General features: G+C 63.5%; 58 protein-coding genes, 1 rRNA gene and 3 pseudogenes (1 of these 62 only partly in view). 33 read left to right on the top strand and 29 right to left on the bottom strand.

The annotated features are described in order from the left end of the window. Positions 1 to 835, bottom strand: the start of a protein-coding gene (locus tag ACIGGF_RS14185; protein WP_397521924.1) for an AAA family ATPase. 1616 nt of this gene lie to the left of the window's left edge; 835 of the gene's 2451 nt are visible here — the first part of the coding sequence; its start codon is at positions 833 to 835; the stop codon falls past the left edge of the window. Positions 836 to 956: 121 nt separating this feature from the next. Here ACIGGF_RS14185 and ACIGGF_RS14180 point away from each other — a divergent pair. Further along, a pseudogene (locus ACIGGF_RS14180) lies at positions 957 to 1729 on the top strand (hypothetical protein). A gap of 66 nt (positions 1730 to 1795) precedes the next feature. On the opposite strand, the gene ACIGGF_RS14175 reads toward ACIGGF_RS14180, so the two are convergent. Both ACIGGF_RS14175 and ACIGGF_RS14170 read right to left on the bottom strand, forming a co-directional pair. Then, positions 1796 to 2311, bottom strand: a complete 516-nt coding sequence (locus tag ACIGGF_RS14175; protein ID WP_397521923.1) for a hypothetical protein — start codon at positions 2309 to 2311, stop codon at positions 1796 to 1798. 23 nt (positions 2312 to 2334) lie between these two features. Next, positions 2335 to 2859, bottom strand: a complete 525-nt coding sequence (locus ACIGGF_RS14170; RefSeq protein ID WP_397521922.1) for a hypothetical protein — start codon at positions 2857 to 2859, stop codon at positions 2335 to 2337. A 262-nt stretch (positions 2860 to 3121) separates the two neighbouring features. On the opposite strand from ACIGGF_RS14170, the gene ACIGGF_RS14165 reads away from it, so the two are divergent. Then, positions 3122 to 3793 (top strand): hypothetical protein, encoded by a 672-nt coding sequence (locus ACIGGF_RS14165; RefSeq protein WP_222073795.1) that lies wholly within the window; start codon positions 3122 to 3124, stop codon positions 3791 to 3793. Between the two features lie 18 nt (positions 3794 to 3811). On the opposite strand, the gene ACIGGF_RS14160 is transcribed toward ACIGGF_RS14165, so the two are convergent. After that, on the bottom strand, positions 3812 to 5728 hold the full coding sequence (locus tag ACIGGF_RS14160; protein WP_397521921.1) for a flavin-containing monooxygenase: 1917 nt from the start codon (positions 5726 to 5728) through the stop codon (positions 3812 to 3814). 184 nt (positions 5729 to 5912) lie between these two features. On the opposite strand from ACIGGF_RS14160, the gene ACIGGF_RS14155 reads away from it, so the two are divergent. From ACIGGF_RS14155 to ACIGGF_RS14140, 4 genes are read left to right on the top strand one after another with little or no spacing between them, the layout of a single operon-like run. Further along, the gene (locus ACIGGF_RS14155; RefSeq protein WP_032383742.1) at positions 5913 to 6575 is read left to right on the top strand and encodes a nitroreductase family protein; all 663 of its coding nucleotides are present in this window, start codon (positions 5913 to 5915) and stop codon (positions 6573 to 6575) included. A 24-nt stretch (positions 6576 to 6599) separates the two neighbouring features. Next, positions 6600 to 8162 carry a class I adenylate-forming enzyme family protein gene (locus tag ACIGGF_RS14150; protein ID WP_397521920.1) on the top strand — a complete coding sequence of 521 codons (1563 nt, stop codon included), beginning with the start codon at positions 6600 to 6602 and terminating at the stop codon, positions 8160 to 8162. Continuing rightward, positions 8159 to 8785: a TetR/AcrR family transcriptional regulator gene (locus tag ACIGGF_RS14145; RefSeq protein ID WP_397521919.1), complete on the top strand. Its 627-nt coding sequence runs from the start codon at positions 8159 to 8161 to the stop codon at positions 8783 to 8785. Before ACIGGF_RS14150 ends, ACIGGF_RS14145 begins: the two co-directional genes overlap by 4 nt. Continuing rightward, positions 8775 to 9908 (top strand): serine hydrolase domain-containing protein, encoded by a 1134-nt coding sequence (locus ACIGGF_RS14140; RefSeq protein ID WP_397521918.1) that lies wholly within the window; start codon positions 8775 to 8777, stop codon positions 9906 to 9908. Before ACIGGF_RS14145 ends, ACIGGF_RS14140 begins: the two co-directional genes overlap by 11 nt. Positions 9909 to 10011: 103 nt before the next feature. Here the strand turns inward: ACIGGF_RS14140 and ACIGGF_RS14135 are convergent, their stop codons facing one another. The 4 genes from ACIGGF_RS14135 to ACIGGF_RS14120 are packed head-to-tail and all read right to left on the bottom strand — an operon-like array spanning position 10012 to position 13801. After that, positions 10012 to 11115 (bottom strand): LLM class flavin-dependent oxidoreductase, encoded by a 1104-nt coding sequence (locus tag ACIGGF_RS14135; RefSeq protein WP_397521917.1) that lies wholly within the window; start codon positions 11113 to 11115, stop codon positions 10012 to 10014. Positions 11116 to 11143: 28 nt separating this feature from the next. Continuing rightward, complete coding sequence (locus tag ACIGGF_RS14130) at positions 11144 to 12190, bottom strand: ABC transporter substrate-binding protein (RefSeq protein ID WP_397521916.1); 1047 nt, start codon at positions 12188 to 12190, stop codon at positions 11144 to 11146. Positions 12191 to 12226: 36 nt separating this feature from the next. Further along, the gene (locus ACIGGF_RS14125) at positions 12227 to 12946 is read right to left on the bottom strand and encodes an ABC transporter ATP-binding protein (RefSeq protein WP_397521915.1); all 720 of its coding nucleotides are present in this window, start codon (positions 12944 to 12946) and stop codon (positions 12227 to 12229) included. Between the two features lie 3 nt (positions 12947 to 12949). Beyond that, on the bottom strand, positions 12950 to 13801 hold the full coding sequence (locus ACIGGF_RS14120) for an ABC transporter permease (protein ID WP_397521993.1): 852 nt from the start codon (positions 13799 to 13801) through the stop codon (positions 12950 to 12952). A gap of 115 nt (positions 13802 to 13916) precedes the next feature. On the opposite strand from ACIGGF_RS14120, the gene ACIGGF_RS14115 reads away from it, so the two are divergent. Then, positions 13917 to 14447 carry a GNAT family N-acetyltransferase gene (locus ACIGGF_RS14115; RefSeq protein ID WP_397521914.1) on the top strand — a complete coding sequence of 177 codons (531 nt, stop codon included), beginning with the start codon at positions 13917 to 13919 and terminating at the stop codon, positions 14445 to 14447. 3 nt (positions 14448 to 14450) lie between these two features. Here ACIGGF_RS14115 and ACIGGF_RS14110 read toward each other — a convergent pair whose 3' ends face one another. Further along, positions 14451 to 15080, bottom strand: a complete 630-nt coding sequence (locus ACIGGF_RS14110) for an RES family NAD+ phosphorylase (RefSeq protein WP_397521913.1) — start codon at positions 15078 to 15080, stop codon at positions 14451 to 14453. After that, entirely contained in the window at positions 15077 to 15580 is a 504-nt protein-coding gene (locus tag ACIGGF_RS14105; RefSeq protein ID WP_397521912.1) for a hypothetical protein, read from the bottom strand. Before ACIGGF_RS14105 ends, ACIGGF_RS14110 begins: the two co-directional genes overlap by 4 nt. Before the next feature lie 179 nt (positions 15581 to 15759). On the opposite strand from ACIGGF_RS14105, the gene ACIGGF_RS14100 reads away from it, so the two are divergent. Further along, entirely contained in the window at positions 15760 to 16827 is a 1068-nt protein-coding gene (locus ACIGGF_RS14100) for a ParB/Srx family N-terminal domain-containing protein (RefSeq protein WP_397521911.1), read from the top strand. A 148-nt stretch (positions 16828 to 16975) separates the two neighbouring features. Here the strand turns inward: ACIGGF_RS14100 and ACIGGF_RS14095 are convergent, their stop codons facing one another. Beyond that, complete coding sequence (locus tag ACIGGF_RS14095) at positions 16976 to 17824, bottom strand: PhzF family phenazine biosynthesis protein (RefSeq protein ID WP_397521910.1); 849 nt, start codon at positions 17822 to 17824, stop codon at positions 16976 to 16978. Between the two features lie 168 nt (positions 17825 to 17992). On the opposite strand from ACIGGF_RS14095, the gene ACIGGF_RS14090 reads away from it, so the two are divergent. The 5 genes from ACIGGF_RS14090 (at position 17993) to ACIGGF_RS14070 (ending at position 20813) form a co-directional block, all read left to right on the top strand. Continuing rightward, positions 17993 to 18313, top strand: a complete 321-nt coding sequence (locus tag ACIGGF_RS14090) for an SAV_915 family protein (protein ID WP_397521909.1) — start codon at positions 17993 to 17995, stop codon at positions 18311 to 18313. After that, entirely contained in the window at positions 18310 to 18606 is a 297-nt protein-coding gene (locus tag ACIGGF_RS14085) for a hypothetical protein (RefSeq protein WP_128644843.1), read from the top strand. Before ACIGGF_RS14090 ends, ACIGGF_RS14085 begins: the two co-directional genes overlap by 4 nt. Positions 18607 to 18785: 179 nt before the next feature. Then, complete coding sequence (locus ACIGGF_RS14080) at positions 18786 to 19703, top strand: hypothetical protein (RefSeq protein ID WP_397521908.1); 918 nt, start codon at positions 18786 to 18788, stop codon at positions 19701 to 19703. 38 nt (positions 19704 to 19741) lie between these two features. After that, positions 19742 to 20308 (top strand): hypothetical protein, encoded by a 567-nt coding sequence (locus ACIGGF_RS14075; protein WP_397521907.1) that lies wholly within the window; start codon positions 19742 to 19744, stop codon positions 20306 to 20308. A 94-nt stretch (positions 20309 to 20402) separates the two neighbouring features. Continuing rightward, positions 20403 to 20813 carry a DoxX family protein gene (locus tag ACIGGF_RS14070; protein ID WP_397521906.1) on the top strand — a complete coding sequence of 137 codons (411 nt, stop codon included), beginning with the start codon at positions 20403 to 20405 and terminating at the stop codon, positions 20811 to 20813. Positions 20814 to 20834: 21 nt separating this feature from the next. Here the strand turns inward: ACIGGF_RS14070 and ACIGGF_RS14065 are convergent, their stop codons facing one another. From ACIGGF_RS14065 to ACIGGF_RS14055, 3 genes are read right to left on the bottom strand one after another with little or no spacing between them, the layout of a single operon-like run. Beyond that, on the bottom strand, positions 20835 to 21491 hold the full coding sequence (locus tag ACIGGF_RS14065) for a nitroreductase family protein (RefSeq protein WP_397521905.1): 657 nt from the start codon (positions 21489 to 21491) through the stop codon (positions 20835 to 20837). A gap of 24 nt (positions 21492 to 21515) precedes the next feature. Further along, positions 21516 to 21932 carry a hypothetical protein gene (locus ACIGGF_RS14060; protein ID WP_397521904.1) on the bottom strand — a complete coding sequence of 139 codons (417 nt, stop codon included), beginning with the start codon at positions 21930 to 21932 and terminating at the stop codon, positions 21516 to 21518. A gap of 18 nt (positions 21933 to 21950) precedes the next feature. After that, positions 21951 to 22583, bottom strand: a complete 633-nt coding sequence (locus ACIGGF_RS14055) for an isochorismatase family protein (RefSeq protein WP_397521903.1) — start codon at positions 22581 to 22583, stop codon at positions 21951 to 21953. A gap of 123 nt (positions 22584 to 22706) precedes the next feature. Between ACIGGF_RS14055 and ACIGGF_RS14050 the strand changes: the two genes are divergently transcribed. Then, a complete protein-coding gene (locus tag ACIGGF_RS14050) occupies positions 22707 to 23696 on the top strand; it encodes a GlxA family transcriptional regulator (RefSeq protein ID WP_397521902.1) in 990 nt (329 codons plus the stop codon). Continuing rightward, on the top strand, positions 23684 to 24523 hold the full coding sequence (locus ACIGGF_RS14045; protein WP_397521901.1) for an adenylate/guanylate cyclase domain-containing protein: 840 nt from the start codon (positions 23684 to 23686) through the stop codon (positions 24521 to 24523). The genes ACIGGF_RS14050 and ACIGGF_RS14045 overlap by 13 nt, the downstream gene beginning before the upstream one ends. A 161-nt stretch (positions 24524 to 24684) precedes the next feature. On the opposite strand, the gene ACIGGF_RS14040 is transcribed toward ACIGGF_RS14045, so the two are convergent. Further along, positions 24685 to 26922: an NADP-dependent isocitrate dehydrogenase gene (locus tag ACIGGF_RS14040; protein WP_397521900.1), complete on the bottom strand. Its 2238-nt coding sequence runs from the start codon at positions 26920 to 26922 to the stop codon at positions 24685 to 24687. A gap of 239 nt (positions 26923 to 27161) precedes the next feature. Here ACIGGF_RS14040 and ACIGGF_RS14035 point away from each other — a divergent pair, with 239 nt between their 5' ends. Beyond that, positions 27162 to 28538 (top strand): NAD-dependent succinate-semialdehyde dehydrogenase, encoded by a 1377-nt coding sequence (locus tag ACIGGF_RS14035; RefSeq protein ID WP_397521899.1) that lies wholly within the window; start codon positions 27162 to 27164, stop codon positions 28536 to 28538. A gap of 69 nt (positions 28539 to 28607) precedes the next feature. Next, positions 28608 to 28967, top strand: coding sequence for an antibiotic biosynthesis monooxygenase family protein (locus tag ACIGGF_RS14030; protein WP_397521898.1), 360 nt, complete (start codon positions 28608 to 28610; stop codon positions 28965 to 28967). Here ACIGGF_RS14030 and ACIGGF_RS14025 read toward each other — a convergent pair. Next, the gene (locus ACIGGF_RS14025) at positions 28905 to 30608 is read right to left on the bottom strand and encodes a hypothetical protein (RefSeq protein ID WP_397521897.1); all 1704 of its coding nucleotides are present in this window, start codon (positions 30606 to 30608) and stop codon (positions 28905 to 28907) included. The genes ACIGGF_RS14030 and ACIGGF_RS14025 overlap by 63 nt on opposite strands. Before the next feature lie 166 nt (positions 30609 to 30774). On the opposite strand from ACIGGF_RS14025, the gene ACIGGF_RS14020 reads away from it, so the two are divergent. Beyond that, positions 30775 to 31638, top strand: coding sequence for an alpha/beta fold hydrolase (locus ACIGGF_RS14020; RefSeq protein WP_397521896.1), 864 nt, complete (start codon positions 30775 to 30777; stop codon positions 31636 to 31638). Between the two features lie 2 nt (positions 31639 to 31640). On the opposite strand, the gene ACIGGF_RS14015 is transcribed toward ACIGGF_RS14020, so the two are convergent. After that, the gene (locus ACIGGF_RS14015; RefSeq protein ID WP_397521895.1) at positions 31641 to 32993 is read right to left on the bottom strand and encodes a cytochrome P450; all 1353 of its coding nucleotides are present in this window, start codon (positions 32991 to 32993) and stop codon (positions 31641 to 31643) included. Between the two features lie 84 nt (positions 32994 to 33077). Here ACIGGF_RS14015 and ACIGGF_RS14010 point away from each other — a divergent pair, with 84 nt between their 5' ends. The 3 genes from ACIGGF_RS14010 (at position 33078) to ACIGGF_RS14000 (ending at position 35449) form a co-directional block, all read left to right on the top strand. Further along, a complete protein-coding gene (locus ACIGGF_RS14010) occupies positions 33078 to 33695 on the top strand; it encodes a TetR/AcrR family transcriptional regulator (protein ID WP_397521894.1) in 618 nt (205 codons plus the stop codon). 138 nt (positions 33696 to 33833) lie between these two features. Next, positions 33834 to 34790: a hypothetical protein gene (locus ACIGGF_RS14005; protein ID WP_397521893.1), complete on the top strand. Its 957-nt coding sequence runs from the start codon at positions 33834 to 33836 to the stop codon at positions 34788 to 34790. Beyond that, on the top strand, positions 34787 to 35449 hold the full coding sequence (locus tag ACIGGF_RS14000) for a hypothetical protein (RefSeq protein ID WP_397521892.1): 663 nt from the start codon (positions 34787 to 34789) through the stop codon (positions 35447 to 35449). The genes ACIGGF_RS14005 and ACIGGF_RS14000 overlap by 4 nt, the downstream gene beginning before the upstream one ends. Here the strand turns inward: ACIGGF_RS14000 and ACIGGF_RS13995 are convergent. Next, positions 35382 to 36650, bottom strand: a complete 1269-nt coding sequence (locus ACIGGF_RS13995) for a DUF4185 domain-containing protein (RefSeq protein ID WP_397521891.1) — start codon at positions 36648 to 36650, stop codon at positions 35382 to 35384. The two genes, ACIGGF_RS14000 and ACIGGF_RS13995, sit on opposite strands and share 68 nt — an antisense overlap. 142 nt (positions 36651 to 36792) lie before the next feature. After that, positions 36793 to 37206 carry a DUF6992 family protein gene (locus ACIGGF_RS13990; RefSeq protein ID WP_397521992.1) on the bottom strand — a complete coding sequence of 138 codons (414 nt, stop codon included), beginning with the start codon at positions 37204 to 37206 and terminating at the stop codon, positions 36793 to 36795. Between the two features lie 105 nt (positions 37207 to 37311). On the opposite strand from ACIGGF_RS13990, the gene ACIGGF_RS13985 reads away from it, so the two are divergent. Beyond that, entirely contained in the window at positions 37312 to 37644 is a 333-nt protein-coding gene (locus ACIGGF_RS13985; protein WP_397521890.1) for a hypothetical protein, read from the top strand. A 132-nt stretch (positions 37645 to 37776) separates the two neighbouring features. Here the strand turns inward: ACIGGF_RS13985 and ACIGGF_RS13980 are convergent. Beyond that, positions 37777 to 37887 (bottom strand): annotated as a pseudogene (locus ACIGGF_RS13980) (peptide deformylase); the annotation flags it as partial. A 95-nt stretch (positions 37888 to 37982) separates the two neighbouring features. Here ACIGGF_RS13980 and ACIGGF_RS13975 point away from each other — a divergent pair. The 4 genes and pseudogenes from ACIGGF_RS13975 to ACIGGF_RS13960 form a co-directional block, all read left to right on the top strand. Continuing rightward, positions 37983 to 38330, top strand: a pseudogene (locus tag ACIGGF_RS13975) (DUF2256 domain-containing protein); the annotation flags it as partial. Positions 38331 to 38345: 15 nt separating this feature from the next. Then, positions 38346 to 38597: a DUF3253 domain-containing protein gene (locus tag ACIGGF_RS13970; RefSeq protein WP_397521991.1), complete on the top strand. Its 252-nt coding sequence runs from the start codon at positions 38346 to 38348 to the stop codon at positions 38595 to 38597. A gap of 37 nt (positions 38598 to 38634) precedes the next feature. Then, positions 38635 to 40446, top strand: coding sequence for a DUF222 domain-containing protein (locus tag ACIGGF_RS13965; protein ID WP_397521889.1), 1812 nt, complete (start codon positions 38635 to 38637; stop codon positions 40444 to 40446). 513 nt (positions 40447 to 40959) lie between these two features. Further along, positions 40960 to 41499 (top strand): DUF2231 domain-containing protein, encoded by a 540-nt coding sequence (locus tag ACIGGF_RS13960; RefSeq protein WP_397521888.1) that lies wholly within the window; start codon positions 40960 to 40962, stop codon positions 41497 to 41499. A 7-nt stretch (positions 41500 to 41506) separates the two neighbouring features. Here the strand turns inward: ACIGGF_RS13960 and ACIGGF_RS13955 are convergent, their stop codons facing one another. Then, entirely contained in the window at positions 41507 to 41929 is a 423-nt protein-coding gene (locus tag ACIGGF_RS13955) for a hypothetical protein (RefSeq protein ID WP_397521887.1), read from the bottom strand. Between the two features lie 168 nt (positions 41930 to 42097). Here ACIGGF_RS13955 and ACIGGF_RS13950 point away from each other — a divergent pair, with 168 nt between their 5' ends. Together ACIGGF_RS13950 and ACIGGF_RS13945 are read left to right on the top strand one after the other, a co-directional pair. Beyond that, entirely contained in the window at positions 42098 to 44410 is a 2313-nt protein-coding gene (locus tag ACIGGF_RS13950) for an ATP-binding cassette domain-containing protein (RefSeq protein WP_397521886.1), read from the top strand. Between the two features lie 51 nt (positions 44411 to 44461). After that, the gene (locus ACIGGF_RS13945; RefSeq protein WP_397521885.1) at positions 44462 to 45409 is read left to right on the top strand and encodes an ABC transporter substrate-binding protein; all 948 of its coding nucleotides are present in this window, start codon (positions 44462 to 44464) and stop codon (positions 45407 to 45409) included. A 1-nt stretch (position 45410) separates the two neighbouring features. Here the strand turns inward: ACIGGF_RS13945 and ACIGGF_RS13940 are convergent, their stop codons facing one another. The 4 genes from ACIGGF_RS13940 to ACIGGF_RS13925 are packed head-to-tail and all read right to left on the bottom strand — an operon-like array spanning position 45411 to position 48113. Further along, on the bottom strand, positions 45411 to 45941 hold the full coding sequence (locus tag ACIGGF_RS13940; protein WP_397521884.1) for an LpqN/LpqT family lipoprotein: 531 nt from the start codon (positions 45939 to 45941) through the stop codon (positions 45411 to 45413). Further along, positions 45938 to 46813, bottom strand: coding sequence for a hypothetical protein (locus ACIGGF_RS13935; RefSeq protein WP_397521883.1), 876 nt, complete (start codon positions 46811 to 46813; stop codon positions 45938 to 45940). Before ACIGGF_RS13935 ends, ACIGGF_RS13940 begins: the two co-directional genes overlap by 4 nt. Next, a complete protein-coding gene (locus ACIGGF_RS13930) occupies positions 46810 to 47817 on the bottom strand; it encodes a hypothetical protein (protein ID WP_397521882.1) in 1008 nt (335 codons plus the stop codon). The genes ACIGGF_RS13935 and ACIGGF_RS13930 overlap by 4 nt, the downstream gene beginning before the upstream one ends. Then, positions 47814 to 48113, bottom strand: a complete 300-nt coding sequence (locus tag ACIGGF_RS13925; protein ID WP_397521881.1) for a hypothetical protein — start codon at positions 48111 to 48113, stop codon at positions 47814 to 47816. The genes ACIGGF_RS13930 and ACIGGF_RS13925 overlap by 4 nt, the downstream gene beginning before the upstream one ends. A 344-nt stretch (positions 48114 to 48457) precedes the next feature. Here ACIGGF_RS13925 and ACIGGF_RS13920 point away from each other — a divergent pair, with 344 nt between their 5' ends. Together ACIGGF_RS13920 and ACIGGF_RS13915 are read left to right on the top strand one after the other, a co-directional pair. Continuing rightward, positions 48458 to 49381 carry a hypothetical protein gene (locus tag ACIGGF_RS13920; RefSeq protein WP_397521880.1) on the top strand — a complete coding sequence of 308 codons (924 nt, stop codon included), beginning with the start codon at positions 48458 to 48460 and terminating at the stop codon, positions 49379 to 49381. A gap of 133 nt (positions 49382 to 49514) precedes the next feature. Continuing rightward, complete coding sequence (locus tag ACIGGF_RS13915; RefSeq protein WP_397521879.1) at positions 49515 to 50219, top strand: tellurium resistance protein; 705 nt, start codon at positions 49515 to 49517, stop codon at positions 50217 to 50219. Here ACIGGF_RS13915 and ACIGGF_RS13910 read toward each other — a convergent pair whose 3' ends face one another. Further along, complete coding sequence (locus ACIGGF_RS13910) at positions 50220 to 51287, bottom strand: DNA polymerase IV (RefSeq protein ID WP_397521878.1); 1068 nt, start codon at positions 51285 to 51287, stop codon at positions 50220 to 50222. Between the two features lie 34 nt (positions 51288 to 51321). Here ACIGGF_RS13910 and ACIGGF_RS13905 point away from each other — a divergent pair, with 34 nt between their 5' ends. Further along, entirely contained in the window at positions 51322 to 51750 is a 429-nt protein-coding gene (locus ACIGGF_RS13905; RefSeq protein ID WP_397521877.1) for a hypothetical protein, read from the top strand. A gap of 8 nt (positions 51751 to 51758) precedes the next feature. Here the strand turns inward: ACIGGF_RS13905 and ACIGGF_RS13900 are convergent, their stop codons facing one another. Continuing rightward, the gene (locus tag ACIGGF_RS13900; RefSeq protein WP_397521876.1) at positions 51759 to 52736 is read right to left on the bottom strand and encodes an isopenicillin N synthase family dioxygenase; all 978 of its coding nucleotides are present in this window, start codon (positions 52734 to 52736) and stop codon (positions 51759 to 51761) included. Positions 52737 to 52823: 87 nt separating this feature from the next. Between ACIGGF_RS13900 and ACIGGF_RS13895 the strand changes: the two genes are divergently transcribed. Together ACIGGF_RS13895 and ACIGGF_RS13890 are read left to right on the top strand one after the other, a co-directional pair. Continuing rightward, a complete protein-coding gene (locus tag ACIGGF_RS13895) occupies positions 52824 to 53492 on the top strand; it encodes an SIMPL domain-containing protein (protein ID WP_397521875.1) in 669 nt (222 codons plus the stop codon). 23 nt (positions 53493 to 53515) lie between these two features. Then, positions 53516 to 54265 (top strand): YqjF family protein, encoded by a 750-nt coding sequence (locus tag ACIGGF_RS13890; protein ID WP_397521874.1) that lies wholly within the window; start codon positions 53516 to 53518, stop codon positions 54263 to 54265. Here the strand turns inward: ACIGGF_RS13890 and ACIGGF_RS13885 are convergent. After that, positions 54244 to 54867 (bottom strand): DUF6188 family protein, encoded by a 624-nt coding sequence (locus ACIGGF_RS13885; protein WP_397521873.1) that lies wholly within the window; start codon positions 54865 to 54867, stop codon positions 54244 to 54246. The genes ACIGGF_RS13890 and ACIGGF_RS13885 overlap by 22 nt on opposite strands. Before the next feature lie 399 nt (positions 54868 to 55266). Next, positions 55267 to 55359: ribosomal RNA gene (gene rrf / locus ACIGGF_RS13880) — 5S ribosomal RNA — on the bottom strand; the annotation flags it as partial.

Here is a 55359-nt window from a genome sequence, read left to right as displayed (position 1 = left end):
CATTTTTCGCACGATCGTCCGACGCATCCGACAACGAGTTCTTGAGCTGGCGCAGGCTCTCCGCTGCTCGTTGCCGGGGCTCCTTGACCTCCTTGAGGACCGCTGCCAGTCGCTTCTCGGCATCGGTGATCTCGTCGAGTCCGAGGAGTTTGGCCAGTGCGTCGTGCAGGGTGGACGGCGTCGCGTCGAACAGTCCGCCGATCTCGTCGTAGGACAGGATCGGACGATGCAATTCGACGGCTGACTTCCACCCAAGTGCATCGGTGCCGGTACTGCGCTTCTGCTTTCCCACCTGAGTCCAGGTGGAGCATCCCTTCAGCGCGGCATCGGAGGTCCAGTCGACACCGACTACCGTCGGTTCGGACCCTTCGATCGTGAGCCCCACCCGCACCTCACACGGATCTCCCTGATGCAGATTGCGCCAGGTATCGGCCCACAGCTTGGCCTTGTTCTCCCAGCGGTAACTCGAACCGGTGATCGCGAATTCGAGGGCCTCGGCAAAGCTCGACTTGCCCGATCCATTGCGGCCACTGACGATCGTGATGCCCGGCGCGGGGTGTAGCTCCAGCGCAGCTTTGGGCCCGATGCCGCGGAATCCCGCGACAGTGATCGAGGTCAGAAATGCACCGACCGGCTCCTCGACAAGCTTGCTACCCGACGGCTCCGGAACGTGCGGGGTCGAGATGCCGTCGAGTAGCTCTTGTAGTGCTGTCGGCCCTTCCAGGGCTGCGAGAACGAAGTACTTGGCCTCGTCGGACAGGTCATTGTCCGCGTCGATGGCTTCGATCACCACGTCGACGAGTGGCCTGTCGACAGCATTGTCGGCAACGGTCACCGGCACTCCCCTGTTCGTTCTGATGGCTAACCAGACCCCACAGTTCCATATGAGACCGACAGTTCGCAGGGACATCGAAAACGGCACCGAATCTGTCGGTACCCGATGCTTCGATGGCGGTATGTCACGACTCGACGAGGGGTTCCCGCCTCCCACGGCCTGTGTGCAGTGGTGTCAGCACCGCAGCTACGACCTACATGTCCTCGACGACGGTGTGGAGGTAGACCTGGATTGGTGGAACGGGCACCTCGACCGAGCAGGTCATGATCTGCGGCTGCGCGGCCGCAACCTCGACGGCGAAATAGTCGAATACGGCGACGCCACCGTGCAGCGCAACGATCTACGAATCGGCACCGATCTGGCTGTAGGCGAACACGATTCGCTCGGACTGCTATTTCTCTGCGCAGCCTGGCAGGGCAGTCACCGGCACCGCAGGGCTATGCGGCGATTCCCCGACGTCATGAACCCGCACCTCAGCCGTCCCGACGAGAACCCCGTCGCCAAGACGCTCGTTGTCCTCGACAGCTGCGTCCGCAACCGCGCAGTGCCCGACCATCCGAACTCGACCTGGTCCGGCTGGCCCGATGCCCCCGGCGTCGGAATGTCATTGATGGCGACTTTCCTGTGGGCGGTGAAGGCGTCGGTCTACGGCGGTCCGGCGCAGCTGATCGACCAATACGAGTCTCGACCCTCATCCACGAAGGGTGGCTCGAAGACCCGTCCGTCACCGGGTTCACTCGTCGCCGCTACGACCGCTACGTCGAACTCATCACCGCATGGGCCACCGACATCGGCACCAGCCCCGAGCTCGTCGAAATGTGGCTCGTGCAGCGCTGGAGCGCCCGACTCAGCGAAGCACGGAACGGCCGCTACACCGCGCCCACGTTGTTCTGAATCAGCCGGCAGATCAGGCATATTCGAGCGTGGAACGTATTGCAGCACAACGACCGTTGCCACACATCACGGCACCAACAACACACCCAGCCCGGGGATCAGAGCATTCGACGCATCGGGATTCTCGCGGTCGTGGGTCACCGTCACAAATACCGGACCCGCACCCGTTCGAGCCGTCACCTCGGTCGGCAGGCGGTAGGCCTGCGGACCACCCTGATTGGCCGGCTGAGTCCGATCGATCTCGTCGTTCCAGTGCCGCAAGCCGGCGGAGCCCGCCTCACCGGTGGACAGGTTGCGCCAGTTGACCGTCAGATGCCGGTAAGCGAACTGGTAGTAGTACGGCCGGATGTCGGCGACCGAGAAGCGCACCTCACCCGGCTTCTCGCCGACCACCGCGCGAATGGGAATGGTCTGAAAAAGCCCTCCGGGAACGCCCGCGGGGACGAATTCCGGCCCGGTGACGACAGGCACCTGCAGTACCGACTCTTGCGGCGCAGCGGTTGCAGTTCCGGCACCTACGCCGAAGGCCAGGGGGACGGACAGCGCCAGGGCGGCGAAGCCGCAGCGGATCGTTTTCCTCATCGAGTTTCCTTTCGTAGGTGCGCTCAGGGCACGTAAATCAAGCCTTTGCCGGGGATCAGCGTGTCGATGTAGGGCTCGCCGTCGTAGTAATCGCGGTAGTGAGTCACGGTGATTTCGACCCAGCCACTACCCGTGGGCAGCGCGACCTCGAGTGGTAACTGTTCTGTGCGCTGCGGCGGGAGGTCGTTGGGCGGTCCCGGGTTCGGGTCCTCCTGCCAGTGCCGCAGTCCTACGGTTCCACGGAATCCGATGTCCCAGTTCCGCCAAGTCACACCGAGACTTCGGTACGGATACTGATCTGCATATGGCGCGATATTCGCCGCGGACAACAGCAGAACACCCGGCTCGGTCCCGACCGTGGCCTTCATCGAAATGGCCTGAAAGAGCCCACCGGGCACTGCTCCCTGCGCGATCTGAAAACCGGTCACTACTGGAACCTGCAGCAGCGTGGTCTGCGGCGCTGCCACAGCCGTTCCCAGGCCGACGCCGAGCAGCAACGGAACTGTCAGTGCGATCGATACGACCGCTCGCCGCAACGTCTTTCGCATACCGCACGCCTTCCGCTCATGTCGCACAATGGAATACCGGTTCGCTCGGGGCACCGGACCACTCATTCGAGCCCGAACCTGAAACATCGAGCGCCGCTCGAGCCGTTACCCGACCAACCCTCGCAGCCACCGCGACAAAAGGACCACTCGTATACCGATTCGTGACGGGGTCGTGACCCGACCGACGTTAACAGACCACTTGGCCCGTTCGATGAATTGGGCAGAGGTGCTGCACTCGGCAGCCACCGGTGAGGACGAACGAATGAGTCGAGTCCGCAGAGTCGTGGCCACGTGCGCACTGATCGCCGCTACCGGCTTCGCACCCGTCGCCTGCGGATCCGAGGAACCCGCCGGAACCGCGTCCCCGCCCACCACCAGTGCAGCCGCAGCGCCGTCGGCCAACGGCTACACCGACTCCGACGGCGGTAGCGGCCCCGGGCCCACCGGTGAAATCCCTGACGTGGCTCCGGTACCGACCATCCCCGTCGAGCAGGGCATTCCCGCTGTGCCACCTGCCCCGAATCGCGACGACGTCAACGTCGATGCCCGCGATTACGAACAACCCGGCGGCCAATACTTTTTCCAGTCCCCCAGCGGCAACGTGTTCTGCGGCTTCAACTCGTACAACGCACCCGGAACCATTGTGGGCTGTCAGGTGCGTTACTCGGTGCCGGGAAACACCGGGCGCGAGTGCTCCAATGCCGCGAACAACACCTACGGGGTGAAGATCAACCAGGACGACACCGTCGAACAGATCTGCACCAATCAGGGCATCTTCGTCGGAGACCCGAACAACGGCGAACCGCGAGTACTCGAATACGGCCAGGTCGTCGGAGTGACCGGCACCTTCTGCCGCTCCACCGAAGCCGGCATCGCCTGCTACAGCGGCGACCACGGATTCGCCATCTCCCGCGACATCAACATTGCTTTCTGACAACACTTTCCGAGCGAACTAGGCCCGACGGGGCTCGGTGACGAAGTCGTCCAGATCGGCCCGCCGCGTCATCTCCCAGTAGTCGACGATTCGCCATGGCAATGTCGAGACCACCCGCCCGGCATCGTTGCGATACCAGTTGTCCATGCCGCCGTGCGACCAGATCATCTTCGCGTGCGCCTCGTCGTGCTTACGGACGTACTCAGCCTCGACGTCGGCCTTGCATTCGATGGCTGCGATTCGCTTGTCCACCATGTCGATCAACACATCGACGATGTAGCGCACCTGGCACTCGGCGATGGTGATGTAACTGCCCCCGTGACCCAATACTGTTCCGGGACCGCAGGTGATGAAGAAGTTCGGAAAGTCCGGGACGGTGATGCCGAGATATGCGTGCGCATCCTCCGGGCCCCAGATATCGCGGATGGACTCACCCGATCGTCCGCGCACGTCGATCGGCGTCAGCAGCTTGTGGGTCTCGAAGCCCGTCGCCAGGATCACTACATCGACCTCGGTCTCCGAGCCATCGCGCGCAACAACCGAATTGGCGGTGATGGACGCGACGGCGTCGGCGATGAGGGTGACGTTGTCTCGCTTGAGCGCGGCGTACCAGCCGTTGTCGAGAAGCATCCGTTTGCCGAAAGGCGGGTAATCGGGAAGCGACTTCTGGATCAGATCGGGTCGACCCTCGAGCTCGGCTTCGATGTAGCGAGTGAAGACGCGTCGATGGGCGTCGTTCATCGGGTTGATCGAGCGCTGCGGATGCTCCCACTCGGGATCGACCTGCAGCGAGCTGTGCACCCGATCGTTGAAGTTCCAGGCGAGCCTGGTCCGATACCAAAGCCGGTACAGCGGAACGACATCCATCAGGTAGTTGGCGTCGTCGCCCATCTCGGTGAAGTACACATCGCTCGACGACACCCACTGCGGCGAACGCTGGAACACCGTCGCATGCCCCACCGTCGACGCGATGGCCGGCAGCACCTGCATGGCACTGGCCCCGGTTCCGACGATGGCGACGCGCTTGCCGGTCAGATCCAACTCGGCCGGCCAGTTCGCCGTGTGGAAGATCGGGCCGTCGAACGACTCGAGCCCGGGAATCTTCGGCACCTTCGGCCGATTGAGCTGACCGGTCGCGGTGATCACCACGTCGGCGGTCAGCATCTCGCCGTCGACTGTCGTGACGGTCCAGCCTTGCCTCTGCGCGTCGTACTCGGCCGTCGCCACCTCGGTGTCGAAGCGAATACGTTGCCGCAGATCATGTTCGGAAGCGACATCACTGAGGTACTGCCACACCTCGTCGCGCTTGCCGAAGTGCGTGCTCCACGCCCGCGGCGCGAAGGAGTAGGAGTACAGGTGACTGGGGGTGTCGACGCCGGCACCGGGGTAGGTGTTCTCGAACCAGCCGCCGCCCACGTCGGAGTTCTTCTCGAGCACAACGTGACTGATGCCCGCCTCGTGCAGCTTGATGGCGGCGAGCATCCCCGAGACGCCGGCACCGATCACGATGACCGACAGATCGTTCGGAGCAGCTACCGGAGTGTCCGAGGCGGTGAAGCCCATGTCTTCGGCGACCATGACGCCGAACTCGGGAGGAACCTGCTCACCGACGGCCACGCTGATCATCTCGACCAGGTGCTCCGAATCGGGCGCGGGCACCGCCATGGGCGCACCCTCGTGGAACGCGCAGATCGCGTCGAGCGCAGCGGCGCGGATGCGGTCGGCAACCGCGTCGTCGAACCCGCCCGTGTCGTTGTTGTCCATGCCCCGACTACGGGTGGGGCGATACGGATCGGCGAGCCATGTGCGATCGCCGGTCAACTGATAGAGCACCGCCACCAGCGTGGGCAGATTCGCCGCGGTGAGAGCGCGCGACAGCCGATTCCGATCCACCCCATCCACGGTCTCCGCTGCCGTTGCTGCATCTGTGGACACCGGTACCTCCTGTTTGCGCGCTGCTCCATCCGACTCCGACAGCTCAACTAACCATGGTTAGGCAATTCGGCGCAAGGGATTAGAGATCTCGAAATTCGCAGGATCTGAACCCTTGACAATGTGGCCCACGCCACACGATGCTTCATGGCACTACCTAACAGCGGACAGGCGAAGGGAAACACCCATGGAACTCACCGAGGCGATGCGCACCACCGGCACCTGCAGGCGGTACCTCAGCGATCCTGTTCCCGACGAGGTGTTCAAAGCCGCGTTCGACGTAGCCCGCTTCGGCCCGCAGGGCGGCAACCGTCAGCCCGTGCGGTGGATCGTCGTGCGTGACGCCGCCCGCAAGCAGGCCCTCGCCGATCTCTACCTGCCGATGTGGGACGCCTACTTCGCCGGCATCACCGGCGGAACCGTCGCCGTCGGCGCACTGCCCAAGACTGTGCAGGACGCCGACTACTTCGCCCGCCACCTCGCCGAGGTACCCGCCATCGTGGTGGTCTGCGCAGCGTTGGACGGACTACACCCCACCGACCACGAACTCGGCCGACTCTCCGTCGTCGGCGGCGCGTCCATCTATCCGACCGTCCAAAACCTGTGCCTGAGCCTGCGCGATCAGGGCGTCGCGACCGCGGTGACGACGTTGCTGTGCCACGAGGAACCTGCCATTCGCGAACTGCTCGGGATCCCGGACGACTACATCACCGCCGCGCACATCGCCGTCGGGTATCCCGAGAAGTCGTTCCCGCGCAAGCTCACCCGTGATCCGGTGGAGCAGATCGTTGCGGCAGAGACGTTCTCGCAGCCGATGTTCGACTCCGCTGCACTCTCCCCCGCCCTTTAACAGCTGCAACTCGAGGAGTCCGCCGTGCCCGGTACCGCCATTCACCATCGCTCCCCCATCGGCCGCGCCACCATCGGCGATCAGCTACGTCGCCATGCGCGGACTCAGCCGAACAAGGTCGCGTTCATCAGCTACGCGGCGGACGGTACCCGCGAGGTCACCACCTACGGCGAACTCGACTCGCGCGCCAACCAGTTCGCCAACCTGCTGGTCGATCTCGGGGTGACAACGGGTGACCGCGTCGCATCGATGGCTCGTAACAGTGTCGACGTGGTGGTGGCGTACTACGGCACGCTCAAAGCCGGTGCGGCATTCACCGGCATCAACGTGATGTACCGCGCCGCCGAAGTGAAGCACCAACTCGAACACGCGGAACCGACTGTGGTGGTGGCCGATCCGGCCTACGCCGAGATCATCTCCTCGGTGAAGCCCGACACCACCACCCTGGTGACGTTCGGCTCCGAATACGCCGCACTGACGGCGAACACGCCGTCCACCGAGCCGAACGTCGAGATGGACGAGAACGACGTCGCGATGGTCATCTACACCTCGGGAACCGAGGCGGCTCCCAAGGGCGTGATGATCCCGCACCGCAACTTCCTCATCTCCACCGCGCCTGCATGGAGTTGGGGCCTGCGGACGGGACCGGAAGACACCTGGCTCTTCGTCATGCCCTTCCACACCATCGCCGGACTCGGCTCGATGACGACCCTCACGCTGATGGGTGCCACCCTGGTGCTGCCCGCGACGGTCGACCCGGCTCAATCGCTGCGCATCATCGCCGCCGAAAAGATCTCCGTCATCGCGCAGACGCCGACGTTCTACCTGGCCCTGGCCCGTGACGAACAGTTCGGCCCGGAGGCTGTGAGCCAGGTTCGGCGCTGCCTCACCTACGGTGGCCAGGTGTCACCACACACGATCAGCGCCTGGGCCGCCGCCGCACCCGAGGCGATCTGGGGCACCTACTGGGGACAGTCCGAACTCTCCCAGCTCGGCTCGGTCGGCTGGTTCTCCACCCTCGACGACATCCCCGACGGCGACGCGTCGTGGATCGGCAAGCCCGTCACCCACCTCGAGATCAAGGTCGTCGACCCTGCGGGCAACGAGAGCGAGATCGGCGAATTGCTCTGTCGCACTCCGTCGGTCATGCTCGGTTACTTCAAGGACCCCCAGCGCACCGCCGAGGCATTCCGCGACGACTGGGTGCATACCGGCGACATGGTCCGTATCGACGCCGACGGCAACCTGTTCTTCTACGATCGAATGAAGGACATGATCAAGTCGGGAGGGATGAACGTGTCGTCGCAGGAAGTGGAACGCACCATCCACACGCACCCGGACGTGCTGCGCGCCGCCGTCGTCGGCGTGCCCGACCCGTACTGGTCCGAGGCCGTCACGGCGTTCGTCATCGCCCGCGACGGCGTGACCGCCGACCCGGCCGCGATCATCGAGTACTGCCGCACCGAGTTGGCGTCGTACAAGGCCCCGAAGTCGGTGCACATCGTGACCGAACTGCCCGTCGACCCGCAGGGCAAGATCCTCAAGCGTGAACTGCGACTGTTGGCGGCGGTCGAGAAGACGGTATGACGCAGCCATACGAGGTCACCGCTCTCCCCCGTCAGGTGCGCACTCGGCAACGACGAGAGGACATCGTCGCCAACGCCGCGAATATCTTTGCGCGTGAGGGTTACTCGAACGTGGGGATGCGCGATATCGCCGACGCCGTCGGCATCAAGGGTGCCAGTCTCTACCACCACTTCCCGTCCAAGGAAGACATCCTGTTCGCGATCTGTCTGACGGTGACGCAGGAACCGGCCGAGGAGAACCTGCCACTGCTCGACGCGGCCGGAACCCCCACCGAGCGCATGTCGTCTTTGGTGCGCGCGCACCTGGTGCATCTGAATCGGCGACGGGTGGAGTACATCGTCGGCCTGCACGAGCTGGCCTCGCTCACCCCCGAGCACCGCGGAGTTGTCGAAGACTATCGCCGTCAGTACCAACGACGCGTCCGCGACGTGATCACCGCCGGTATGCGGAGCGGCGAATTCACCGTTCCTGACGCGCGATTGGCGTCGTTCGCCCTGACCGACATGCTCAACGGCATCAGCAACTGGTTCCACGACGGGGGCGAGCTGAGCATCGAGGACGTCGCCGACAACTACGTCGAACTGGCCGTTCACCGCATTCTAGGAGCATCACATGGCGATTGACGGTCACTGCGACCCCGAGTTCTCAGCGGTGCGTGACGCGCTCGCAGCCAACCTCGACAGCAGCGAGGAGCTCGGCGCGTCCATCGTCGTCGACATCGACGGCCATATCGCCGTAGATCTGTGGGGCGGTTACCGCGACACCGAGCACAGCCTGCCTTGGGAGTCGGACACGATCACCAACGTGTGGTCGACGACGAAGATGGTGACGTGCCTGGCCGCGTTGATGCTGATTGATCGCGGCGCGCTCGATCCCGATGCGCCGGTGGCGACGTACTGGCCCGAGTTCGCAGCCGCAGGCAAGGAGAACATCCTGGTGCGGCATCTGATGTCGCACACCTCGGGTGTCTCGGGCTGGGACCGGCCGTTCAGCGAAGAGGACCTCTACGACTGGGAACTGGCAACATCGCGTCTGGCCGCGCAGGCACCATGGTGGGATTCGCGCAGCACGTCGGGCTATCACGCGGTCAGTCAGGGCCACCTGATCGGCGAAGTCGTCCGCCGCGTCACCGGAAAGTCCTTGCGGCAGTTTGTCGCCGACGAGATCGCCGGGCCGCTAGGTGCCGACTTCCAGATCGGTGCCGTCGAGGCCGACTGGAATCGGATCGCCGACGTCGTGCCGCCGCCCCCACCGACCGATGATGCCGTGCCGGATCCGACGATGGTGCGTCGCAAAACATTTCTCGGACCGTTGGTGAAGGCCTCGTCCGCGAACACCCCGGCGTGGCGCGGCGCGGATATGGGCGCAGTGAACGGGCATGCCAACGCACGATCGGTCGCGAGAATCCTGTCGGTCATCTCCCGAGGCGGCACCGTGGACGGTGTGCGGCTGCTGAGCCCGGAGACCATCGACACGATCTTCGAGGAGCAATCCAACGGAGTCGATCTGGCGCTAGGAATTCCGTTGCGCTTCGGCCTGGGTTTCGCTCTCCCACAGCAAGAATCGATGCCCTACATCCCCGACGGCAAGATCTGCTTCTGGGGTGGCTGGGGCGGATCACTCACCGTTCTGCACCCGGAATCGAAGCTGACCATCTCGTATGTGATGAACCGAATGGGGCCCGGAATCATCGGCTCGGACCGCGCGGAGCAGTACGTGCGGGCGGTGTACGACGCCCTCGTATGACGGCGGTCTGAATGATCGCGCATCACTATCATCCATTTTTCACGGTCTCTACTGGACAGATTTCCCGTAATCGGCACACCCGGCAAGTTCGATTCCACGTGCTCTAGCGCGCGGGAACCGTGATTCCTCGTGCGTCGAGGATGGGGCGTACTCCCTCGGCGAAATGGTACGACTCCTCGAGGTGCGGGTAGCCCGAGAGGATGAACTCGTCGAATCCGGCGTCGTGGTACTCGCCGATAAGGTTCGCTACTTCCTCGTGCGAGCCCACCAATGCTGTGCCGGCACCGCCTCGGACGAGACCGACTCCGGCCCACAGGTTCGGGTAGATCTCGAGCGAGTCCTTGCTGCCGCCGTGCAGCGCCGCCATCCGACGTTGTCCCTCGGACTGCGAGGAAGAATGCAACGCGTGAGCTGCCGACACTTGCTCCTCGGGAAGCTCGTCGAGAAGTTTCTGCGCGACGGCCCAGGCTTCGTCGGACGTGTCGCGGCTGATGGTGTGCAAGCGAATGCCGTAGGTGAGCTTGCGCCCCTCGGCGTCCGCTAGCGCTTGCACTTTCTCGATCTTCGCGCGAGCGTCAGCCGGCGGCTCGCCCCACGTCAGATACGTCTGGACGTGCTTGGCCGCAACCGCCAGCGCGGGGTCCGACGAGCCGCCGAACCAGAACTCGGGCAACGGGTCCGGCGCTTCGGACACACGTGCGTCGGCCACCTCGAAGAACTCGCCCTCGTGATCGACCGCAGACTCGGTCCAGATTCGGTGGACGAGACCGAGGAATTCGTCGGTGCGGGCGTAGCGCCGATCGTGATCGATCCAATCCCCGAAACGACGCTGCTCGACGTCGTCGCCCCCGGTGACGATGTTGAACAACACCCGCCCTTCCGAGAACCGCTGCAGCGTCGCCGCCTGCTGCGCCGCCAACGTGGGCGGCGTGAGACCGGGACGGAAGGCGACGAGGAACTTCAGCCTTCGAGTGCTCTGCAGCAGAGCGGCCGTGGTCAACCACGCGTCCTCGCACCATGTTCCGGTGGGAGTCAGCACCCCCTCGTAGCCGAGTCGATCCGCGGCCTGAGCAACCTCGGTGAGGTAGCGCAACGACGGTCGGCGAAACCCGGCGGGTTCACGCAGATTGCCAGAGGCGTGGGACGCGCCGACGATGGAGCGGCCGTCGCCAGCGGTGGGCAAAAACCAGAAGATGCGTGCGGTCACGAGTGAACTCCTACGACGTGATGGGTGATCAGTTGGTGGACGCGGTGGCGTCGGCGATGGCGTCGTTGTAGCGGGTGTCGACGAAGTCCGCGAACGCGTTTCCGCCCGGGATGCTGCCGCTGTCGACGAAGACATCGAACAGTGCCTGCTCCGACTCGACGACGCTGCTGTCCAACGCAATTGCCGGTCGCTGACTTCGTCCCTGCGCCAATTCGCCTGCCGCCGGATCGATGCCGACTGCCGCGGAGTACGCCGCCGCCCACTCGGCCGGATTCTTCTCGGCCCAGGCGGAGGCCTTGGCCAAACGGACGACGAAGTCCTGCAGGGCGGTATTGGTCGCCGGATCGTCCAGAGCTTGCTGCGAGGCGATACCGAAGCCATAGCCGTTGGCCACACCCTCGGCAGTGGTCAAGGTTTTGGAGCCGTTCTGGACCTGCGCGATCGCGGTGAACGGATCCCAGATCGCCCAGGCATCGACCTCACCCGAGGTGAATGCCGTCAGCGCATCGGCGGGCTGAAGGAACACCAACTGAACGTCGTCGGTGGTCAAGCCGGCCTTCTGTAACTGCAGCAGCACATGGCCGTGCGCGGAACTTCCCTTGCCCACTGCGATCTTCTTGCCCCGCAGGTCTGCGAACGACGCCAGAGTCGACTCTGCGGGTACGAGGATCTGATCCCCACTCGCATCGTTGGTGTACGCGGAGACGACTTTGATGCGTGCATTGGCTGCAACCCCGAAGACGGGAGGCGTGTTGCCGGTGACCGCGAAGTCGATCTGACCGGCCGTTGCAGCCTCCACCTGAGGTGGACCGGAAGTAAAGGTGGAGAACGCAACATCGTAGGGCGCAGAGTCGAGCTCACCCGACGCACGCAGCAGTGCTTCGGTGCCACCCTTCTGATCACCGACATCGAGGGTCACCGTTGCGAGCTGGTCATTCGAAACGAGTTCCGGGGCTTCGGTGATCGCGGTGTCGCTGCCACGAGAGACGCAGCCGGTGAGGCCGACAACCGTCAGAGACAGGGCAGCGAGCACGCCGAGTGCGCGCAGCGATCGGGGGCGAGCGTGTGACGACATGTGTGAAAGATCCTTTTCCAGTATCGAATTGGATGGTCAGTGAACTCCGAGAGCACCGAGCAGGTGGTGACGAATCCGAGAGAAGCCGGGTGTTCCCCGGTCGCGGGGACGAGGTAGGTCGACTGTCACCGTGTCCGAGACTTCGCCGTTCTCGAGCACCACCACCCTGTCCCCCAATGCAATTGCCTCGTCGACATCGTGGGTGACCAGGAGGATGCCGAAGCCGTGCCGTCCCCACAGATCGAGCAGGAGGGACTGCATGGTCAGCCGAGTGAGGGCGTCGAGCGCGCCGAACGGTTCGTCGAGCAGCAGCAGCTCGGGCTCTCCCACCAACGCCCGCGCCAGTGCGGCGCGCTGAGTTTGACCGCCGGACAACGTGAGCGGCCACGCGTACCGCTTCTCGGCCAGCCCCACCTCGTCGAGTGTCGCGTCCGCGGCAGTCAGTGCGTCGTTACCCGTCACGCCTGCGGTGTTCAGTCCGTAGGACACGTTCTGACGCACCGTCCGCCACGGGAACAGGCGGGGTTCTTGGAACGCCACCGCTGGATTGCCGGCGACCTGCCGCTCCCCGGTGTGGTCCGTGGACAGGCCGGCCAGGACGCGCAGGATCGTCGACTTTCCGGAACCGGATCGTCCGACCAACGAGACGATCTCGCCCCGCTCGATGGACACGTCGACGCCCTTCAGTACGTGGCTGGATCCGTAGAACTTGTCGATGCCGTGCAGGGTGGCGACGGACGTCGTCGTCGTTGTCATGAATCAAGCATCCAATCGGTATCGTAGGGCGCGCTTTTCGAGAATCCGGACGATGCCGTCGGTGGAGATTCCCATCAGGGCGTAGATGACGAGTCCGAAGATGATGGTGTCCAAGCGCAGGAAGTCTCGCGCATTGTTGATGACGTAACCGAGCCCGGATTCGGCGTTGATCTGCTCGGCCACGATCAACGACAGCCACGCGATGGCCAACGACTGCCGGAGCCCCACCAACAGTTGGGGAGCGATACTCGGCAGGATGATCGTGGTGAACCGCTGACGCCACGAGAAACCGAGTACGACGGCGGTGTCGAGGAAATCACGATCGATCTGGCGTATCGCCGAGAACGTGTTCAGGTACAAGGGAAATGCGACACCCAGGGCGACCAACAGGATCTTGGGAGTCTCGCCGATCCCGAACCACAGAATGAACAGCGGGATCAGGCCAAGGTGCGGAATAGCGCGCAGCATCTGCAGCGGCGGATCGACCGTCGCCTCGGCGAGCTTGGACAACCCGACCAGCGCACCGAGTGCCACGCCGATCAACCCGCCCAACAAAAGCCCCTGGACGACCCGGGTTCCGGAAATGGCAAGGGCCTCGGTCAATTCACCGGTGCGCAGCAGGTCCAGTCCCGTGTCGAAGATCAACGACGGTGCGGGAAGCACGCGTTCGGACAGAACTCCTGCAGCGCTGGCGATTTGCCACAGGACAAGTAGCAAGACGGGAGAGAGAAAGCGTAGGACGGTCCACCGGTACCGCTGCCACGCCGACTGCTTCGGTGATGCGGGCGCAGGGCCGGTGTCGCTGACACGCAGGTGCACGGGCCCAGCGGGTGGGGCGTACGACGTGACGACCATGTTCACGTGCCTTCCACTTGATGACGATCAACTTCGAATCACCACCATCCGTCACGATCCGGTTCGAGAACAGGGTTCGAATCAGCGTGAATCCAGGTCGGGCAGAATTGGTGTCATGAACGTCGAGCCCATTCACACCGAACGCCTGACGCTGCGTCTGTACGAACCCGAGGACGCAGAGCGAATTCTCGCGTACTACAGCGACCCGGAAGTCTGCCGCTACTTACTCCACGAGGCGTGGACACAGGCCGATGCGGTTGTCGCGGTGGGCAAACGGATGAAGCGAATCGGTCTACACACCCAGGCACTGGCGATGGTCGTCGAACACGAGGGCATCGTGGTTGGCAACGTCGAGGCGTGGTTGGTCGACGGTTCCCCTGCTCTCGTCGAACTCGGCTGGACGTTCTCCCCCGCTGTAGCCGGCCGTGGTTACGCCACCGAGGCGGTGAACGCGCTGGTCGAACAAGTGTTCTCGCTTTCCCAGATTCACCGAATCAGCGCACAGCTGGACGGACGCAACGACGCGTCTGCCCGATTGGCCGCGCGGGTCGGGATGCGTCAGGAAGCGCACTTCCGCCAGAACTGGTGGTGCAAGGGTGAATGGACCGACACCCTCGTCTACGCGATGTTGCGCGAGGATCGCTGACCGCTACAACAGATCCGGAACATCCAAGATCGTGACGCCAGTTTCTTCACGCCACCGCTGCAGCAGATCCCCTCGATCGGAAAGACCGGTGGTGACCTTCACGGCATGAGGATGGCTCTCACCGACCGCACCCGCTCCACCGAAAAGGGCGACACAACGACCAGCACGTTCGAGTTCGTGGCGCGCCCAATACCGCAGACCATCGAACCCCGCCGCTCGAAACGCGGCCGCCCACCGCTGCGTCAACGGATAATCGGCAGTCGAAAAGATCTCCGCCGTCACGCCGAACGCAATACCGGTGTTGGCAGTCAGATCAGCGAGTGTGACGTCTGAGCCCAACGTGATCGTCGACGCCGCACGACTCTCGACCTCGTACCGGGGCACCACGAGTTGACCGCCGAAAATCTCCAGAAGCGTCACCACCTCGTCTTCGGCCAGATAGCACGTTCCGCCGGGCTCTTCGAGGTCGAACCTGCCGCCACCGCTCGACGAGTACCACCGCGTTCCCAGACCGGCCCGATGTGACCGAAACAGCTCGGTCCCAGCGGGGTACACGTACGACGGAAACCGGCCCGACAATTCACTGACGGCCTTCGGCTCGGACAGATGAACGACAGCGCGTTCGGCGCTCACGCCGCAAGGCGACTGGCAGCGCCCTCGGCCGCGCGAGCCACAACCGGTACGTCACCATCGAGAAGAGCACGCCGAGGTGTGCGACCACCCAACTCGGGCTGCTCGGTAGCAAACCAGGCAACCGTCGACCATCCTCGAGGATCGACGTCCGCCCACACTCGCAGCACCTGCTGGATCCCGAGAATCGGTTTCGCGGGACGGTCGTCGGTAAACCCTGCGGCGGCGTACCCGTACTTGCCGTTACTACCTGTCAAACGCAGAACACGATGCTCGCGCACAGCTTTGCTCAGAGCAGCGCGAGTCCAACCCGCTACCGCGACAGCCTCACTCGGAGTCAAGATCTCACCCACATGCTCACTCCACGCGCGGCGCGCCTTCAAACCGTTCACGATGCCATCGAGACCTGCCCTCGCGTACGCCAGATCACGTTCGTCCGGCGCTCCACTGGCCTCGACCAGGCGATGCGCCATGACTTCGAGATCCTTCTCGACTGTGGACATGCCTTCATGGTCCCCCTCCGCTGTCCCGATGTCAACCATGTCAACTCGCATTGGTGACCGGACGGAATCTGACGCGTTCACCTCCCGAACATCTCCGGTTGGGCTCTGCGACATCGACCGGTGACCGTCGTGCGACAGTCTCGGGAAACTTCACTTCTCGACTCCTGGGAGTTTCACCGATGGCTTCGTTTCGCAGAGCAGCTCTGCTGGGCACACTCGCACTGATTTCTGTCGCGACTACGTCGATGGGCAGCGTCGCCACTGCCGCCCCGGCACGGAACGCGTCGCCACTGTGCCAGGTCGCAGACCTCCTCCCCACCGGATCGTCGGCGGGCCTCGGTTACCAATGTGCCGAAGCGGGTGAACTTCTCGATCTCCCGATCGGTGATGTGCGCGCAACGCAACCCTCGCTCGGATACGACGAGGTGTACTACAAGCTCGGTCGCTACACACTCGGCAAAGACGAGATCAAAAAGAAGTTCGATGACTGGTGCGAGGCCAACGGCCAGGAAGAAGCCGTGTCAGCATTGCCCGATGCGCGACTGGACAACCCGTCGTCCTTCACCTGCACTGTCCCCGTCGGCCAGGAAACGCCCGACACCATCGCACCGATGAAGACTGTCGTCATCGGGCCGGGCGGCGTGCCGTACCTGACCGACGGCCACCACACCCTGACCTCGTTCTACGAAACGGCCGACGGTGGACCGAATCTGCATCTTCGTCTGCGGGTGGTCGCGAATCTCAGCGATCTGAGCCCCGCTGATTTCTGGGCGCGGATGAAAGCCGAGAAGTGGGTGTGGAACTACGACGTCGACGGCAACGAGGTTCCGGTAGAACAGCTTCCGTCAGGAGTGGGTCTTGCGAAGTTCCAGAACGACAAGTACCGCAGCCTGATGTACTTCGCTCGCGATATCGGCTTCACCCCCGGCACCATCCCGTTCCAGGAGTTCTATTGGGGTGCTTGGGTTCGCGATTCCGGCGCAGTCGACATCAGCGGGTGGGACAGCAACAACCTGGCGAGCTACTTGAGCACGGTCGGCGCGGTCTCGCGCGCGCAGGTAGCGGCACCGAAAGACGCGGTGATCAACAGTGGCCGCACCGCAGCCGAACTCGGTGCTCTGGACGCCTGGAACGACGGCAAGGCAGCCACCAAGGGTGAGTTCGGGAAGCTTTCGGCCCCGTACTCGGACGACAAGCCGGGCAAACTGGCATACGCCTTGCAGTACAAGTCGGGACTGCCTCGGTAGGTGCGGGTCAGGTCGCCGGGCCGTCGTTCTTACAGGGCGGCCTGGCGGCGAGACCGCAACCGCGGGGCCACGAAAGAACACTCGGCCTGTAAATTCCTCCGGAACGAGTCGACGCGTAATGGCTGTGGTGGCGTACCTGCGGACGTGATCAGGCGATGCGGGTCGCCGAGCCCGACACGATGATCCCGCCGTACGGAGGGATGTCCACCAGGAGCTTGCTCGGCCGGCCGACATGGCTTCCCTGGTGGATGACGATGCTCGCAGGTGGCTGAACCGCATGCGCCCCGCGGAGGTACCCGCCGGTCGCCGCCGCTGCCGCACCTGTTGCCGGGTCCTCCGTGATGGACCCGACCGGGAACACATTGCGTGCGTGCCATAGGTAGGCGCTCTTCGGCCAGAGGACGATGATCGTCGCCGGCCAACCGTGCTCGTCGAGCACAGCACGAGCGCGGCCGAGATCGGGGGTGAACCCGTCGAAGACGTCCCGATCTTCGAGAACGACGAGGGGGTGCCAATTGCCACCGAACGCCTCAGCGGGAACGTAATTGGGATGCAGGTGGTCCGCGGTCAGGCCGAGAGCGCCGAGCACGTCGGCAAGGGCCGTGCTGGACAGCGGTGCCGACTTCGGCTCCACACTCGTAAACGACACCAACGGCGCACCATCCGAGCCGATGCTCGTCTCGATCGCGATGTCCCCCACCGGCGTCGAGAAACGAATCGGCCCGACGCCCTCGGTCACGCTGATCGCTGCGGCCGTCGCCACTGTTGCGTGCCCGCAGAACGGCACCTCGGCGGCCGGCGAGAAGTATCGGATGATCCGGTTACGTTCGCTGTCGCCCGGAGTGACGAAGGCCGTCTCCGCGTAACCGACGTCCGCTGCAATCCTCAGCATCTCGATGTCGTCCAGGCCGCGGGCGTCGAGGACGACTCCTGCTGGGTTACCGCCTGACGGCTCACTGGAGAACGCCGTCCACCGTTGAATGTCGAACTGGGGCATGCTGAAAACCTACTCGTGTGCTCTGTGTGGCCGAGCAAGTGTTGGTCGCAACATGGAAGGCTCGACGACGCCCAGGGCTGGGATTTCGCCCGAATGGGACGGAACCCGCTACTGTAAATCCGGAGTCGGCACGCCGGGGGTTGCTGACGTCGATTTACCGGGGGGTAAATGTTCGAGCATCGAGGCGGATCGTCGCGGCTGTATGTGCTGCTTCGACCGTCCGGCGGTACTGCAACGCGGACGGTCGACCTTCGAATCCTGTCCGACGGCCGAGTCGGGTTGGCGGCATACACGTCACTGACGTCGTTGGTTCGCAACTGCGGCAACGGACAACCGTGGGGGCTGGTCGACGAACAAGGGCTTGCAGAGATCCGCGCGTCGGCCGAGATCGACGTCGTTCTTCTTGACGCGCCACTTCCCCTGCAGGACAGATGTATTAGTGCGAGTAATAGCAGTCCCGACTCGTATATGACGGACCCGCTCCGATGAGCCTGCAGGGCATCGAGATCGGCGATCTCAACGAGCCCGCTCGGATACTGATCGAGAACGCGCAAACGTTGGATTCGAGTGGCGACAGCGCACCCGAGGTGCCGAACGCGGGCACGTCCACCATCTTCGTCGGCGAGGCCATAAGGTCTCTGGCGCAGGCGATGTCGGATCTGATGATCGCCTCGGCTCGCGCCGCCGACGCAGTGCAGGCGTGCGACGAGGACTACGCCGCCGCGGAACACGCGAACACCGCAGCCGTTGTCGATGCGGGTGCACCGGATGGTCCGCGCTGATGACGATCTACGTGTACCTCGACGTGGACATCGACGCATGCCGCGAGTGTGCATCAGCGTTGCGCACACTCGGCGGGAGCGCGGAAGGCGGATTCGAACGGTTCCGCGACGCCCGCGATCGATCCGAGGACGTATGGAAGTCCGGTGCCGGCGACAGTTTCCGCGACACGATCTCGACGTTGAGCACGGCCGCAGAACAGACCGCGGACCGGGCAACAGCGCTGGCGCAGGCACTCGAATCGTTCGCCGACTCGATGCTCACGGCCCGAGAGGGCCTCAATCGAGCGGTTGCGCGGGCCATCAAAACCGGCATCTGGGTTGGTCCGGACATCTGCAATGCGGAGTGGATCGGCGATCCTGAACCACTACATCCGACGGGCCCCTGGTCGATCGATCAACTGACAACGCAGGCAAACCAGATCGCGGCGTACAACGATGCCGTCGACATGGTCGTCGAGGCACGGACGATCGAGTCGAAGGCTCACACGGCGCTGCAGTCCGCCTTCGATGACAGTGCTGGCTGGCTGGACCGGCTGCGCAGCTCTGCGCCGTGGATGGCCGCCGGCGGAGCGATCAGCTACCTGGGCACTGCCGCTCAGCAAGCCGATCACTGGGGCGCGATTGCCCAGACCAGGGCTGCGCAACTGGAACGGTTCGTGGCCCTTGCCTCCGAGGCGGCACCCGATTCGGTCAATACAGCCGCGACCAGAGCGGCCTCGGCCTTCGCACCTGCTGCAAATGATGCGATTCGAGTCGCTGCACAGAATGGGGCGCTGCTGCCGGGAAATAGCGCTACTAGGCTTGGGCGTCTCGCGACTGTTGGACTTCCGTTTGGCGGGAAGGTCGGATCAAAAATCCCGATTGTTGGAATCGGCTTCACCGGAGGCCAAGTCGTCTACGATCTCCAAGCTGCTGAAAGCCCGGGAGATGCGGCCAAAATAGTCGCGAAAGACGCTGGGGGCTTTCTCGCAGGTACTGCAGCCACGACCCTGCTTCTGGGGAGTGTCGCCGGTGGGCCGGCAACCGTTGCCGCCGTTGGTGTCGGAATCTTGGTCAGTTATGGCGTGGGCGAGCTGATCGAATGGGCCGCAGACTGATGTCGAATCCACGGCGAGCACTCAGGCAGCCAGCTCCGATGCCGAATCCGACCACAGGCGAACCTCGACCACCGATCGCGCACCGAGGTGAAGCACGAGCGCATTGGGTGACGATGCCGGGAGACCTCGAAAATAGCGTTGTGCCAATCGAATACGGCCCAGCATTAGAAGCATTCGAGGAGCCCCGTCGAGAAAAACTTCTGCAAGCGGTGATGCTGACCTGCATTTTCTTGCTGTTCTTTATTGTTCCCTTCCGCGGCTTCGGTTGGGCTGATCTCTGGTTTCCGTGGCTCGTCATCCTTGGACTCCCCGTTCTGCAATACCGCAAAAGCCTAGGAGATCGCGTCCTGGCAGGGGCTCGCTGGGTTCAACAGCGAGACGAGTGGATCTCGACCTACGAAATCACCAAAATACGGTCCACCACCGTCGGACTTAACCGAGCATCCAAGATCGAAGACATCCACGGCAACAAGCTCATCCTCGTACTCCGCGACGCCCAGATGAACCCACTGCTGTGGAACCTCGTCTACAACGGCATCGCCCATTCTGTAGCCCACGGTGATTGCGACATCTCCAAAGCCGCACGCCGAATCCTCAGGGTATGAGGGCCGTCCCGTGGTCTCGATGCACGCCGGTGAGTTTTCGACGGATCAGTTGTCCATATCCACGCATCCATACCGTCGACCATCGGAGATTCCCATGACCACCCAGACCACACCTCCCGCGACCACTTCGCGCACCGCTGCCCGGATAGGGTGGATCCTCACCGCACTGATCGCGATCTTCCTGATATTCGACGGCGTCACAAAACTGCTGAATGTGCAGCAGGTGCAAGACGCCACCGTCGATCTCGGTTTGCGTGACGAGATGACACCGGTGATCGGGATCATCTTGTTGGTCTCGCTGGCGCTGTACCTGATTCCGCGCACTGCGTTTCTGGGTGCGGTTCTGTTGACGGGCTACCTGGGTGGAGCCGTGCTCACCAACTGGCGCGTGGACAAGCCACTGGTGAGCACGGTGCTGTTCGCGGTCTATGTCGGCATCCTCGTGTGGGGTGCGCTCTATCTGCGTGACCCGAAGGTGCGTCAGGTCATGCCGATCGTGCGCTGACGCGGACCATCAGACCGCGGGTCACCAGCGATCGACGTGCAGCACCGTCTCGATTGGATCCCGCGGAGCAACCTTGAACGTCTCCCCCGTGTAATAAGCCGTCGGAATCAACGCACCCTGATGGAAGTCCTCGGGGATGCCGAGCAGTTCGGAGATCTCGGCTTCCTTCGCGAGATGGATTGTCGTCCATGCCGTTCCGAGACCACGGGCTCGTGCAGCCAGGGCGTAGTTCCACACCGCGGGCAGCAGTGAGCCCCACAGACCGGCCTGATTGCCGGCAGGAAGCGTCTTACCTGCCTGAATACACGGAATCAGCAGTACCGGCACCTCACCCATGTGCTCTCCGAGCCAGCTCGCGCTGTCCCCGACGCGCTTCTGCACCGATGCGCGTTCTGGATCGTCAGTAAACAGGGCCGACGCGGAATGCTTCGACGCCTGATATGCGGTGAACAGTTCCCCGTAGATCGCCCCGATGCGGGCACGAAGATCGGGATCCGTGACGACAATCCACTGCCATCCCTGCTTGTTCGACCCGGACGGGGCTTGGAGCGCAATCTCCAAACATTCCTTGATCAGGTCCATCGGCACCGGCCGCGTCAGATCCAGACGCTTGCGGACGGTGCGCGTCGTGGTCAGCAGTTCGTCGGGAGTCAGGTCCACAAGGGGAAAGGAAGTCACCCCTCGATCATGCACCACCCACGGTCAGCCCGGAAGCATCGAACGCAGCACTGCCCACTCCGACGCGTCGACCCAGGATGGGTTGGATTGCTGGGGTGATCGAAACACCTCGAGCATCGACAGTTCCGCGACGGACTGGATGTGCGACGCGAGGATCGGCGCATCGAACAGCGTGATGTTCGTCGAGACCTTCCACTGCGGACCCGGGACCGGGGTGCCGGTCAGCTGACCGGCACCCCAGATACCGCGTCGGGCATGGGCACTGACCCCGAACAACACCGGTTGCCCGACGGCCATCAGGTGCGTTCGATAGTTGTCGGCTACGCACCAGTGCTCGTGAGCACGACCTGCTGCGATCATCGGTGCGAGATCGGTCTTGTGCGGATTGCACTTGATCACCCAGGCACCGAGTGTCTGCTCGGTTATCGCACGTGCCGTCACGGCATCAAGTCTAGTGAACTATGCGACAGCCTCGTTGCCCTGCGCAGCCGAGACCACCAGATTGGATGCGGTGAGACCGTTTCCGTTCTTGACCGCGTCGACCCACTGGTCCGTCGTCGCCACCGCCGCGAAGTTCGACTGGTAGAGCACCATCAATGCCTTGTGCAACTGCTCCGCCGAGACGGTGCCCGCCTCGTTCGAGAGGTTGATCGCGCCGGTGGCATCGGACAGGATTTCGACGGTCAGGTCCAGCGCCTCGGCGTCGGCGCTGGAGGCGAGGTCGCAGTTGTTGGTCATGTATCCGACGATCGTGACGGTGTCGATGTTGTTGCTCTGCAACCATTTTGCGACGCCGGTGCCTGCGAACACACTGCTGTACTTCTTCTCGACTCGCTCGAACGACGGTTGCACGACGGCCTCGATGTCGGGATGCAATTCGTAGGTCGGGGTGCCCTTCACGAATGCCGGCGCGCCCTCGGGCATCTCGTGTTGCACGATGGCAACGGGAACATCCTGCGCCGCAGCGGCTTCGATGGTGCGGACGATGTTGGCCAACGACTCGTCGCGCGGCGGGTACTGAATCTTCAGCACTCCCTCGAAGTATTCCTGCTGGACATCGATGACGATGAGGGCTCTGCGCGGTGCGGTCATGGGGGTTCTCCTTGTTGCCGGCGTTTTCGGTCGATACCTATCGTTCGTCATCGACCTTGCGTCCACGAGTGGCACGGATGCATACTTTCGATGGAATTGCGCCAACTCGTCGATCGGAGACCCATGCGCATCGCGCTGTACACGTTCGACGGCATGACGATGTTCCATCTCGCCGCCCCACTGATGGTGTTCGGCGAGGTGACGCGACTGGGCCTCGCCCCCGACTGGGAAACACGGGCATGGTCCGACACTCCAGGGTCGATCCGCACCGAGGAGGGCTTACCCGTCGGCGATATCGCTGGACCGGACACGGTCGACTGGGCCGACATCGTCATCGTGACATCGTGGCCGGAATCGTTGCCGCACATCGGAATCAAATTCTCGGATGCCCTTCGTGGAGCACATGAACGAGGGGCGGAGATCGCGGGTCTGTGTCTCGGCTCATTCGCCGTCGCAGACACCGGGTTGCTGGCCGGCCGACCTGCCGTCACCCATTGGACCAAGATGACCGAGTTGCGCGAGCGCAACGCGCAGACCCGGCTCGACGAGTCCGTGCTCTATATCGACCACGGCGACGTGATGACCTCTGCGGGCACCGCGTCGTCGATCGACTCCTGCCTCCACATCGTGCGCAAGCACCTCGGTTCGGCTGCCGCGACGAGAGTCGCGCGCAGTCTCGTCGTGGCACCCCATCGGGACGGGGGTCAGGCGCAGTACATCGAACGTCCGGTCATCGACGCATCCGGCGACACCGCGATCGCGGACGTACAGAGCTGGGCGCTCGAGCGTCTGGACGAGGCGCTGCCGATCGAGCGCCTGGCCGAGCACGCGCGCATGAGCCGGCGCAGTTTCATTCGTCAGTTTCAGCTCGAGACAGGATCCACTCCGGCCCGCTGGGTCTTGGACATGCGCCTCGACGAGGCCAGAAGTCTGCTCGAGACCACTGATCGCAGCATCGACAGCATCGCCGCGCTGTGCGGATTCGGCAGCGCCGTCACGCTGCGTCAGAACTTCCGCTCGGCCTTCGCGGTGACGCCGACGGCTTACCGCAAACAGTTCGCCGTCGGTTGTGCGCCCACGGAGACGGCCGACCGACAAGGATGGGCGAGGTGATCCTGTGGATAGTTGCCGGAGTAGAGCTTGCCGCCATCATCGCCCTTGGTGTGGTCTTGATCGTCTCGCGTCGAAAGTTGACGCACACACGTCGTGCACTTGATAGAGCTCTCGCCGAAACGCAGCAACGCCGTAAGCGACGCGGCCTGGTGCCCTTTGCGATCAGAACTGCCTTCCACACCACGGACTTACTGATCAACAAGGGCTTCGGCGCAACGGTCCGCAACTCCGTCGAAGATCTCGCGGGTTGGGCCAAAGTAGAACGACCCGACCTGGCACGCATGACCGCCGACGGCGACATCGTCGTGATGTTCTCCGACATCGAAGGATCCACCGCACGCAACGAAGAACTGGGCGACCGCGGCTGGGTGAAGCTGCTCGAGAAGCACAACAAGCTCATCAACAAACACGTCGACGACCACGGCGGTCATGTGGTGAAGAGCCAGGGTGACGGTTACATGATCGCCTTCTCGGACCCCGGCCAAGCTGTGCGCTGCGGGGTGAAAGTGCAAGAAGCCCTTCTGAAGAACCCCGACCGTTGGGATCGCATCCGCGTCCGGATGGGCGTCCACGTCGGCAGTTCGGTGCGCCGAGGAGACGACATCTTCGGCCTCAACGTGGCCATGGCGGCACGAGTGGCGAACCAAGCCGAGGGCGGCGAAATTCTTGTGAGCGAACCGGTCCGCAACGCCATCGGTAGCGCGCCCGACCTGAACCTCGGGACGCCACGAGACGTCGAACTCAAGGGAATGAGCGGAACATTTCAGTTGTATCCGGTTGCTCTACCGGTGCTGCCGAGTGCTGAGGCTGCGGCATTGAACGAATGAATGGACCATTCACAACGTCTGAGCGCGTGAAAGTCACATTGACCCAACCGGGGTGGGCAGCGAGCTGAATTCTGGTGCGCCCCAATACGAATGAATGGTCCACTCACAACGTCTGAGCGCGTGAATGGACCATTCATTCGATGGGAGGTGAGCCAGAGAAACTACTGCTTCGCAGACTCCAGAGCCTCGTTGAAGGTCTTCGACGGACGCATCACTGCGGCGGTTGCTTGGGAGTCCGGGTAGTAGTAGCCGCCGATGTCGACTGCGTTGCCCTGAACCTCGTTCATCTCCGCAACGATTTTCTCTTCGTTCTCGGCCAACGTCTTCGCCAGTGCGGCAAAGTGCTTGGCCAGTTCGGTGTCCTCGGTCTGCTCGGCGAGTTCCTGTGCCCAGTAGAGGGCGAGGTAGAACTGGCTGCCACGGTTGTCGAGTTCACCTGTCGAGCGCGACGGGCCCTTGCTGTTCTCGAGCAGCTTGCCGGTTGCCGAGTCCAGCGCGGTGGCGAGGATGGTCGCCTTGACGTCGCCGGTCTTGGTGCCCAGGTCTTCGAGACTGACCGCGAGAGCCAGGAACTCGCCGAGCGAATCCCAGCGCAGGTGATTCTCCTCGATGAGCTGCTTGACGTGCTTGGGAGCCGAACCGCCGGCACCCGTCTCGTACAGTCCACCGCCGGCCATCAGCGGAACGATGGACAGCATCTTTGCGCTGGTTCCGAGTTCCAGGATGGGGAACAGGTCGGTGAGGTAGTCGCGCAGGATGTTGCCGGTCGCGGAGATGGTGTCGAGTCCGCGGATCAGGCGCTCCATCGTGTAGCGGATGGCACGCACCTGCGACATGATCTGGATGTCGAGGCCGTCAGTGTCGTGATCCTTCAGGTACTTGCGCACCTTGCCGATCAGCTCGTTCTCGTGCGGGCGGTACGGGTCCAGCCAGAAGACGACCGGCATTCCGGACTCACGGGTGCGGCGCACTGCCAAGGCAACCCAGTCGCGGATCGGTGCATCCTTGACGATGCACAGGCGCCAGATGTCGCCCTCTTCGACGTCCTGCGTCAACAGAACCTCACCCGTCGCGAGGTCGGTGATGTTCGCGACGCCGCCGGCGGGGACCTCGAACGTCTTGTCGTGCGAGCCGTACTCCTCGGCCTTCTGAGCCATCAGGCCGACGTTGGGAACGGTGCCCATCGTCGTCGGATCGAACTGGCCGTTGGTCTTACAGAAGTTGATCATTTCCTGGTAGATACGGAAGAAGGTCGACTCCGGGCTGACCGCCTTGGTGTCCTTCGGCCGACCGTCCGCGCCCCACATCTTGCCGCCGCTGCGGATCATGGCAGGCATCGACGCGTCGACGATGACATCGCTGGGCGAGTGGAAGTTGGAGATGCCGCGGGCCGAGTCGACCATCGCCAGTTCCGGACGGGTCTCGTGGCACTTGTGCAGATCGTCGATGATCTCCTCGCGCTGCGCGCTGGGAAGGGCTTCGATCTTGCTGTACAGATCCGACAGACCGTTGTTGACGTTGACGCCGAGTTCCTCGAACAGATCGCCGTGCTTGGCGAACGCGTCCTTGTAGAAGACCTTGACGGCGTGACCGAAGACGATGGGATGAGATACCCGCATCATTGTGGCCTTGACGTGCAGAGAGAACATGATGCCCGTCTTGTAGGCGTCCTCCATCTGCTCCTCGTAGAACTCGATGAGCGCCTTCTTGCTCATGAACATGCTGTCGATGACGTCGGCGTCGGTGAGCGACACGTTCTCCTTGAGGACGATGGTCTCGCCGCCCTCGGTGATGAGCTCCATCTTGACCTCGCGGTCGCCCTCGACGGTCATCGACTTCTCGCCGTGGTAGAAGTCGCCATGGCGCATGTGCGCAACGTGGGTGCGCGATGCCGGTGACCATTCACCCATGCTGTGCGGGTGCTTGCGCGCGAATTCCTTGACGGCCTTGGGGGCGCGACGATCGGAATTACCCTCGCGCAGAACAGGATTGACCGCGCTGCCGAGGCACTTGGTGTACCGGTCTCGGATCTCGCGCTCTTCGTCGGTCTTCGGGTTGCCGGGGAAGTCGGGAATCGCGTAGCCCTTGTCCTGCAGTTCCTTGATCGCGGCGAGCAGCTGCGGCACCGAAGCGCTGATGTTCGGCAGCTTGATGATGTTGGTCTCGGGCAGCTGCGTCAGCTTGCCCAGCTCGGCGAGGTTGTCGGTCACTCGCTGGTCTTCGTTCAGGTAATCGGGGAACTCGGCGAGGATGCGGTTGGCAACGGAGATGTCACTCGACTCGACGTTGATTTCGGCCGCGCTGGCGAAAGAACGTATGACCGGAAGAAACGCGTGAGTCGCCAGCATCGGCGCCTCGTCGGTCAGGGTGTAGATGATGGTCGGCTTCTTCGCTGTCATGTTTCGCCTTTGCCTCAGTTTTCAACGTCGTCTTTTGGATGCGTTCGTCGCCAACTTTAATCGTCTGACGCCGCGACTGTGGGGGCAGTGGGGTATCACTCCGCCGTCGACCCCAAGTTACCGACCAGTAGCGCGCTCAAAGGATTTGGCGACGTTCCACGATCCGTCCCTGACCACCACCGGAGCATCCGATTTGCCCGGATTGGAACAACACCCCTTCCTCGTCCGTTGAACCGACTATGACGACCTACAAAACTGTCAATCCTGCCGACGGCACAACCGTCAAGGAATTCGAAACACTCGATACGGCCGGCGTCGAGCGCGCGCTCGCCGACGCACACGACGGATTCCGCACCTGGCGCAAGACCTCACCCCAGCACCGCGCCGACATTCTGCACAAGGTCGCCGACCTCTACACCGAGCGTTCGGAAGAATTGGCCCGGACCATCTCGCTCGAGATGGGCAAGCCGTTGACCGAGTCCCAGGGCGAGGTGGAACTGTCCTCGAACATCTACCGCTACTACGCCGACAACGGTCCCGCCCTGCTCGAGGACGAGAAGCTCGACGTCCCCGGCGCGGAAGACACTGTGCTGCAGCGTAAGCCGGTTGGCGCGCTCGTCGGCGTCATGCCGTGGAACTTCCCGTACTACCAGGTGGCGCGGTTCGCCGGACCGAACCTGATGGTGGGCAACACGATTCTGCTCAAGCATGCACCCAACTGCCCGCAGTCGGCGCTGCTGATGGAGGAGATCTTCCAGCAGGCCGGACTCCCCCGGGACGCATACATCAACATATTCGCGACCAATGAGCAGATCGCCGACATGATCGCCGACCCACGCGTTCAGGGCGTCTCGCTCACCGGTAGCGAGCGGGCCGGAACCTCCGTCGCCGAGACCGCCGGACGCAACCTCAAGAAGGTCGTTCTCGAGCTCGGCGGATCGGACGTGTTCATTCTGCTCGACTCCGACGACATGGACGCCACCGTGGAGTCCGCAACCCGGGCAAGGCTCTCCAACGCCGGGCAGGCCTGCAACGCCGCCAAGCGCATCCTGGTCGCCGAGGGCGTCTACGACGAGTTCGTCCCCAAGCTGGTCGCGTCGTTCGAGGCAGTGCAGACCGGTGACCCGTTGGACGCGAACACCACCCTCGGCCCGCTGTCGTCGCAGACTGCCGCCGACACCTTGATCGAGCAGATCGACGACGCCGTCGCGAAGGGCGCAACGCTACTGACCGGCGGCAAGAAGATCGACGGACCGGGCGCATACGTGCAGCCGACGCTGCTCACCGACGTCACCCCCGACATGCGCGCGTACGGCGAAGAGCTGTTCGGACCGGCCGGAGTGATCTACAAGGTCGAAAGCGCGCAGCAGGCAATCGAATTGGCGAACTCCTCCCCCTACGGCCTCAGTGGCTCGGTGTGGAGCGCTGACCTGGACAAGGCCCGCGATGTGGCCGAGCAGCTCGAGGTCGGTATGGCCTTCGTCAACGAGCACGGCACCACGCTGCCCGGTCTGCCGTTCGGCGGAGTCAAGCGCTCCGGCGTCGGCCGCGAGCTGGGCCCGTGGGGCATGGACGAGTTCGTGAACAAGAAACTCGTGCGCGTCTCCGCGAAGTAGGTTCTGCTGGCATGGCTCCCCGGACACGATGTCCGGGGAGCTTTCGCGTGCCGCGGCCATACTGTCTCGATGATCATCGAACATGCTTTGTTGCACGTGGTCCCCGGTCGAACCGATGAATTCGAAGCCGCGTTCGCCGACGCGACGTCGATCATCTCTTCGATGCCGGGTTTCGTGAATCTGACGCTGTCCAAGGGCATCGAGCATCCGGATGTCTATCTACTGCTGGTGGCGTGGGAACGCCTCGAAGACCACACTGAGGGCTTTCGTGGCTCCGCCGAGTACCAGGAGTGGAAAGCGCTGCTGCATCACTTCTACGAGCCGTTCCCCGTCGTCGAGCATTACCTGCCTATGTTGAAGATGGCCTCAATTACGACGAACCTTGAGCGATCTGTCGATACTCCTCACCAATGTTCTGGCCGCGCCTGATCCGAAAGCTTGCAGGAACAGCCGAGTGGCACCGTTTGCTGCGGCCGAGTCCAAGCCCTTGTTGTAACGGGCCCGCCACGTCTTCGATCGCGCCTGTTTGTAAAACTGCCTTGCCGGGCCCTGTTTCGAGGGCTTGACGTTACTCATGGCGCTGAAAGCAGCCTCGACAATGAACGGTCGAATCTGGTAAATCAGCGTTTGAAGCGCCGAGGAAATCGCGGGGGCGAACTCTCCGGCCTTAGCGCTCACGCGCACAGTCCTGTCGAGCCTCTCTGCAATCTTCCGGCCGAGGATTTTGAAATCGACGTTAGAACTGAGTTCGATCTCGCGTAAGACTGCGATCACCATGGCAAAGGTTGCAATTGTTTCTACGGCCGACTCTTCATCGCCCTCGGCGAGCACCATTTTGAGATGCAACGTCGAGGATTTTTTCGCTCGTGTCACAAGATCTTCCGCTGAATGATTCGGGTTGGTGCTCCGAAGGTCTTCAACGAATTGCTTCGCAACTGGCAAGTACGCCTCGAACATCTCGCCCAGTTCTTCCGCCACCTCGTCAATGGTCTTCCGGCCCGCGAAATCACTATCACCTACCGATGCGAGCGACTTGCTGACCTGTTGCCAGTTCTGGCGGTCGATGCTCTGCGCCACTTCTGCCCCTCGAAGGGCGAGAACGTACGGCCCCAAAGCAGCCGCTACTTCAAGGCTGGTGCCCTGGGCGCGGCGACGAGAGATACGCTGTATGCGACGGCGGTCGGGAATATGAGGGATACGGTCCAGCACTCCCTCGATCAGTTTCGCGTGCTTCTCGTGCTCCGCAAGTTGAGTCGACAACGCTTCGAAGAATGCCGAAATTTTCTCCACAGATCGCTCTACTGGTTCACCCGAAACAAAGGCTTCTGATTTCAAAACCATTCCGATTGCCTGGACCTCCTCCAATGCCAGTAACGCCCTGACATCGCGAATCCAGTCCCCCGATGACAGCTCAGCCTTCAGCTCAGAGTCGAAATCGTTATCCGGAACTTCTGTGAGTCCGACTGCTCCGAACTCGACTGAACGCCGAAGATCTGTCATATAGCTGTTGAGGGCTGAGTCCTGTGCGGAGTCCGCTGGTTCAGTGGTCGGCGATTTCATCGAACCTTCAAGAATCGCCTTGAGTGTCCGCCTTCTTTCGACGAGAAGATCGAACAAAGATGGATTTCCTGACATAAGGACAGGCTTCAAACGTGCCGCCTCTCCCCGCGAGAAGGGGCGTCCCAGAGCTTCGGTGTCGGACAACAACTGCAACCATGCCACCGATGCTGCTTCAGCCAAAACTCCCGCTGCAGTGAAGAGCGACCATGAATCTATAGCCGATGAGAGCGGCCCACCCTTCTCCCCCAAATTCTCGACTTCGACGCGACAGGGGCGGTCACTTTCATGAGTTTCGGCGTGGTGGTTCTCAGTGAATACGACCAGTGCATCTAGACCGCCGGTCGTCACTCCAGCTGACGCAAGAGCTGCGGTCATCCCGTTGAGCGCGTCCGATTCGATCCGTACGGCAACGCCAACTGCCACTACCTCTGCCGCGATGACACCCACCTCGTCGCCTACGTACAAACTGATGCCGCCGAACGAGATCTTCACCGCGTGTGCCGCTGTCATGACGCAGATGCTACTGATGAAGCCCGACAATGTTCACGCATGCCGATTCAACCAGGATCCATCGACCAGCCCGGCAGACCACATCGAATTCTCAGTTCCTCGAATCCGACTCAACACAAGCCGATAGGTTCGAGCTACGTTCCCATCGCCGTTTCAAGGAGTCACCGTGGCCAATGCTTCGTCGTTCGTGTCCAAGCAGGACGACATCGAGATCAGCACCTACACCTGGGCGACGGCCGCCGATCCGGCTCGCGGCGTCGTACAGATCGCGCACGGACTGGCCGAGCACGGCAGCCGCTACGCCCGATTCGCCGCAGCGCTCAACGATGCCGGCTTCCACGTCGTCGCGTCGGATCACCGCGGGCACGGTGAGTCCATCGTCGACACTCCCGGCGATTTCGGTGCCGCTGCATTCGCCGGGTTGTGGGCCGACATCGAGCAGCTCGGCGAATCGTTGCTGACCGAGTATGCGGACCTACCACTGTTTCTGTTCGCGCACTCGATGGGTTCCTTTGCTGCGCAGCATGTTCTGATCGAGCGATCGGACCTCTACGAGGGCGTGGTGCTGTCGGGATCGACGACGCTCAACATCCTCGCCGCCGGAATGGCCGACGCCCCCGCTGGTGACCTCAGCGTGTTCAACGCCGCCTTCGAGCATCGCACCGGGTACGAGTGGCTCTCCCGCGACGAGGCCGAAGTGGATGCTTACGTCGCCGACCCGCTGTGCGGCTTCGACCTCCCCGAGTCGACGGTGCCCGCACTGTTCGGTGAGGCCGAGAAGCTCGCCGACCCGCACAACCTCGAGCAGATCCGCTCCGACCTGCCACTGCTCATCACCTCGGGCACCGACGATCCTCTCGCGGGCGGAGGGCAACTGATCGAAACACTCGCCTCTCGCTACCGTGAAGCCGGCATGAGTGATGTGACGGTCACCCTCTACCCCGGTGCACGCCACGAGATCCTCAACGAGACCAACCGCGACGAGGTCACCGCCGACATCATCGGTTGGCTCACCGACCGCGCCGGGTAGCTCTACCGCTTTCGCAGCTGCACGGGCTGCCCGTCCTCCGGGAAGGGCAGCGACGTGAAGTTCAGCGGTGCAACGTAATCGGGATCGACCGACCAGTCGAACCGCAGCAGTAGGTGATGCATGATCGTCTTGATCTCCGCTCCGGCGAAGAACATACCGATGCACTTGTGCACGCCACCGCCGAACGGCTCCCATGCGTAGCGATGCACCTTGTCTTCACGGCGGTCGGCGGCGAACCGGCCGGGGTCGAATTTCTCGGGGTTGGGCCAGTACTGCTCCATGTGGTGCGTGAAATGCGGCGCGACCGACGCATACGTCCCCGCGGGGACGAACTTTCCCTGCACCTCGGTGTCCTTGACCGCGCGGCGGGCAACCACCGGCGTGGGCGAGACCAACCGCAGACATTCCTTCATCACCAGATCGACGCTGGGGAGTTCGTCGAGTTGCGCGAGAGTCGGTGCATCGGTACCGAGGGCCTCGGACTCGTTGCGGCACTTGTCCTGCCACTCCGGATGCTGTCCGAGGTACTGCATCATCGTCGACAGCGTGATCGTCGACGTGTCGTGCGCAGCCATGAGCAGAAAGATCATGTGGTCGATCACTTCGTCGTCCGAGAAGCGTTCGCCGTTGTCACCCTCGATGTGACAGAGGACCGAGAATAAGTCGTCGGTCTCGGTGGCACGCCGGGCCGGTAGGTAGCGCCGGAAGAAGTCGTCGAGCACAGCCCTGCCGTCCAGCCCGCGCTTCCATCGAGTACCCGGAACGCGATAGCGCACAATCGATGTCGCGGCCTGAACGCACGCCACAAAACTGGAATTGAGCTCGGCGATCTCGGCCTCGGTGCTGCCCTCGGCACCGCCCATGAAGATGCTCGTCGCCACCTCCAGGGTCAAGGCCTTGAGCGCCGGGTAGACCTGGACGTCGCGTCCGCCCTGCCAGGCGTCCAATCCCGTTGCCGTGACGGGGTTCAACGCATCGACGGACTTGGTGAGCCGATCACGAGTGAACGCCTGCTGCATGATTCGGCGATGCCGGAGATGCTCCTCGGAGTCGAGCAGCATCAGACCACCGTGGAAGAACGGGCCGATCAACAGCGACCAGCCGTCACCGTTCGCGAACGCTTTGTCGGCGTTCTGCAGCACCTGCTGGCACGCGTCCGGACCGAGAACGGTGATCCACTTCTGTCCTGCCATCGTCAACCACGACACGTCGCCGTATTTCTCCCACCGACTGCCGAGCAGTTTCAGAGGGTCTCGAATGTACTCGAGAGTGTGCCCCACGACGGGAATGCCGCCGTCGCCGTATACCGGCTGCAGTGTTGAATCAGCAGGTGGAGCTGCTAAAGCACGTGCCATTGTCGACCTCCGTTAATCTGACATGACGTCATGTCAGATAAATGTAGTCTGCGTCACACCCGCGCTGTCTGTCAAGATCTGTTCATGCCTCCCACGACGCGTCGCTACAACGGTATGAGCGCCGACGACCGAACGGCCGAACGCCGAGCGCGTCTGCTCGAAGCCGGACTCGAAGTGTTCTCGACGGCCGGTGGTCACAGCACCACCATGACCGCCATCTGTGCCGAGGCGAAACTGACCGAACGCTACTTCTACCAAAACTTCTCCAGCAAAGAGGACCTGCTCGAGAAAGTGGTGGAGTCGGTATCCGACGAGATCCGGGCCGCCGCTCTGGACGCACTGCACTCCCCCGCCCCGACCGTCGAGGAGCAGGTGCGCAACGCCATCGCCGCGTTCGTCGGCGTCCTCACCGACGACCGACGCAAAGGCCGAGTCGCGATGATCGAGTCCTTGGCCGTCGACTCACTCCGTGCATACCGGCGAAAGTCCTTGCGCGCCTTCGCTCACTTGGTAGCCGAGCAGTCACGTGAGCTGTTCGGCGAACAGGCCTGGCCGCAGCCACAATCCGAGATGAACGGCCTACTGTTCATCGGCGGACTCGCCGAACTGGTCATCGCATGGTTGAACGACGAAATCGATATCACGCCCTCGGACATCGTCGACGCAGCAACCCGTCAGTTCATCGCGACTGCACACCGCTGAAGTGCGCTACGCGCAGTCCTACCGGTCGAAGCGCTCCCGAGCGCATACGCCGCGTGTCTCTCGCCCGGTACGGACGGCGCCGCGGCCACCGCCGATTCGAAATAGCTGCACGCCGTGCGCATCGGTAGATTCACGACCATGACGACAGCATCCACGCCTGACGGATTCACCCTCGAACGGTTCGATGTCTCCGACGCCGGATCCATCGCAACTGTCTTCGCAGCCAAGGGCCACCGATCCGGCCTCTACGTTCTGCACTTCACGAACAACGAGGCATACGCCGGATACTCCGACTCCGTAGCAGCCCAGTTGATCGCAGACGGCGATACCTGGGCAGACATCGAGACGCTCGAATTCACTCCGGGAACTTCCGACGAGCTCGAACGTCTGACCGCACTGCTCTCGCAACTGACCCGATTGCGCGAACGGCCCACGGAACCGGCCGTTTTCGCCGACGCACCGAGCGCAAAATCCGCACTGCCGAAGGAACGAGCCAAGCGCGCGACGTTGCTCGACGCAGCAGTGGGCAAGGCGCGCAAACAGTTCTGGGAACTGTCCGACCACATCGCCTACCCCGCCATCCGCAGCATCGTCGCCGACTACATCAACTCCTCGATACCGGACCCAGCGAACACCGCGAAATACCTGTGGCAGGTCGTCGCCCTGTCCGATGAGCCCGGCGAGGACGGGCCTCGACGCTTGCTGACTCTGACCTGCGGAGGTTTCGAAACCCTGCGCGTCGACGAGATCGTGCACGACGACGACACGATCGAACTGGATCTCCGGATCAACACCAACGTTCCCCGCGACCGGAGCGACGAGCAGCTCGAGATCTCCAACGAGACCGTCAGCGCCGGACGTGGACCGTACCGGGACGAGCGCGTGTGGTCATGGTCGATCGACCTGGGGGCGCTACTCGAGGAAGACGTGGACGTAGAACTCGGTATCGACGACGACACCTTCGACGACCTCGCTTACGGCCTCAACGCCCGGCTGATGCGATCCGGAAACTCGACGGGCGCAGCGACACACAACAACGACCTCGCGGCCGACCTGCTCGCCGAGGCATACCGACAGCTGTTCGAGACCGAGTGAGCGATCAGCTCTGGTACGTCTCGTACGGCTCGAACCTGTTGCGCGAGAGATTCTTCAACTACCTGACGGGGTCCGACGACTCCTCCGAATTCGGCGCGCATCCTGCGCCGCCGTCAACTGCGCTACCTGCTGCAGAAAAGTGGTTGTGGATCGACCACGCTCTGTATTTCGCAGGCATATCCAAGCGCTGGACGGGATCGTCTGCCTTCGTATCGACGGCTGTAAATTCCACGAGTAGCTCTGTGGCGCACGGATACCTGATCGACCGAGATCAATTTTCCCATCTTGCCGCGGTCGAGAACGTCGTTGCCTCAGTCGATATCGAAGCGGTGGACACTCTCGCCGTCGGACAGTGGGCTCGGTTGCCACTGGATCGTCAGGGCGAGAGCTTCCGCGGTAAATACGATTCACTGCTGCGACTTTCGGACATCGACGGACGGCTCGCGTTCACGCTGACCAGTTCGATCGTGCGGGAGCCCGGCGAACCGTCGAGCAGGTACCTCTCGACGATCCGGCGCGGATTACTCTCCGCGTCAGGCGATCTCAACGTCGACGCCTACCTGCAGGCGGCCATCGAACGATCGGTGAAGATCACTTCAGCGCATCGAGGTTCGTCTTCAGAAGCAACACGTTGTAGTCCGACCACCGGGAAGCAGTGAAGTACAGGTCTTTTCCACTCGACATAGGATGGATAAACGGCGCATAGATGCCGCCTGCTGTCTGACCGGCGTCGAGAATCGTCCTCGGCGCACTCCACGGGCCCTCGGGATTGTCGGCAGTGCGCGCGACCAATGTCCGAGAGTTCTCGTCCCCGTACATCATCACGTAGCGACCCAGATAGTCGTTCCATGCGACCGACATCTCACTGACCGGGCCCTTGACGATGGCAACGGTATCGCCGATGTTCTTCGACCACTGCTTCGTCGGATCCGGATCCTGCGTCGAGTACTCGTACGCGTCGAGATTCTCGATGTCGTTCGGTGCCACTCGCGAGACGAAGGCGTCGCCGAATCGTCCGTTGGGAGTGCCGAACTGGTACAGGTACTCGCCGTCGCGACCCAGCACGTAGGCACTCTGCTGGAACTTGCCCTGACTCTCGTGGACGTTGGTGAAGCCCGGAATAGTGACGCCCTTGTTGACACGGATTGTCTTGGGGTCCGTCGACCAATTCTGGCCGTTGTCAGTGGATTTCGCCGTCGCAGAGTAGTTCGTGACCCAGCGCCCGGGAGGGCCCCAACTCTGCACCGACATGTAGTTGATGTACTGGGTGTTGCCGATCGCGATGGCCGCCGTCGGGATCGTCGTGTCCTCGACGCTCGGTAGCTTTGCGCTCGAGATGATCTCGGCGGCGTAGTTCGGACTGCCGGCCCGGACGACGGCACCGGAGGTGTTGTCCGCAGGGTCGGCCGGTCCGATCTTGATGCCTTGCGCCAAGTCGGTCGACGCCTTGTCGGAGCGGAAGAGCGCATTGCTGCGCCACTGGGCATTTCCGGATGAGCAGTCTCCGAACGTGTCCCCGAACGCCATCAAGATCTGGCCGGCACCGTTGTCCCACGTGATCCCGAGGTCGGTGCCCGACATCGCCAAGTTCTGATACGTGTTGTTCACGCTCTGCGGGCCGGTGACCCAGGCGATGCTCTGGGTGTTGCCGGTGATCCGGGGCAGAGGCCCCTGCGGTCCCTGGGGGTTCTTGCCCGACATCCCGGCGCTGCCCGAGGACCCGAACAGCGGCGACGAGCCCGGTCCACCGAGGCCGCCACACGGTTCGGCCGACACCGTGGGCGCGGTCAGCGCGCTGAGCCCGCTCACTGCCAGTGCCAGAACAGCCCCGACAGCTATCTGCCGACTACGTACACGCATGGACGAACCCACCGTTTCCCGTGTGACACACGATACTGATGTGACTAATGGGACGAGTGTTACGCAAATATACTCATCGCGCAACAAATGGGCCGTGTCGGTGCTTGACAAATCGCCTACTGCGAGAATGACACTCGTGTGATTAGTCGGCGATCATGCGCGCGTGCGCCGTGTCCAAGACAAGAAGCGCAGCGCCCTGCACGACGACGGCAGTGCCGTGGCCGATCGCCTGCTCAGCGGTGATTCGACGACCGAACCGGGGCTTCCGGACAGCGACGTGCGCACCGGCCGCGATATAGAGAACATCGAGACCGGCATTGATCCACAGCAGCTTGCTCAGGCTCTTGGACGTCGGGACCGATGAGTTGAGCGCCCCCGCACCTGCGATCGCCACGTCGATCGCGCCCCACCCTGCCGTCTGCTGTCCGAACGCACGACGGGCAGGCGACGACCCGCGTACTGCCAACAGCGTTCCGGCCAGCACACTCACCCCGCCCCACACTGCGAGACGACGGCCGAGCAGTTGAGCGACGACGGGTGCTTCCATGCGAGTCATCAACCCAGTGTGCCGGGTACGACGCCGAGCGTGGCCGTAACGCGCGGCCCGTTGCGGCCGATCTCCGAGCACTGAGTATTCGTGCTCGAAACGAACGGAGCCACCATGCTGAAGAGAATTCTCGCCGGCGCTGGACTGACAATCGGCGTGACGGTGCTTGCTGCACCGACGGCATCCGCTGCACCCGACGACAATCCGTTCGGCCCCAAAGACTCCACCGCGAGCTTCGTCAGCGCATTCGACCCGGCGGCTTACGGCAGCGCGAGCAACAAGTCGTTGATCATCAGCCCGTTCGGTACCAGTGAGCAGATCGACTGCTCGTCGTTCCACGGCCAGAGTTGGTGTACCCAGAACGGCCAATCCCTCAGCGCTATCCGTATCCCAGCCGGGTCGTCGGAATGGGACTACAGAGTGCTCTACGTCTACAACCCGTTCTGACATCCGCGCGAATGTGAGTCGGCCCCGGGCAACCGAACTGTTGCCCGGCTCGACCCACCCCCTCTGCCTGGAAAGATGGCCGGACTCGTGCTGCAGGCACCGCGCCGGATAGCCCGTACCTTCCGCCGTCACCGAGTTGTCCTCGACATCGACACCCGTGACGCGAGCCCAGTGGGCACGCCCGCTCGGGAACCGTTCGCCCGGCACGGACAGGCATCCCTCGGTGTCGTCCGGGTCGGGCATCGTCTCCGGGACATCCGAGGTCTCGAGTACCGGCTTGACCACATGACCGCGGTGACGGAGCCCGCTGTCGCGCAGGTCGTATTAGAACCCCGGATGTGAGTTGCAATGTGGTTGGCCTAAGACCCGCAACCGGGTGCGGCCGTGTCGGTCTCGAACATGTCCTCGGCCAGCTCGTCATCGAACACCGTCACGCGAGCTGCCGGAGTCGTCAGCCGGGGATCACTGGCAACCAAGCCCGGTCGAATAGCTGTGGAGCGACGACAGTTTCGCTCCGGGGGCGGCGAAGCCCCAGGGAACGAGGTTACTGTCGATCTGTGGCCCATTCCCGTCGTACCTCCACCGCGCACCCCGCCGACAAGATTTGTGCGTCGTGCGGTCGGCGGATCGAGTGGCGCAAGAAGTGGGAGAAGAACTGGGATGACATCAAGTACTGCAGCGACACCTGCCGACGGCACAAAGTGAGCACAAGCGACAAGGAACTCGAAGACAAGATCCGATCGTTGCTCGACGCCCGCTCCCGTGACGCCACGATCTGCCCGTCGGACGTAGCTCGAGCCCTGTCCGACGACGCCTGGCGCGACTTGATGGAGCCGGTCCGCCGCGCCGCGCGCCGCATGGTCGACGCGGGCGAAGTCGAAATCACCCAGAAGGGCTCGGTCGTCGACCCCTCGACCGCGAAGGGGCCGATCCGGATCCGCTGGAAGCGCTGACAGAAACCTGTCGGAGGGTGGGTATAGCTTTCGTTCTGTGAAGACATGGGGGGATGTGTTCGGGCTCGGCGACCAGGAATTGGTCACCGAGCTCGCTGACGTGACCTCCCGCGAGAATGCCTTGGCAGCAACGCGATTGACGCTGCTCGCCGAAATCGATCGACGCGGTGTGGCGATGAAGCTCGGGCACTCGTCCGTCACGCGTTGGTTCGCCCGATCGGTGCGCATCACCGACGGATCAGCGGCCCGCCAGAATGCGCTGGGGTACTGGCTGGGCGATCACCACACCGTGCTCGACGCCCTCGCCGAGGGTCGGATCCACGCCGCGCACGCCGCAGCGGTCGCCGAGGGATACGACGTCGTGCTGGTGGCCGACCCCACCCTCGACGAGCAACGACGCGACGCAATCGTCGCCGAACTGCTCGAGACAGCTCTTCGGAGCACCGCAGGTGCGGTCACCTCACGCGCGCAGGCGCTGGCGCATTCGGCAGCCGAGGACGCTCGCGCCCGGCACGAGCAGGCGGAGAAGGAACGCCGCGACCGGGAACGGCAGGAACAGGAAAGACGCGATCAAGAACGGCGGGATCAGTCGGGACGAGGCGATGGTTCAAGTACCGCCGAGGGCACACTGCTGGATCCGGAACCACCTGCGCCCGAGCCTGTTCCGCCGAGTCCGGCACCGCGACCGGTGTCGGAGAACCCGGACCTGAATCGGTTCGACCTCCATCCGCTTGCCAGCGGCCGATTCCAGCTCGGCGGCAACGTCGACCGATTGCTGGCGGAGAAACTGCTCACCGCCTTGTCTGCATTGACCGCGCCCCGGCCCGGTCCCGGTGGGGAGCGTGATCCGCGTGGCCCCTCGAAGCGCCGGGCCGATGCACTCGATCAGATCCTCGACAGGCACCTGAGCGGTGGTAGCCGTGGGACTGCGGGCGGGTCGCGAGCATCGGTGCACCTGATCGTCCCACTACGGGACTTGCTCGCCGACGACAGTGAGAAGCAAACCGGGAGCACGACACCGGATTCGGCGGGAACGGCTGGGATCGCCGCGGATCCTACGGACGGCGGTGACGGCAGCGTCAGCCCTGTCCGACGTCCGGTAGGCGCTGCCTCAGGCGATACCGATGTTCGGGTCGGTTCCGGTGGTGATGCTGCCAGGCAGAGGTTTGTCCCCGAGCCGGGCAGCCGAGATGGTCACGCCGGGGCCGGTGCCGGAGGCGACGCAGCCGGACAGAGGTCTGCCACCGAGCCGGACGGCCGAGTTGCTCACGGCCGGGTCGAGGCCGGTGGTGATCGTGCCCGGGAGCAGTCTGCCTCCGAGCCGGGCAGCCGAGATGCTTACGGCGGTGCCGGTGCCGGTGGCGGGTCCGAGGGTGATCGTGCCCGGGAGAAGGCTGTCCCTCAGCCGGGCGACGCCGACTGGCCGTTCCACCTCGACTGGACCGGCCCGATGAGTCGGCACCTCGCCGAGTTACTCACCTGCAACGCCGACCTGACCCCCGTCATCGTCGACCACCACGGCGTTCCACTCGCCCTCGGGCGGACCACCAGACTCGCCAGCGACGACCAGCGCATCGCTCTGAACATCCGCGACCGCTGCTGCGTCATGTGCGGCCGCCCCGCACAATGGTGCCAAGCCCACCACATCAGATTCTGGGAACACGGAGGCAGAACCGACCTGAACAACCTCGCGCTGGTCTGCGGAGAATGCCACCGCCTCGTCCACCACGGCGACTGGGAGATGTTCATGGGCGACGACGGCCACCCGTACGTCACCCCACCCGAATCCGTCGACCCCAGAAGACAACCACTGCCCAGCTACCACCGACGAAAACGGCGGGCAGCCTGACGACGACGGACGCCCCGACCCGGGAGCGACATGTTCGAATCAGCACCGACGAGATACAGCTCGTGGATAGCCACGTCGGTCTTGGTCGGGGTTGCCGGTATGCGAGTCGACCGGCTCAGTTCAGCGGTCCGGTCAGCACAAAGCACAAGACGCGCAAACCGGTCCTGGGCACCTCGGGCACGCAACCTAGCCCCAGCTACCCCAGGCGCGAAAGTCACGCCAGATACGCCCCGCGACAAATCCAGTCCGGGCCACTTCAGGCGAGGTTCGGTCCGGGTCAGGTTGAGGCGCGAGATGAGGTCGCGGCCATTTCGGGCGGAGAATTTGGGTTGCGAGCACCACAGACGCGGAATTCTCGCTCCAAGAGCTTCCCGCTCTGGCTGCGCGACAACTCCTCGACAGTGCCGAATCAGGTGCCGATCGTGCAAGTCCGACGTTTTCGCGCAACCAAGCTTCTCCACTCGACGTGCGCGCCGATGGTTCGCGCGCCGATCACTGGGCATCCGGTACTTCATGACAATCAAACAAGCACTCGACAGCCTCGAGACAGCCTCGTTTCTCGACGGACCGAGCGACGCGATACACCGCGTGCTGGCACCTGCAGTAGCAAACAGCGTGGCCGGGTCGGCGCTGCACGGTCGTTGGATCGGGCATCCCATTCACCCTGCTCTGGTCACTGTGACCATCGGCAGCTGGACCAGCGTCGTCGCGCTGGATCTCGTCCCGCACCAGTCCAGGGCGGCCAAACTCGTCGTCGGGCTGGGTCTGGCATCTGCGCCGCCGGCAATCGCGACCGGCTGGGCGGATTGGTCGACGATGAACACGGTCCAGCGCCGGGTCGGCATCGTCCACGCGGCCTCGAACGCGACCGGGGTGTTTCTCTTCCTGGGCTCTTATCTGCGACGTCGGAAGCAGACCGACGGACTCGCCAAGGCTTTGGCGGCGGCCGGACTCGGAGCCGTCGGCCTCGGTGGTCTCATCGGCGGACACCTGGCGTACAGCACGCCCGGCAGTGAAGCAGAGTCCGAAGCTCGGCACCGACTACCGAGCTGAAGACCCGTCAGCAGCTGTTCGGTTCCCCGATCTTGACCACCGACAGCACGGCGTCACCCTCGCCGACCAAGCCACCGGGAGCCGGATGCTGTTCGACGACAATCCAATTCGAGTCGCCGACCTGCATACGACCCTGCCCCGACGCGTCAGCGCTGCGAGAGTAGGAGACCCCGGCTGCCTGTAGTGCATTCTGCGCAGGCTGCAGATTCATACACACCACCGGAGGCATGTAGGCCTGCGCTGCAGGTGCCGGCCCCTCGACCGTGGGGGTATCGGGAATGACGATCCTCGGTAAATCGGTCGAGCGCGTGAAGCCGTTCCCGGGTACCGACTTGACTTCGGTGCCGACGTCTGCGCTCGGCGTGCTGCATCCCGCCAGCACCGGCCACACGGCAATGCACGCCGCAAGCACATATCTTCTCGTCGACATCAGAACCTTTCGTCACGAAGAATCTCACTGTCGCGGCCAGGCTTTATGCATTGGTCGACCCGCGCCCGGTAGCGCTTCCGTACACCGTACGGTACGCTGCGGCGGCACTGCACGAACCGGCGTGAGTGCATGCCCTTCGGGGTGCGGCGAAAGGCAATCGACCACGCTATGACCGAGCCTCAGCTACTACATCAAGACCTCTCCTCGGAAGATGCACTGTCCACGATCGTCGTGCGCGGAGCGCGCGAGAACAACCTGCGCAACGTCGACCTCGATCTACCGAAACGCTCGCTGGTCGTGTTCGCCGGTGTCTCGGGGTCCGGCAAATCGTCATTGGTCTTCGACACCATCGCGGCCGAAGCCCAGCGGCAGATCAACTCCACCTTCACTGCGTTCGCGCAGACGTTCCTTCCGTCCTACGGACGACCGGACGCGGACCTGATCGCCAACCTCTCGGCCGTCGTCATCGTCGACCAGAAGCGACTCTTCGGTGGTCCGAGGTCGACGGTCGGCACCATCACCGACATCGGAGACTGGCTGCGCATGCTCTGGTCACGAGGCGTCACGCCGAACATCGGGTACGCCAACGCCTTCTCGTTCAACGACCCCGCCGGAATGTGTCCCGAATGCGAAGGACTCGGCGAGGCGAAGGTCGTCGACCTCGGCGAACTGGTGGACGAGTCGAAATCCTTGCGAGAAGGGCCGTTCAAGCATCCGGACTTCGAGGTGGGTAAGTGGCCGTACCGAGTGTTCGCCGACTCGGGCCTGTTCGACCTGGACGTGCCGATCGAGCAGTACTCTGCCCGCGAGCGCCACATCTTTTTCGACGCCAAGCCCGGCCAGGTCGAGGTGATGAACCCCGATGCCGTGATGAAGAGCTACGAGGGGATCGTGTCCCGGTTCCGGCGCAGCTACCTGGCGAAGGACGCCGACGCACTCAAAGGCAAAGCCAAGCTCGCATTCGAGCGCATCGTCACCCGCGGCACCTGCGAGGCCTGCGGCGGTTCCCGCTACAACGAGACCATCCGCGGTGCCACCCTCGAGGGACTCTCCCTGCCCGACGCGTTCGCGATGCAGGTGTCCGAACTAGCCGACCGTATCGACGGATGGCAGATCAAGGGCCTGGGTTCCGTCACCACCGAAATCGTCACGCAGCTTAAGAGACTCGTCGATCTCGGCCTTGGCTACCTCAGTCTCGACCGCGCCACGTCGTCACTCTCGGGTGGCGAATCTCAGCGCATCAAGATGGTCCGGCACCTGGGAGCCACGCTCAACGACATGCTCTACGTGTTCGACGAGCCCACGACCGGGCTGCATCCTCGCGATGTGCACCGCCTCGACGACATGTTGCTCGCCCTGCGCGACAAGGGCAACACCGTCCTCGTCGTCGAGCACGACCCCGAGGTGATGGCCATCGCCGACCGCATCGTCGAGATCGGTCCCGGTGCCGGAAAGTCCGGCGGCACAGTCGTGTTCGAGGGAACATTCGAAGAACTCCGCCACGCCGACACCAGGACCGGTGCCGCACTCCGGCGCGGGGACATCGAATTGCGGACTCCCCGTACCCCTTCCGGTTGGCTCAGCATCACCGGAGCGCGCACCCACAATCTGCGCGACGTCAGCGTCGACGTCCCACTCGGGGTGTTGACGGCCGTCACCGGGGTCGCCGGTTCCGGCAAGTCTTCGCTCATCCATGGACACCTCCGCGAGGCCGCACCGGGCGCCGTCATCATCGACCAGGCCCCCATCCGCGGATCGCGCCGCTCCTCCCCCGCGACGTACACCGGACTACTCGATCCGATCCGCGCCTACTTCGCCAAGAAAACCGGCCAACCGCCATCACTGTTCTCACCCAACTCCGACGGCGCGTGCCCCGACTGCCAGGGCAGTGGGGTCATTTTCACCGACCTCGGTTTCACCGACCTCGGTTTCACCGACCCGGTGACCAGCACGTGCGAGACGTGCCAGGGCCGGCGATTCCGGTCGGGCGCGATCCGGCACACCGTCGACGGCATCAGCATCGCCGACATCTTCGAGATGTCCGTCGAGGACGCGCAGGACTTTTTCGACGTCAAGAAGATCCGCGACATTCTGCGGCGGTGCCGGGACGTCGGCCTCGGCTATTTATCCCTGGGCCAGAATCTGTCTTCGCTGTCGGGTGGCGAACGTCAACGGCTCAAGCTCGCCACCGAACTGATCGGATCGTCACCAGTGTTGGTACTGGACGAGCCGACGACCGGCCTGCACCCGTCGGACGTGTCGAACCTGATCGCGTTGCTGTCCGGGATGGTCGACGAGGGAAGGTCGGTGATCGTCATCGAACACAACCTGGACGTCGTCGCCGCTGCCGATTGGGTCATCGACCTCGGCCCCGACGGCGGGCACAACGGCGGCCTGATCACGTTCACCGGAACGGTGGACGGACTGCTCACCTCGGACACCCACACCGGCCGATACCTGGCGCGCAGCCTGGGGCGCTGACCTCGACCCGATAGTGTCGAGCCTCCAGGGTCATCGGACACAGGAGTGGCAGTGCAGCGTCGATCGGCAGGATTTTATTCAGCAGGGTTCGCGGTCGTCGCGCTTGTCGCAGCCGGATGCGGCAGCGCGACGACCGACACTCCGCCCGCCACCACCTCGGCCACTGCGTCGAGCGGGGAGTTTCCGAAGTCGATCGCGTCAGGTTCCGACGGCGGTACCGTCACCATCGACGCCGTACCCGAGACGATCGTGTCTCTCAGCCCGACGGCGACGGAAACCTTGTTCGCCGTCGGGGCGGGTGAGCAGGTGGCGGCCGTCGACGATCAGTCGGACTATCCCGCAGACGCACCGATGACAGGCTTGTCGGCATTCACGCCGAGCCTCGAGGCGATCGTGGCGTACGACCCCGATCTGGTGATCACCTCGACCGATTTGGGCATCGTGACGTCCACTCTCGCCGAGGCGGGCGTCCCGACGCTGCTGCTTCCGGCCGCGACGAGCATCGACGACGCGTACTCGCAGATCGAACTCGTCGCAGACGCAACCGGGCACGACGCCGAAGGTGATGCCCTGGTCACGCAGATGCGTAACCGAATAGACGACGCCGTCGCGAGCGTCCCCACTCGTCCGGAACCGCTGACGTACTTCCATGAGCTCGACGACACGCTGTACACCGTGACCAGCCAGAGTTTCGTCGGCCAGATCTACGGCTTGTTCGGTCTACAGAGCATCGCCGACGGGTCCGACGCGGGCGACTACCCGCAGCTGTCCGCCGAGACAGTGATCACCGCGGACCCCGACGTGGTCTTTCTCGCCGACGCTCAATGCTGCGGTGTCACATCCGAATCCGTTTCGGCAAGGCCGGGGTGGGGATCGATGACCGCCGTCCGGGACGACAGGATATTTCCGATGGACGAGGACCTGTCGAGCCGTTGGGGCCCTCGCATCGCAGATCAAGCGGAGGCCGTCGCCGCAGTGGTCCAGCAGATTCCGGCATAGCTCACTCGTATCCGATCCGCACCTCATCCACGAATTCGGCTGCGAGCCAACCCCATCGATTCCGGAGACAATCGGGGATAGTCATCGTCAGTTGGACGAGATACTGATCGACGATGTGATGGACGATGACGTAGCGGGTCCGGGCGAACAGAAGCCGACCCTCCCAGTCGTATCGGCCGGCGATCGAGACGGAGGGCAATCCGCGCAGCGGTGCCCGGTCTCGGCTCACCTCGACCCACCCCGGCAGGGCCCGCGAGTCTCCGAAACCGTGCTCGAGCAACGATATCGGGTCCATCGATCGCGTCAGCTTCCCCACAAGAGCCATCGCATTCGGGACGAATCCCTCGACAGTGTTCGTCGTCGAACACAACACCGCGGCGGCGTGCGGGAAGAGGTGCTCCGGCACGACCTCCCAGTCCGGCAGCGTCGGTAGTTCGAGACCGAACCTGTCGCATTCGTCGCGGTGCACCGGCACCAAATCGACACCCTCCTGATGCAGGAAGCTCGTTATCGATTCTTCCTGGACAGTCACAGAACTTCGGTCTCGTCGGTTACGGCCGATGCAGCGCGGTCGGCTCGGATTCGATCGAGCAGGCCCGGTGGACGCAGCAATTCGCGTGCATCGTCGTCACCCAGTCGCTCGCGAGCCCAGGAATTGTCCCGGCACCACAGCAGCAGCGCGAGCAGTGCATTCGGCTCGACCTTCTTTTCGCACACCATGATGACGACCTCCGAGTCGCCCGACCGCCGCGGAACCCTGATCACCGGCATGTTGCCTCGGTTCGGCACTGCAGGATTCGGATGCTCTTCCAATCGCAGGTCTCCGACGTCGTCCCATGGAACCACGGTGAGAGCGTTCGTCACCGCCCACCCGCGGCGTTTGTAGACCTGTTGCACAATGCCCTCGGGGTGCAGAGAGACCCTGGTGCGGTTGACGATGACGAATCCCAGGACCAGCCAGGCCAGGCATGCCGGAGCACCTATCGACGTCAGGAACAGGGCCTGCTCCTGACGAGACCCCGGTGCGTCGTCTCGGAAAACGTAGTGGGACATAGCCAGGAGCAGCGCGAGGGCGAGTATGCCGGCCCGCACCGCGAAGCCACCGCGCTCGGGCACCGATAATCCGGTACCTACTCCCGCGACGTCGACCGGTCGCACGAACCGAGACAATCTTGCTGATCCGATACCGGACTGCGGCACAGTCAGTCCCATCGATGCGAACACGAAGAAGCCGAGCCACAGCAGTGCTACGAGGACGTCCATGTTGGTCCTGTAGGCAAGAACAGTCGCGACAGGGAGCATTGCCACTGCTACAGCAGCCAGGCCGAAGAATGCCGAGAGCCGGCCCAGATCGACACTGCGCCATGTCCGCACCCATACAGGTCGGTCCGAAGATTCGGTCACTGCAGCGTCCAATCGAGGAGTGTGGATACCGAGTGGCTGACTGTGCCGCCGACCAGAGCACCCATCGCGACTCCTGCGGCAGCACCGGCCACCGTGCCCGGCCCCGGAACCACCGAGCCCGCAGTGCCGCCGACTCCGGCGAGTATTCCGGTCACGTACGTCGCTGCTGCCAGCCCAGCGGCGGTACTCGCAGTGTTGACCACGACCGCCTCGGTCGGGCTTTTCCCCTCATCGATATCGCGAGCAATCGAGGGAATCGTTCCTGCCACCGCGCCGAACGCGCCCAATCCTCGACCGATGTTCTTGGCGACGTCATCGACCGAACCGACCCCCGGAATCTCGAGCGCCCGCGTCGTCGCGTCGGTCATGCCGCCGATGACCGTAGCCGCCACGGTCGTCGGCCAATCCGGCATCCACGAGAACGAGCCATCCGGGTTCTCGACGAATCTTCCGGTCGGGCTGGTGAGGGCCAACTCCGTCAACTGTGTCGTGGGCGCGGCCAGTTGCTCGGCAGCGTCGAGCGCAGCCGTATCCGCTTGATTCAACGCACTTTTGATATCTCGCGTCAATTGATCTGCCACAGAACGTAGTTCGTCGGCTTGGCGCACCTTCTCAGCGCCGCGCCCATCCGGTATCAGGGCGATCATTCCGTCGGGATTCACCACTCCGTCCGGTGCCACGGCGAACCCGCTCGCCGTCGCCGCAGACACTTGCGCTTGCACATGCGCCTTCGCCGAGTCGATCATTCCCGCTGCGGTCTCGAAAGCCTTACCGAGTGAGTCGATCTCACCGCAAACCGAGCTCATCCGGGCGCATTCGGTCACCACGCGTTCGGCCGCAGCGCCGGCTGCTTCGCCCGTCCACGTCTCGGCCAGTGCATCCTGCTCCTCCAGCACCCCGGTTCGCCGGCCGTTGACGCGCTCCACAATCTGCGACAGTTCGATCATCGTCTTGCGCATCGACTCCGGCTCCCATCCGGTGACGTGCGGAACGGTCGGGGTCACTTCGGCTGTTCCATCGCGACGAGGCGACGGGCGAGTTCGTCGTCGGCGATGTCGTAGTTCTGCGCGACGCCGCGTGCGATCTCTGCAACGCACTCGGCTCGTGCGGCCAGTGCGGCTACCGCTCCCGCTGCGGCAGCGGCCGCTGCCGCACACGCAGCACCGAAGTCACTGCCCTGCAATGCGTTCTCGGAACGGCGAAACGGGGTCAGGGCATCCAACTCACGGAGTGCCGCTCCGGTCTCCGACAACACAGTCGAGAACTGCCGCAGGATCGTTGGATCCACCTTCACTGTCATGACGCTCCCCCGAGTCACACCGTATCGACGCCGGTGGATCGGCGTCATCGGGTTTGACGCAGCGAGCCCGTTATCGGTTCCGCGCGGGCAGGAGCAGCCGCTCACGCAGAAGTGGCAGCACAAGCAGTCCGGGTGCACCGCTGCCTGTCGAAGGCTTCGAGCCGGCGATGAGCAAGGTCGATCCGAACGGGTATGGCCGAGTCGAATGCACGTAATGGCTCGCGCCCGTATATCGGATTGCATCCCGACTATGTCGGCGCGGCGGACATCACCCGTCGCACCGATATTTGTTGTCGGTACCTCGATCTACCCTTCGACGATCACCCGGTACCGAGGAGAAGTCCATGCCTGCACTCGTCGAACACGACACCCTGTCCATCGCCTGCCCCGAGGTCCACCCCGAGGCAACCATGCAGATAACTTTTCAGCGCACCCTTCGCGTGCCCGACGACGGAGCAGAGTACAACCTGCCGCCCGGCCTCGGCTCTTTTCCGCTGCGTCAGAACGGTTCTCCCGATCATGCGGTGTTGCCGATGTGGCAGTCCGAGGCCTGCTGGATCGATTTCTCCGGCCGCTACCCGTTCCTGGTCACGATCGCGGCCGGTTCGATCAATGTGGTGACCGGCCAACCGTGGTCGGCAAGCCCGGACTTCGAAACCGAGGACTACTTCGAGGTTCCCGAGCAACCGTGGCTCGACGGATTCAACGTCGGCGAGGGCAGCGTGCGGCAGTTCGTTGCGATGCCCCTCGGTGACGGGTACACGGTGGAAGAGCAACTCTCGGCAGATCAGGCGATCGGGGGAATCCGCATAGCCGCATACCCGCTGAAGGCGTCCGTCTGGGATGCGCAGCCGCCCCGTCCCACCTTTCCCGACTTCATCGTGTGTGCGGCACCGGCATCGGACATGGGCCTCGGCGGCGGGGGTTCGATCCGTCAGACCATTGCGTCGCCTCTTCGTCAGCACGACGACTGGGACCTGGACCACGGAATCGAGTTCACGGTCGATATCGCCAACAGCGATGTGTGGCAAAACTTGACCGGCGAGGTTCCACCGACAATTCCGCCTTCCGCCGCCGAGTACACCCGCGCCGGCCTGCCGTGGTTTCTCTGGTACAACGACTTCGCAGGAGCCCGCCGTGGTTCCGAGGAGCTAGCGAACACCCAGTCGGTGAAACAATTCGGCGATGCTCACGGCGCAGAACCGTTGCCTGAGAACGAAAGTTTCGACGAGCCGATGCCCATCATCGTCGGCGGTCAGCAGGAGTGATCGGCGTGTGCCCGTCACCGAGGCCGACGGTGCGCTCCCGAACTGAGTGGATCGTTCCCCGTACGGTTACCCTCGATGGACCGCCCGAACCGGACATCGCGATCCGGGAATCGACCGTTCGAAAGGCACAACCATGGCCATCGACTACACCCGCAAGCCCTCGACCGGGAAATCCCCGGCACCACAGGCCGGCGCTCCGGTCAGTCTGAGCAAGGTGACGCTGTCCAAGGCGTCACCGACGATCAGCCTGACCAAGTCCGGCGAGAAGCAGGGCTCGATGCGGGTGAACCTCAACTGGTCCACCGGTACACCTGCGGCCCAGCCGAAGAAGAAGGGCTTTCTGGCCAAGTTGGCGGCCGCGTCGTACGGCTCCGGCGGTGTCGATCTGGACCTCGGGTGCCTCTACGAATTGCGCGACGGCTCGAAGGGCGTCGTGCAGGCGCTCGGCAACAGCTTCGGTTCGCTGCAGGACGCCCCGTTCATAGCGCTCGACGGCGACGATCGCTCCGGCTCGGTCAGTGGCGGCGAGAACATGCACATCAACCTCGCCCATCCAGACAAGTTCGCCCGCATCCTGATCTTCGCGATGATCTACGACGGCGCACCGAACTGGGCCGCAGTCGACGGCGTGGTGACGCTGTACCCCACCAGCGGACCGCAGGTGGAGGTGCGACTCGACTCCGCCGAGAACTCCGCGCGCATCTGTTCCATCGCGCTGTTGGAGAACACCTCGGCAGGGATCACCGTCACCCGCGAGGTCGAGTACATCCAGGGCAGCCAGGCCGATCTCGACAAGAAGTACGGCTGGGGTCTGCGCTGGGCAGCGGGCCGAAAGTAGTCAGAGTGGTTGCGGCAGAGTCATTTCCAACCGGACGCCGATCAATCGGACGTCTCTCGTATGGTCGAGGCGATCGACCAGAGCCACTGCGACCGAAGTCAGGACCTCTGGATCGAAGGTCGGCGCGCCACCGATCGGTGCGCTGACGGTGTGCGTCTCGAAAGGCGCGTAACGGATCTTCAACGCCGCTCGCACGGCCGGTCTGTTCTCTGCTTCGATGTCCAACAACACCTTCGACGTCAAAGCCGCGACCTCCTGCCGGACGACGTCCCAATCGGACACGTTGGTCTGAAACGTCACCTCGCGACTGTGTGACCGTGCAACCCATGGTTCCGAGCTGACCGGCGCGAGATCGATGCCCCGCCCTTTCGTGCCTAGCCAGGGGCCGATCTTGGGTCCGAACGCCGCCGCCAGGTCTGCATCGTCGGCATCCGCCAATTCCCGGACAGTCGAGATGCCGAGGGCGGTCAGTCTCTTCGAGATCTTCTTGCCGATCCCCCACAGCGCGTCGGTGCCGCGCTCACCCATCACCTCGAACCAATTGTCCTGGGTGAGGCGATAGATGCCCTGTGGCTTGTCGAAGTCCGTGGCGATCTTGGCGCGCAGCTTGTTGTCTCCGATACCGACCGAGCAATGCAGCCCGGTCGCGTCGAACACCGCGTCGTGCACTGTCTTGGCGAAAAGCTCCGGTTCATCGGTCTCCACACCGAGAAATGCCTCGTCCCAGCCGATCACCTCGACCACGACGCCCAGCTTCCGCAGTGTGTCCATCACCATCGCCGACGCCTCGTCGTACGCCGGCTTGTCCACGGGCAGAAATATGGCGTCGGGGATCTTTTTCGCGGCGATGCGCAGCGGCATTCCGGAGCCGACGCCCTTGGCCCGTGCCTCGTACGAGGCCGTCGAGACCACCCCGCGCTCGCTGGGATCTCCCCTACCGCCGACCACCACGGCCTTGCCCGCCAGATCGGGGTTGCGCAGCATTTCGACGGCGGCGATGAACTGATCGAGGTCGACGTGCAATACCCACCGGCGACGAACCGAATCGGTGAAAATGCTCCCGGACATGATGCTCAGTGTGCCCGTGGTGTCTCATGACGCCATGACGAAATCGATTTCTCGCACCATCGGGCGGGTCGTACTGGGCGGGTTCCTCGTCTTCGCCGGCCTGAGCCACCTGTTCTGGGCTCGCCGAACCTTCGCCGCGCAGGTGCCCGAGTGGTTACCGCTGAACACCGATTTCGTCGTGCTGGCGTCGGGCGTGGTCGAGATAGCGCTCGGCCTGGCACTGGTGTTCTGGACTGCTCGAGCTCCGCTCGTCGGTTGGGTCGTCGCGGCGTTCTTCGTCGCGGTCTTCCCCGGCAACATCTCGCAGTTCGTCACCCACACCGATGCTTTCGGCCTCGACTCCGACACCGCACGAGGCGTCCGGCTGCTGTTCCAGCCGTTGTTGATCCTGTGGGCACTGTGGTGCACCGGGGCATGGGCGCAGTACCGCGCAACGCGTCGGGGTCGCCGCAGGGATCAGTAGGTAGTCCGCTACCCGGCCGGAACGATGCCATGATGCACCTGAGCCACGTCTGGATGTGCCCGCGTCCGAGACTTCCACGCGTTCTCACCGTAGGTGCTGTAGATCGGATTGTCGGGATCGTTCTCGACGCCCCGTGATTGCTCCGCCAATTCGGGCGGCAGCGCAATGATCGGCACGACGGCATCGAGGGCCGGGCTCAGAAAATGTGGCACCGAAATTCGGTCGGTCCCGGGTCCCGGCGCCACCACCCGATGCCGCGTCGCCCGCAGGTAGCCGCCGGTGGCCACTTCCAACAGCTCGCCGATGTTGACGATGAATGCCCCGGCCAACGGCGGTACATCTACCCACGTATCGGATGTCGTCTCCACCTGGAGCCCGGTCGATTCCGGTTCGACGAGGAGCAGCGTCAGCACCCCGGAGTCCTTGTGCGCGCCGACGCCCTGTGAGTGATCACTGGTACCTGGATAGCGAACAACCTTCATCAGCGTTGCGGGCGCGGTCGCGAAGGCATCGTCGAACGCGTTCTCGGGCGCGCCCAGGGACTGTGCCCAATGCCTGAGCAGTCCGAGACCGAGCCGCGAGACCGTCTGCTCCCACTGCTCGAACGTCTCCCTGAATCCAGCGGGCTGCGACGGCCACAGATTGGGTCCTTGGAGGTTCCAGTACCCCTCGGCCCCGTCTATGGCCGAGCGCTCGGGTCCGATGTCTATCTGCTCTCGCCAATCGACCCGGCCGTTCGTCAGCTCTCCCCCCACCCGCGAGTACCCACGAAAATGCGGACTCTTCAGCTGACTGATCTCGTCTTTCACGTGGTCGGGTACAGCGAAGAATTCTCGCGCCAGACGCAGCACGTCGCGCATCCGTTCGTTTGCGATCCCGTGTCCCACGAGATAGAAGAAACCGGAGCGATGAGCAGCCTCGCGCAATGACCGCTGGAACCCGTGAGGGTCTGTTTCAGCGGAAGCGAGATCGAGAACAGGAAGCATGTTTGCGATTGTGCTCCCCACCTGACGCGTCGGCCAGCATTGTCGAGGTTCGGTGAATCGCGCTGCGCTGATGCGAGACTGGACGCCATGAGCCCCGAAGCACTCGACATCACAGTCGTCGGTCACGGCGCAGCCACCTTTCCGCCCGAGCAGTGCACGCTGTCGCTGACCGTCCGTACCGATGGACGTACAGCAGAGTCGGCGTCCGAACCGGCCCAACAGCTCGTCCGCGAACTCACACGCCTCATCGAGCCGCTCTACAGCAGCGACGGCGGCCCGATCGATCGATGGACGGTCGACCAGGTGCGGCACTCACGGAACCGCCCCTTCAATCACGAAGGCGAGCAACTGCCGTACGTCTACCAAGCGGAGGCGTCCGTGGAAGTGCAGTTCAGCCAGCTCGACCTCGTCGACGCCTTCGTCTATGCCTCCTCCGCACTCGAGGGAGTCTCGATCGACAACTTCGATTGGGACCTCACAGAGTCGAGCAGGATCTCGCGCACCCTGGAAGTGCGTGAACGCGCCGTTCAGGACGCAGTAGCCAAAGCGGAGGCCTACGCGTCGAGCCTGGGAAGGACGCGCGTGCGCGCCGTCGCGATAGCCGATCCAGGTCTGCTGGCGGGCAGCGCCGATCACAGTGGTTCGGACGTTTCCCCTCGGATGTTCGCCCCGAAGTCTGCCCCGGCCGGATTCGCGCTCAAGCCCGAGAACATCACGATCACTGCCAGCGTGCACGCCCGATTCACCGCCACCTGACGAGTCGCGCCTAGTCTCGAATCATGAATCGAGACGATGCCCGACGCCTCTGGCCGCGGCCACCGCTGTTGCCTCGTCCGATCCTGATGGATCAGCGCTGGGAACGGCTGGTCTTCTTGCATTGGCAGGTCCCGAGCTCGACAGTTGCTCCGCTGCTCCCCGATGGCTGTGAACCCGACGAGTTCGACGGTTCCACGTGGGTCGGCCTGATCGGCTTTCACATGGTCGGTGCCGGCCTCGGATACAGGCACCCGGTTCCGTACTTCGGCACATTCGGGGAGATCAACGTCCGGCTCTACTCCGTCGATGCAGAGGGACGACGCGGCGTCGTCTTCCGATCTCTCGAAGCAACGAGACTGGCAGTGGTGTTGGGCACCAACGTCGCTCGTATCCCGTACCGCTGGGCATCGATCGACATCGACGACGACACGACGACGATCGGCTACCGCAGCAGACGGCTCGCTCCCCCGCACCGCGGGGCGACGACCGACTTCGGAATCGTCCGAGGAACGCGCGATATGTCCGACGACCCATTGGCGGTCTTCCTCACCGCTCGATGGGGACTGCACACGTCGTTGGCCGGACGACTGCTGTACGTACCGAACGTGCATCGACATTGGCAACTGGTCGACGCGGAACTGACGCACTGCTCCGACGAACTCGTCGCTGCCGCAGGGTTACCCGACGTCAGTACCCGTCCGCCGGACTCTGTGCTCTACTCCCCCGGCGTCGAAACCCAATTCGGCAAGCCCTACACCGTTCGCGGGCGGTAGAAGATCACATGGCCCGAGGACAGCTGAACAACCCAGTCCCTTGGGGCCTCGTCGTCGCCCGCGTCGGAGACAGAAGTCGACGTGACGCTCTCCCGCAGTACGAGATAGCCGCAGTCGAGCGGAAGGTCCAACAACAGCTGAGTGCCGTCCGAGAATTCGACAGTCGGCCCGTCACCCGTGGACAGCCGAACGACCGTAGCGCCGATGGACGGGAGACCTTCGACAGCGGATGCTTCCCTGTTGGGGTACTCCGGGGACGGCCAGGACTCGACGGCTCCACCCGGCCCACACAAGATTGTGGTCCCGTCTGCGGCGCAATACTCCCAGGATTCGACCTCATCGCGGGGATGAGCCACCACTGTGTGACCACCTGCGAAATGCATCCGAAGCGTGCCTGATCGGTCGTAGTCGACGTCCTCACACACGAGGCCGTGTAATGCAGAAAGGGCACGCAAACCCTCGAATTGATTGTCCTCGTCGACGGTGAGGTCATCGACGACGACTTCACTGAACGACACTGAGGCACCGTCGTCGAATTCGATGGTCAGGTCGAAATCGAGAAGAATTCTGCTGACCCGTTGCTGAACGACGGCAAGCTTCATGGATCTCGACTGTGCCACAGAATCATGTGACCGCCCACGAAGCCTCGCCGGGACACGACGCACGGCCGGCATCGACGGATAGCAATGCGCACGCGTTCGTCAGGTCCGCGCATTTTAGGTAGTGGACCGGGTGCGATTCTGCGTGCGACCGGCGAACGCGCGTGCATTCGCTGCTGGGTCGACGTCGCGGGCAGGTGATGTTCGGCAAACGCGTGTGCGTTCGTCGGGTGCGCGGGAAATAGGTAGTGGTCAGGGCGCGAGTGTGCGTGCGTTCGGCGAATGCGCTCGCGCTTGCGAGACAGACGTGCGCGGGCCCTCGGGTTGGGTTGTCGCTGTTCAGGTTTCGAAATGCAGACAACCCCCGGGACCGGGTGGTCTCGGGGGTTGTCTGGAATATGTGTTCGGCGGTGTCCTACTCTCCCACACCCTGTCGAGTGCAGTACCATCGGCGCTGGAGGGCTTAGCTTCCGGGTTCGGAATGGGACCGGGCGT

The organism is Rhodococcus sp. NPDC078407, assembly GCF_044542515.1.
Classification (GTDB): Bacteria; Actinomycetota; Actinomycetes; order Mycobacteriales; family Mycobacteriaceae; genus Rhodococcoides.
The sequence above is the reverse complement of the archived record's forward strand: the minus strand, read 5'-3'. Positions and strand labels throughout refer to the sequence as shown.

What these genes read in the sequence shown, in the direction of transcription:
- ACIGGF_RS14175 (WP_397521923.1), bottom strand. Translation starts at nt 2,311, where the DNA reads ATGAGGAAAACGATCCGCTGCGGCTTCGCCGCCCTGGCGCTGTCCGTC.
- ACIGGF_RS14170 (WP_397521922.1), bottom strand. Translation starts at nt 2,859, where the DNA reads ATGCGAAAGACGTTGCGGCGAGCGGTCGTATCGATCGCACTGACAGTT.
- ACIGGF_RS14165 (WP_222073795.1), top strand. Translation starts at nt 3,122, where the DNA reads ATGAGTCGAGTCCGCAGAGTCGTGGCCACGTGCGCACTGATCGCCGCT.
- ACIGGF_RS14155 (WP_032383742.1), top strand. Translation starts at nt 5,913, where the DNA reads ATGGAACTCACCGAGGCGATGCGCACCACCGGCACCTGCAGGCGGTAC.
- ACIGGF_RS14145 (WP_397521919.1), top strand. Translation starts at nt 8,159, where the DNA reads ATGACGCAGCCATACGAGGTCACCGCTCTCCCCCGTCAGGTGCGCACT.
- ACIGGF_RS14140 (WP_397521918.1), top strand. Translation starts at nt 8,775, where the DNA reads ATGGCGATTGACGGTCACTGCGACCCCGAGTTCTCAGCGGTGCGTGAC.
- ACIGGF_RS14130 (WP_397521916.1), bottom strand. Translation starts at nt 12,190, where the DNA reads ATGTCGTCACACGCTCGCCCCCGATCGCTGCGCGCACTCGGCGTGCTC.
- ACIGGF_RS14125 (WP_397521915.1), bottom strand. Translation starts at nt 12,946, where the DNA reads ATGACAACGACGACGACGTCCGTCGCCACCCTGCACGGCATCGACAAG.
- ACIGGF_RS14120 (WP_397521993.1), bottom strand. Translation starts at nt 13,801, where the DNA reads ATGGTCGTCACGTCGTACGCCCCACCCGCTGGGCCCGTGCACCTGCGT.
- ACIGGF_RS14115 (WP_397521914.1), top strand. Translation starts at nt 13,917, where the DNA reads ATGAACGTCGAGCCCATTCACACCGAACGCCTGACGCTGCGTCTGTAC.
- ACIGGF_RS14105 (WP_397521912.1), bottom strand. Translation starts at nt 15,580, where the DNA reads ATGTCCACAGTCGAGAAGGATCTCGAAGTCATGGCGCATCGCCTGGTC.
- ACIGGF_RS14100 (WP_397521911.1), top strand. Translation starts at nt 15,760, where the DNA reads ATGGCTTCGTTTCGCAGAGCAGCTCTGCTGGGCACACTCGCACTGATT.
- ACIGGF_RS14095 (WP_397521910.1), bottom strand. Translation starts at nt 17,824, where the DNA reads ATGCCCCAGTTCGACATTCAACGGTGGACGGCGTTCTCCAGTGAGCCG.
- ACIGGF_RS14090 (WP_397521909.1), top strand. Translation starts at nt 17,993, where the DNA reads ATGTTCGAGCATCGAGGCGGATCGTCGCGGCTGTATGTGCTGCTTCGA.
- ACIGGF_RS14085 (WP_128644843.1), top strand. Translation starts at nt 18,310, where the DNA reads ATGAGCCTGCAGGGCATCGAGATCGGCGATCTCAACGAGCCCGCTCGG.
- ACIGGF_RS14075 (WP_397521907.1), top strand. Translation starts at nt 19,742, where the DNA reads ATGCCGAATCCGACCACAGGCGAACCTCGACCACCGATCGCGCACCGA.
- ACIGGF_RS14070 (WP_397521906.1), top strand. Translation starts at nt 20,403, where the DNA reads ATGACCACCCAGACCACACCTCCCGCGACCACTTCGCGCACCGCTGCC.
- ACIGGF_RS14055 (WP_397521903.1), bottom strand. Translation starts at nt 22,583, where the DNA reads ATGACCGCACCGCGCAGAGCCCTCATCGTCATCGATGTCCAGCAGGAA.
- ACIGGF_RS14050 (WP_397521902.1), top strand. Translation starts at nt 22,707, where the DNA reads ATGCGCATCGCGCTGTACACGTTCGACGGCATGACGATGTTCCATCTC.
- ACIGGF_RS14045 (WP_397521901.1), top strand. Translation starts at nt 23,684, where the DNA reads ATGGGCGAGGTGATCCTGTGGATAGTTGCCGGAGTAGAGCTTGCCGCC.
- ACIGGF_RS14040 (WP_397521900.1), bottom strand. Translation starts at nt 26,922, where the DNA reads ATGACAGCGAAGAAGCCGACCATCATCTACACCCTGACCGACGAGGCG.
- ACIGGF_RS14035 (WP_397521899.1), top strand. Translation starts at nt 27,162, where the DNA reads ATGACGACCTACAAAACTGTCAATCCTGCCGACGGCACAACCGTCAAG.
- ACIGGF_RS14030 (WP_397521898.1), top strand. Translation starts at nt 28,608, where the DNA reads ATGATCATCGAACATGCTTTGTTGCACGTGGTCCCCGGTCGAACCGAT.
- ACIGGF_RS14025 (WP_397521897.1), bottom strand. Translation starts at nt 30,608, where the DNA reads ATGACAGCGGCACACGCGGTGAAGATCTCGTTCGGCGGCATCAGTTTG.
- ACIGGF_RS14015 (WP_397521895.1), bottom strand. Translation starts at nt 32,993, where the DNA reads ATGGCACGTGCTTTAGCAGCTCCACCTGCTGATTCAACACTGCAGCCG.
- ACIGGF_RS14010 (WP_397521894.1), top strand. Translation starts at nt 33,078, where the DNA reads ATGCCTCCCACGACGCGTCGCTACAACGGTATGAGCGCCGACGACCGA.
- ACIGGF_RS14005 (WP_397521893.1), top strand. Translation starts at nt 33,834, where the DNA reads ATGACGACAGCATCCACGCCTGACGGATTCACCCTCGAACGGTTCGAT.
- ACIGGF_RS13995 (WP_397521891.1), bottom strand. Translation starts at nt 36,650, where the DNA reads ATGCGTGTACGTAGTCGGCAGATAGCTGTCGGGGCTGTTCTGGCACTG.
- ACIGGF_RS13990 (WP_397521992.1), bottom strand. Translation starts at nt 37,206, where the DNA reads ATGACTCGCATGGAAGCACCCGTCGTCGCTCAACTGCTCGGCCGTCGT.
- ACIGGF_RS13985 (WP_397521890.1), top strand. Translation starts at nt 37,312, where the DNA reads ATGCTGAAGAGAATTCTCGCCGGCGCTGGACTGACAATCGGCGTGACG.
- ACIGGF_RS13960 (WP_397521888.1), top strand. Translation starts at nt 40,960, where the DNA reads ATGACAATCAAACAAGCACTCGACAGCCTCGAGACAGCCTCGTTTCTC.
- ACIGGF_RS13955 (WP_397521887.1), bottom strand. Translation starts at nt 41,929, where the DNA reads ATGTCGACGAGAAGATATGTGCTTGCGGCGTGCATTGCCGTGTGGCCG.
- ACIGGF_RS13950 (WP_397521886.1), top strand. Translation starts at nt 42,098, where the DNA reads ATGACCGAGCCTCAGCTACTACATCAAGACCTCTCCTCGGAAGATGCA.
- ACIGGF_RS13925 (WP_397521881.1), bottom strand. Translation starts at nt 48,113, where the DNA reads ATGACAGTGAAGGTGGATCCAACGATCCTGCGGCAGTTCTCGACTGTG.
- ACIGGF_RS13920 (WP_397521880.1), top strand. Translation starts at nt 48,458, where the DNA reads ATGCCTGCACTCGTCGAACACGACACCCTGTCCATCGCCTGCCCCGAG.
- ACIGGF_RS13915 (WP_397521879.1), top strand. Translation starts at nt 49,515, where the DNA reads ATGGCCATCGACTACACCCGCAAGCCCTCGACCGGGAAATCCCCGGCA.
- ACIGGF_RS13910 (WP_397521878.1), bottom strand. Translation starts at nt 51,287, where the DNA reads ATGTCCGGGAGCATTTTCACCGATTCGGTTCGTCGCCGGTGGGTATTG.
- ACIGGF_RS13905 (WP_397521877.1), top strand. Translation starts at nt 51,322, where the DNA reads ATGACGAAATCGATTTCTCGCACCATCGGGCGGGTCGTACTGGGCGGG.
- ACIGGF_RS13900 (WP_397521876.1), bottom strand. Translation starts at nt 52,736, where the DNA reads ATGCTTCCTGTTCTCGATCTCGCTTCCGCTGAAACAGACCCTCACGGG.
- ACIGGF_RS13895 (WP_397521875.1), top strand. Translation starts at nt 52,824, where the DNA reads ATGAGCCCCGAAGCACTCGACATCACAGTCGTCGGTCACGGCGCAGCC.
- ACIGGF_RS13890 (WP_397521874.1), top strand. Translation starts at nt 53,516, where the DNA reads ATGAATCGAGACGATGCCCGACGCCTCTGGCCGCGGCCACCGCTGTTG.
- ACIGGF_RS13885 (WP_397521873.1), bottom strand. Translation starts at nt 54,867, where the DNA reads ATGAAGCTTGCCGTCGTTCAGCAACGGGTCAGCAGAATTCTTCTCGAT.